Genomic DNA, 57,671 nt, shown 5'->3' with positions numbered 1-57,671 from the left:
CTCAGTACCTGGCGATTGTGCCCCTCACAACGGCAATGCTTGCTCACGAGAGTTTCGAAGTGAGAGAGGATGACCCCGAGGCTTCAAAGCGGTCGTCTCGTCCCCGGTTATTGGGGACGGTGGTACTGGAACGCTGGTCGGCACCCGTAGCTTCAGAGGCCTTGTTGGCGAGAGGAGACGATTTTCTGGCACTGGTTGCGGGCCAGTTGCGGCAGGCTTTGCGGATCTCGTGGATCCCGTTCAAGGAATTCTTCGCCTACTTGGGAGAGTTTTTATTCTGGTTGCGTGGATCGAAGCTGATTCTGGTGGCTTTCATCCTGTTGATGCTGATGTCGGTGGGCGCGGCGCTGGCTCTTGTGCCTTATCCTTACCGCATTGATGCGCGAGGACGGATTCTCCCCACGCATCGGCAGCAGGTGTTTGCTCCCTGGGATGGTCAGATCGAAGAACTTCATATTCGGAGTGGCCAGCAGGTCTCTGAGGGAGATGTTTTGCTGGTGGTACGGAACGATGAACTGATGGCGGAGGCAGCTACGGTTCAAAGCCGGTGGCTGGAATTGCAGAAGCAGATTGTAGCTTTGATCTCACAGGTGGAGGCCGGTGAACGAGAGGCCCGGTTTGAAGAGGCGCTCCGGCTGCAAGGAGAATTGGCTGTTGCGAGACGTGAACTGGTCGGGATCGAAAAGCAGCGGGAATTGCTTCAAATTCGACAAGAGCGACTGGTGATTCGCGCGCCCCTTTCAGGAAAGATCACGACATTTCAACTCACAGAGCTTCTGACGGGACGTCCTGTTCGCCGAGGGGATGCGCTCCTGGAAATTGCTGATGAAGCCAGTCCCTGGAGGCTGGAATTGGATGTGCAGGAACATCGCGCTGGCCGGCTGTTGGTGGCGTTTGAGAAATCTGGAGCGCGACCGGTGATGTATCGCGTGTTGACTCAGCCAGAAGCTACATGGTCGGCGACGCTCAATGAGGTTGGTTCACGAACTGTGATGCGGCAGGAGCAGGGGCAGGTGATCGAAGTCCATGCTCCGATCGATTCCAATGCTCATCCGGCGTTGGCTATTGGAGCGGACGTACGAGCTCGGATTGACTGTGGCCCCACGGTCTTGGGTGACGCGTTATTTGGGGATGTCGTCGAGTTCGTATGGCGCTGGTTGTGGTGGTGATGATGCCCAATCCCTTCTTCCCAGAGTTACAACAGCTTTTTTTTGTGCCTCGACAGCTTGTCTTGTGGCAAGTGAACCGGATTCTGACGCGATCACGGGAACTGTCGACTTGGCCGAATGAACGGCTGGAGGCTCATGCACAGACATTACGGACTCGGATGGCAGGGGAGCGGTGGCAAAGGCATGGGTTTTCCTGGGGATTTCGTCAACGGCTGGAGATTTCGCAGGTCACTGTTAACGAACTTTTTGCTTTGGTGCGGGTGATTGGCGAGCGGGAATTGGGTCTGGCCCATCATCCCGTGCAATTGCGTGGGGGACTGGTGATGGCCCGCGGCGGGTTAGCCGAAATGCAGACGGGAGAAGGGAAAACGTTGACCGCGACATTGGCGGCGAGCCTGCATGGCTTGGGCGGACAGGGCTGTCATGTCATTACGGTTAATGATTATCTGACTCAGCGGGATGCCGAGAAGATGGGGCCGATCTATCGTCGATTGGGGCTGTCGGTCGGAGTGATCGTGGCTGAAAGTTCGCCGGATGAACGTCGGCGGGCCTATCGATGCGACATCACGTATGTCACGGGGCGGGAAGTTGGCTTCGACTTTCTGCGGGATCGATTGATGTGGGGTGCCGCCGCACAGCGATCCCGCCGTGTTTTTGAAAGTCAGGCGAATGCTGGCCCGGTGCAGCGTCCACTCTATTTCGCGCTAGTGGATGAAGCGGACAGCGTGTTGATCGATGATGCCGGAACACCGCTGATTATTGCGTTACCAGAAGAGGCAAGCGAGAAGCAGCAAGAACTGCTTGCCTGGAGTCGTGAGACGGCGCTTTCACTTCAGTCAGGAGTCGACTTTATCTGGAAACAGGAGCAGCGGGATGCCCATTTGACAGAGACAGGCTGTCGGCGGATCCTGCTGCGGGCCTGGCCAGCGGGTATTCGTGGATCGACGCAAGAGGAAGTTTATCATGCCGTCGAGCAGGGACTGCGGGCTGAGCGTTTTTTTCTCAGGGATCGGGATTACCTGATCAATCATCAAGGAGAAGTGGCGATCATTGATGAAGGGACAGGGCGACTGTTGGAGGGCCGCCGGTGGCAGGGTGGGTTGCATCAGGCGATTGAATGGAAGGAGCGGGTTGAGCTTTCGGCCGAGATGGGAGAGGGCGCTCGTGTGACAGTTCAGGGGTATTTTCGACGGTATCGGGTGTTGGCGGGAATGACGGGGACGGCCAGTAGTGCTGTACGGGAGTTTTCCAGATTCTACCGGTTGCCGGTGGCCGTGATCCCGACACATCAGACTTGTCGCCGTGAAATCTGGCGGCCCCGCGTCTTTGTGAATCGTGCTGAACGTTTGGTGGTATTAGCTCAGATCATTCGTGATTTGGTGGTGAAAGGCCGATCCGTGCTGATTGGAACACCTTCGGTGGAAGCATCACAACGATTGGCTGAGGGACTGCGGAGAGAGGGGATTGAAGTGACGCTGCTCAATGCGACCCGGCATGCTGATGAAGCGAGGATTGTCGCGGAAGCGGGTCAACCGGGGCGGGTGACGATTGCGACGAACATGGCGGGCCGGGGAACCGACATCCATCTGGCTGAGAGTGTCCGGAAAGCGGGTGGCCTGCATGTGATCGCAACGGAGATGCATTCGTCAGAGCGGATCGATCGCCAACTGTTTGGTCGAGCAGCGCGTCAGGGAGATCCCGGCTCGTGCCAATTCCTGCTTTCGCTGGAGGATGAGATTTTGCATCACTTACCGCCTGCCAAGCGCACGAGATTGTTGAGGAACGCCGAGAGAATGAAAACGGGGGAACTGGCAGCCAGTTGGTTCCATGTGTTTCGACGGATTCAGCAATCATTAGAAACGAAAGCGGCGAAGTCACGAGATCAACTGGCACGAGGCGAGGGACAGAGGCAAAAGACAGCCCGCATGCTGGGGCTGGATGTCTGCCTGGAGTTCATTGATTGATCAATGCCGAGATGACGTTTGAGTCAAGCACGATCATTGGTCAAAACTCATTGGATGGAAAGGCTGCCGTGGAAGTTCGGGAAGGGGATCCTTCAATCCGTGTTTCGCGAAACGCTTGGCCAGTCGCGTTCCCAGCCCTTCTTCGGGTTCTTTCCAGTGGAGAACAGCATTCCGCAAAATGTCGCGAATAGTCTCTTCCATGCTCTGTCCCTGGCTGTGAGCCAGTCCCGCAGCTTGTCGCGGACATCGTCTTCCAGATTGCGAACCACAAATTGAGCCATTTCAGCACCTCCAGATATCACGCTTTCGTGGAATGCGCTCTGGTGTACTGAAGGAGCGATCGAATAGAATCAGTGATTATGGTGTGAGGCTAAATTCAAGAATGGCGATGAATTAGCAATCACATTGTCAGGATTAATCTCAGGGAGACCTCTGATGATCATCCGTGGGCACATTCGCAATGGGCTCGTGATACCCGATGAGCCTGTCGTCCTGCCGGAAGGGGCAGAGGTTCGTCTGGAGGTCGTCGGCGAGTTTTTGTCAGACCAAGAGAATACCTCCGTCAAACGCCGTGAAGGAGCATGGTGGAGGGGCCAAGTTACGATCGCAGACGACTTTGATGAATTGCCTGACGACCTGGTCGATGCATTTGGTCTGCGCCATCCATGAACCTCCTGCTCGATACGCATACCGTTCTCTGGTGGATGGATGATGCCTTGCTGTTATCGGAAAATGCGCGAGATGCTATTTCCGAACCGGCAAATGATGTGTTTGTGAGTGCAGTGGTCGCCTGGGAGATTGCTATCAAGCGTGGACTTGGTAAGCTTTCCGCCCCCTCTGACCTGAAGGCGGCGATCCAGGCTTCTGGTTTCCGGCAAGTTTCCATCACTCTGGCTCACGCGCTCGCCACGGAATCTCTTCCGTTTCATCACAGGGATCCCTTTGACCGCATGCTGGTCGCTCAGGCTCTGTGCGAAGAGTTTGTCATTGTCACCCGAGATCCCTACATCCCGCTCTATGGCGTCAAGGTCATTACCGCTTAACGCAGAAGAGGTTTGGTCTTGAGTCTCAGTTCCGGAAACAATTCAGGAATGGCAGGCGGGGGCCTGCCCTACATGGCTACCCCTATCCCTGTCCCATTTGCTGCAGATTATGAATTGGGTTTGTTGTTACCCAGGTTGAGGGTGAAAGTGCCGAAGCGTTCGCGGTCGATGCCGGCGTCTTCCCAGCCGTAACGATAGTTGCCGATATGCCACAAGCGGATGGATGTGTCGGCGAAGATTTTATAGCCCACAGTTCTGGCCCGGTGACAGAACGCGAAGTCTTCCGCGAGATACCATTGACCATCATCGATCTCGCGCACATAAGGCTCAAACCAGGGGATCGTGGGGCGATTGAAACGTTCATTGCAGATGGCTAATGGAAAGTCGTCGAGAATGCGAAGATAGGCTTCACGGCGTACCAGTAGGAAGCCGGTGGCGGCGTAAAGTATCTCGGTCAATCCCCCCGCGTTTCCAAAGGTGATTGATTTGGAACCTGGCATCACATGAATGGCCAGAGCTCGGCGCCCTTTCTGGGGATAAACACCACAGACGATGGGAAGTCGATGGCTGCGGAGTTTTTCAACATCGTTGGCCTTGAACCCGACATCGGAATCGATCCAGAGGGTTTCATCGAATCCATCCGCCAGCGCATCGGTTGCCATCTGGTTACGCCCTTGATCGATGGCGGCATAGCCTCCCACACGACGGACGGTATAGCCTCGCCGCTCGAGTTCTTTAAGGCCCTCTTCGCACTCGGTATGGATCAGCCCTGAGTGGGGCACCAGTACCACACAACGACGGGGATCCGCTTCTGGCAATAAAGGATTTTGACGAGGCAACGGGACGGCAGTGGGAATTGTTTTTTTGGCGAGCGAAGTGGGTTCCCTCCCCATGAAATTATCGATACGGGACTGGCAGGATTCGGTTTTCAGTTCCTGCCGATCGATGATCAGCACTCGATCGGAAAATTGCTCGGCGACTACCGACATCAGTCGTTGTGATTCAAGGATGGCTGATGTGGCAGCTCGAAAGAGCTGGGGCTCTTCGACCTGAGGGAACGTATGGGAAAGGATGGGATCACGGGTTTCTTCCGGAGTGAGTGACCGGGAGAAATGGTTGATGCGGTGACCTCCTCGCGTGGTGCCTGCTTGTGTGATCAGTTCCGCGGCGACATCTTCCGCACGTCCTTTAACCCAGATCATTTTGAGTTCGGGCGTACTGGTGAGCATCTCCATGGCATAGGGAGCGTAGAACCAGGCAATGTCTCCGAAGGCCGTGGTCGATCGTTCACGATTCCAGCGGGCGAGACGATTTTGCCAAAGTTCTAGGCGACTTCGCCGTGGATTCCAACTGAGAGTGGGTTTCTGGGCGGTCGTGACGGAGAATTCTGGTGAACCTCCCAGTAGGGATTCGAGCGTCAGGGATTCAACTCCTGGCCAAGCCACGCCCACTACGACTGTCCGTTGCATATTGAAGTTCTTTAATCCAGTAGTGAAAGAAGAGGCGAGATTTATTCGGTGCCCTCAGTTCTCAACATGCTCCTAGTGGTAGACCACTCTGTCCTGACAGGTTGTTGAATTTGTCCGCAGGCTTGTTGGCCTGCTCATCACTCTTTGCTTAACCTGTCAAATCAGAAGGGAAGCTCCCCTAATGCATCATCAGCATGTTGAGAATATCGGATTTAACGGCATGAATGTTCATGTGTAATGTCTTACGAGTCTTCTTGTCGAGAGATGGCAAGGACTGGTAGAAGATAATGAACAATTCCTCCTAAGAAAAACCTTGCAAAGTCAGGCGGGAGGATTAACCTGTCGCAATCTCACTTGGGGAATGCGTGTTCACGAGTTTTTAATCATTCCCTGTTCTGGCGACCGCACTTCACCGTTCGAAAGAGTCGACGATGACACTCGGGGACTGGCTTCAGAATTTGCGTCTGGGGAAAATGCAGGTCAAATTGCGGCAGCGCGCCCAAGAGCGATCCACTTCCGTGGCGGATGTGTTGGAGCCGCGGCGACTGCTCAGTGCCGATCCTCTGACAATTGAATCCGCCAGCTATGAGGTGATCGAAGAAGACCCGGGAAATGGGTTCGTCGCGGGATTTGTGGATGTCTCGGTAACAGACATGACGCCTTCCTCCAACTATCAGTTGGAGATTGACTATACCGGTGATGGTGTGGCCGATACGTCGCAGAGCATTGAATTCGAGAGTCCTACCGGAGAGTTTGACTTCGGCTTGGCGGTCACAGTGCCGAGTTCGGCTTCAGGAATTTCTGTACGTGTTGTGGAATTCAGTGGAGATATTTCGGAGTGGTACTCGCTGGGGGAAGAAGGTTCTGGGAGTGGCTCGGGGTCAGGAAGTGGAAGTGGTTCGGGGAGTGAGAGTGGTTCGGGAAGCGGGGCCGCCGGCCTTTCTATCGTCCTTGGGAACTATGAACTCCAGTTCAATGATGACGGGTATCAATACGGAGATCTGACTGTTCGGATTGAAGATCTCAACTCTGGGCAGCATTACCGTCTTGACATTGATACTGACTTTGACGCAATCGCGGATTTTTATGAGGACTATTACTCCGACGCTGCAACGTTGCATGATATTTTCACCTACCTCTCTCTTCCCTCCAGTCAAAACGAGATCCGCGTCCGGGTCTATGACTATTCTGAAACAAACAGTCCCAGCGATTGGATGACGATTTCGCTTTCTTCGTCGGGAAGTGGTGAGTCGTCTGGATCGGGGAGCGAAAGTGGTTCAGAGTCTGGTAGCGGTTCAAGTTCGGGCAGTGGGGAAGGTTCGGGTAGCGGTTCTGGTTCAGGGAGTGAGAGTGGAAGCAGTTCCGCCGGTTTGGCCGTATTGGATGGCTCATTCTCTGCGGACTACAGCGATTCCTACTACCAGGAAGGGTATCTGCATACGAATATCTCCGACCCGGACGCGGGGATGTATTACCAGGTGGAAGTCGATACGGACTTCGATTCAGTGGGGGATTTCTATCAAGATTATGTAACGGACTTTTCCACCAGCCACGAACTGTTAACCTATATTGTTATCCCCACCAGCCAGACTCAGGTGCAGGTTCGGGTTTTTGAATATACAGGTGAAGGTGTTTACAGCGACTGGCAGACCATTTCCCTTTCCTCGTCAGGAAGTGGCGAATCGTCTGGATCGGGCAGTGAGAGTGGCAGTGGGGAAGGTTCGGGCAGTGGCTCTGGGTCGAGTAGTGAGAGTGGTTCGGGGTCGGGTAGCGGTTCGGGATCTAGCGGTGAGAGTGGATCGGGGGAAGATCCCCCACCTGAACCCGAACCTGAGGGAAGTGGATCGGGGTCTGGGAACGCCACCGGTTCGGGAAGTGAGAGTGGTTCAGGATCTGGCGGTGGCTCTGGTTCGGGGTCGCTGGACTTTAGTGGGCCGATCACCTGGGGATTGACTTCCGGAAGTGCTTCAGGTTCAGGATATCCTGAGTATCCCGAATACCCGGGATCTGGCAGTTCAGGGGTGGTGATCGACTTTTTGAAAGATCGCGTGACCCCGGAATTGAATATTCCGTTACTGGGGGAATTGCCTGATACGCCGCTGGAAAGTGACTGGCTGGATCAGTTTGTCTGGGATTATTCCGTCAATCCTTACGACGGAGGGGTGATTAACGATCCCGTCAATACGACCCGAACCTGGAGTGATGAGGACGGAACTTATACGGAAACCGTCTCCAACACTTACACACGGACACGAACGGGTGATCCATTTTACTTCAATGATGGAGAGAACTCGGTCTGGTTGATTACAGATGTGCTGGTTTCGACCTGGTCGGTGGTGACGACGTTTGACGATGGCGCGGGGGAGACCTGGACGCTGGAGCAAACGGGAACCCGTGACACGACTTTTTACGGCCGGGTGGATTGGGCTCAGACCGATGTGTCGATCGGCTGGCAAATGACTGATGTGACCTCGGATGTCTATGAGTTCACCCGCGTGGTGGACACGTTGACGACCGATCCGGTCAGTGGCGATGTCACGACCGTCAGCATTATTGACACTCGGAACGGGCAGCAATCCTGGTCGCTGAGCGCGGGGATGCAACGGACAATCGCCTATGCCACGGGAGAGATCACCAGCCTGACCTCCGATGCCACGCATGGCAGCATGCTGAATGAGACGTATTCGCTTGCAGCGACGCGAAATGTGGTTTCTCCTTCGGGATCCTCGGTGGCTCACACCGTCAGTTCCGCCTCGGGGAGCAATTACTGGCTGCTGGAATTGCACCGCGAAGATGACACTCCGGGAGCTGGCGGAGAGGTTGTCACCTTCGAGTATGATGCCAGTTCTACTGATTTTTCACGCGTTAGTGAAAACATCACCTGGGATGAAACGGTGGTCTCGTCGGTCACGCTGGGTGGGGGGAGTGGAAGTTCTGAGTGGCCGGAAGGGAGCGGGTCTGGTGAAGGGGAAGGTTCGGGGACTGCCAGTGGGGGAATTGCGGCCAGTGTCTCGACCCGGACGGTTCGTAACCGCGTGATGTTCAGTGAGTCACAGGATGCCTCAGTCTTCCATTATGAAGGGGTATACGAAAACAACAGTGTGGGGACAGGCTCAGTTAATGCGGCTTATCTGGCTTCGGGGTCGGGGTACGAAACGTATTCCGATCAGGACAATGCCCGGGTGATTACGACCACTGCGACCGCGACCAGCACGACGGGTGTCAGCTCCCATCGGATTGTCAATGAGACGTCGGATTCTACGAGTTCCATGAATGCTTCTCTGGGGATGGGGAGTGAGCCGGGAGGTTATCACACGCTGGCTTCGGGGAGTGCGACGTCGGATGTCTGGAGTTCGGTGACGGTGGGTTCGGTCGATGTCTCGACGCCGGGGGTTGAACGTCGGATTGACTCAAACGAAACGGTCGACCAGTACCGCACGGAAACCTGGCTGGAAGGAACCAGCGATGGTGAGACGCTGGTGAATGGCGAGCGCAGCGGCAGCACGTTGTCGTGGTCGAGCGGCAGTGGTTCGGAAGCGGTGACTTCATCGAGAAGCTCCAGCACGCGAACAACAGATCAGTCAGCCGCCGATCGGGTAACGACGTCGATCCTGTCGAATTCGCTTGACCAGACGACCACCACGGATTGGGTGACGTCTTCCCAGGATGAGGGGAGTTACACGGCTCCTTATCATCACACCTCAGGAGCGGCCCCGCGAACATCGCAGACGGTCAGCACTTATCAGGATGACCGCAATGGGACGGTCTCGGCCAGTTCCGAGTCGGTCAACCGCTTCTCGATTGTGCCGGTCAGCGGCGGCAGTGGAGAGGGGAGTGGCAGCGGTGGGGAGAGTGGCAGTGAAAGTGGTTCGGGATCCGGCAGCGGGACGCCGTCGGTGCTGGAGATCCAGCAGGTCGATACGCAGGGCGAGGGGAGGGTTTACGCGTGGACGTCGACTGCCAGCGGCACCTCTACGATCACCAGCGCCGAATCGCTGTTCGATGTGAACGGTAACGGGACGATTGAAGCGGGCGAGGCCAAATATGTTTCGGGCTATTCCAGCGAGGATCACGAAACTTACTCTGTGGCCATTGGCACCAATTCGTGGTTCAGCGAAAGCTCGGGCAGTCAGCAGCTCAGTTCCTCCTCTTCCGGGGGGGCTTCGATGGAGACGTCTTCAAGCCATTTCTCCCGCGAAGATGGGAATGGAAGCTGGACGGAAGCCCGGGGACGCGATGAGTCTTACAGTTCGGCGGATGTGAGCACGACCCGTAACGACTGGAAGAATTCGGTGGATGTGGCCGCCGAAGGAACTTCTTCCAGCTCGGGGCACAGTTGGGCGATCACCAACGCATCGGGGGTCGGGACTTATGGCGGGTTCTCGGAATCGACGACGACCACGTTGAATCTGCCCGCTTCGGGAGCCGCCACACGGACGATTTCTCATTCCCGCGAGGATCAGACCGAAGGGACGCTGACCTACACCGACAACATGGAGAGACATGTCCACGAATACGCTGACGGGACTTCACTGGTGACGGAAAGCGCCTCGAACAGCACGACCCGCAGCCATGAAGTGGCGTCGCTGGAGGAGTCGCTGTTCGACCTGGTGGACAACACGCGGCTGGGTCTGGAGATGGAAAGTCGCAGCCGGTCGGTGACAACGCGGACGGGGTCGCGGACGACGACGGCCAGTGAAGATCGGCAGCTCAGTATTGCCGGGACGCCGCTGGATCAACTACCGGCCAGCAGTGGTGGCGAGGGAGAGGGCGAAGGCGAAGAATATTATTACTATGGTGACGGCTATGGCTACTCGGGAGGTGGTGGAGGCCCGACTTCGGGAATTGTGGTGGCAGATGGGGTGCAGTATCTGACCACGGGGACGGTCAGCTCATCGTTCGAGGACGAAGAGACAAGCACGTTCACCACGGATCAAGCGGCCTGGACGATCTCCTCCCATTATCCGTCGCTGACGGCGTGGCAGGGCGAAGCACCGCCTACCACAAGTTTTGTGGGGGGATTTCAACCCGCGTGGCTGGCGGAATATCCGGATTGGACGCCGCCGACGTATCCCGGTGAAGGAGATTCCCCGGTTCCCGAGTTCAATGGGGAAGGTTCTGGATCCGGCAGCGGCAGTGGTTCGGAATCTGGTGGAGAGAGTGGTTCGGGAGAAGGGTCGGGGAGTGGGGGCGAAGGATCGTCTCCGCCCGGGTGGACATCAGGGAGTTTTTCCGGCACCAACCAGAGCATTTCGGTCTTTCACGCCAGCGGCACCGAGACCCGGCGTGATGAAGCAAATCAGGATCTGACGTATTTTGCTTCAGGGCGGTTGGGGGCTTCGAGTGCTTCGGAACAGCGGGTGGAGTCGGCGTTTGAGACGACGCAACTGGTCTATACGACGGCGCGGAATTCTCATGAGACGGCGGCGGGGAGTTATGGGGGGATTCAGAATCAGCGGACGTTTGAAGCGGCCGCGAATCAGGCGCTGACGATCTCTCGCAGTGAAGCGCTGATCCGCGAAGATGGCAGCTTCCTTGACTCAACACTCTTCCACGACGAAGCCCACACCCAGACCACCGACGAAACCGAACTGTTCACCACTTCGGGAAGTGTCGACAATTCCCAGTCGTTCAAGTTCAACGGCTCGGGAACGGGGAGCTATGACAGTCTCCATCAGGAAACCGAGATCCGCGGATATCGCACGCCCATCGCCAGCGGCGAAGGAGGTGGCGATGGGAGCGGTTCGGGAAGTGGGGCGTCCAGTGCCCAGATGGTGGGGAGCTACGAATGGCTCCACGAGCGGGGAACCTACGACAGTTATCACGATGTGACGGATCAGACGTTGTCCCAGCGGGTCGTCATGGCCTCGGCGGGGGAAGGCTATAGCCAGATGCTGGAGATGAATTCCAGCGGCGTGACGGGATCCGATCACGACGGCTGGACGCGGGTCACGCAGCGGAATCCCGGCTCCTATTATGGCGGAACCTATGACCGGGATGATTACACCCGGGCCTATGATGAGAGCCTGATCAATACCGAAACCGTGATGACGTTCTTCATGGATCTGACCAATGGCGACACCACCGGCGGGGTGTTTCAGGAGACGACGCTGACTCAGGGTCAGGACCGCTGGAGCGATGTCGAACAATTCGACGGGATGGTGACGCAGCGGGATTATTTTGATTCGGAGTGGGATGATCTCACGACCTTCATGTCGCTGGATCTGGGAAGTTCGGGATTTGGCTTACATTACGAAACGACGCAGATTCAGGGGCAGAATCGTTCCAAGACAGGGACACTGGAAGGCGAGACCGTTAAGGGGAGCCGCGGTCGGTCGAATGCGACGCTGGAGCAATTGTGGGTCAATCAGCCGGGGTACGGGAACTGGACAAGCACGAACGCCACCAGTTCCAGCGATTCGTCGCTCTATGAGTTCACCCGCAAGATTTCCAATTCCTATTGGTATGGGCGGCAGAGTTATGATGTGGTGCCGGTATCTTATAGCCGGACTTCAACCTGGGGAACCACCAGCACTTCGGATCGCTATGGGCCGCAGGATCCTTATGGTAACGCGAGCACGGAGACGGCACTGTTTGATCTGGAAACGGGGTTGGTGGACTACACTTACTCTGCCACGGAAGGGAGTGGCAGCGGGTCTTATGAATCGTCGTATGCCGCTTCGTTCGAGTCGGGGACAGCGAACGATCTGGCGGAATGGGATGTGTCGGTTGCGAATCCGTTCAATCTGATCAATCAGGCGCTGCAGCCTTACAATTACTGGAACCTGCCGTTCCTCTCCGATGCGTACTATCAAGCGACGCGGCCCTATTATCCGTCGTATGAAGAGATGGAAAGCGGAACGTGGCATCTGGTGCATGAGGGGTGGTCGAGCGAGACGCGGTATTATCAATACCATGAGAATGACGAGACAGGTGATTGGTATGTCTATTACTACACCGGCGATCCTGACGAAGGCGGACAGTATGTTGACTTTAAGCAGGGCGGGCCTTATGACGATCTGATTGACAGCCGGGCGTATGAGACGCAGCAGGTGATTGCGGGAGGGATCACGTCGCCGCCTCTGGATTTAACGACGCCGGGGAAGAATGCGGAGCAGAAGTATCAGGAAGGAGCAACGGGTCACTATAACGAAGAAGGCTCGTATGTTTACCAGCCACCCGTGGCGCCGGGAGATCACACGCTCAAGATCGCCAATGAAATGCTGGATCGGTCGTTTCAGGAACTGGAAGAAAAGCAGTTCAACGACTCGCTGGATTATCAGATTTCACTGAACCAGCAGGCGCTGAACAATCTCCTTCCAGACGACTTGATACCTTCCGGCATGCCGACCTTTGAACTCCCGGAATTGAGTGAAGTCAAAGTTCCCACCAGCGTGGGTGAGCAGACCGCCAACGGTATTGACATCAACACGCTGCCCATGGAGTTGAGAAATGGATTGCGAGGGAATGCGAAGCAGTTCACGGTGGTGGAGAGTGGCGGGGGTGTGTATCAAATCCGGGACAAGGATGGCGAACACATAGCGACTTATGTCGACGGTGTGGGGTTATCGCGGACGGTGGAGGGAACCACCTACCGGATGAACGCAGGACGGTTGGGCCAGATTCTCGCAGAGCGGGGCAAGGCTCATCGTTTATTCTGGTCAACGCCTTACGACACGATCTTTAAGACCAACGGCGATAAACCACAGAATAATAACCCTAATCAACTGTTAAGTGCACTGGAGATCACGACAGCCTATATGGAAGGCTTTGTTCAAGGGTTCTGGAGTGATGGGGTGGCGGGGACAGTGTCGGGAGTGGTGGATGTCCTTCCTGATCTGGCCTATTACGCTGGGTTGAATCTTCTGGTTCCCGGCATGGGGGTCTACCAATATGGTGTTGACACGGCGGGGAGTGCGGTGGCGACCGTCCGACAGTTGGGCGGGTTGTACGCCGAATTTACCGCCTTGTCGCCAGAAATACAGAAAAAGCTGCTAACCGGCGATTACGAGGGGCTGGGTGAAACAGTCAGTCCGGAGTTGATGGATGTTGTCCGGGCATCACGAGAGACGGCGGGGTTCATTTTGCAAGGGGTGCAGCAGTATTATACGGATCCGGTGACCTATGCCCGGGTGAGCGGTAGAATACATGGGATTGTGCTGTTCACCGTGCTGACGGCGGGTGCTGGCGAAGTGGCAGCGGGTTTGGAAGCCGAAACGGTTTTGGCGAAGATCAAGGGCGTGATTCCGTCGAAGATCAACACCCAAACCGCCAAAGAGAAGCTCAACAGCCTGCTGGGCAAATTCGCCAATCGTAAACCAACCACAGGCCCCGTTACGCCAGATGATGTGCTGCCGCCGGCGAAGGGAGTGGCAACAAATGGCGCAACTGGCAATGTTTTGGAAGCTGGGAAGTATGCACAAACCAGCTACTCCAAAACATTCAGTTCCGAAGGCATACGAATTTACTCAAAACTTGCGGGGCGTCCTGTTAATACTATTGATGACTTGGCAGACGCAATTAGAGCGGGCCAAATTCACCCAAATCAGATCGAGATTAACTATATTGTTCGACCAGGCGGAAAAGCATTAATTTTGAACACCCGAACAGGACAGGCGCTTGAGCAAGCAGGAATTCCACGGTCGCAATGGAATGCTATCGACAGGACTGGCGACCCACTATATGAACGTTTGCTGTCGATGCAATTGAAACGTAATAATTTGACAAACAATGGTGTCGCTGATCCGGCACATAACGGAAGGTAGACAATGAAATTAGTAAATAAAATTATAGATTTGCCAATTTCAGACAGCGGATGCTTGTGGGCGACTTTCACTTATCGAAACGGTGACGTAACGGTTGAGTTCCGCTACATAGACAGTCAAGCGGGACTGCCTGCAATTGGATCACTTTTTTTTCCACACGTGATGACATTTCGTTTTTGGGATGAACCTCATACTCCTGTGGATTTCCCTTCTGATGCCTACGAGTCAGTTGCAGAAGTTATAGATTCTCAGTGGCTGCGAGAATTACAGAGGAGCGAGCCAGAATCTAGCTATAACAAATTGTGGTCTAGGCGACATTTTTGCGTATTTATTAACAGCACCGGGTTCCTTGAACTTATCGCGGATGATTGCACGTTTACGACAAGACATGTTAATGAATAAGAGCATCAGAGAAAATCAACGAAATTGGGATGGTTTGAGTCGTGCGTTGTCTCATGCTCTTCGTCATGAACCGTGGCTGTATGAACTCGAACTTGACGAAGATGGATGGACTTCGGTTGAGAGTGTATTAGCCGCACTTAGGAAAGAATGGGACGACTTGTTGGAAATCGATCTTGCTAATATGATTGAAGCATCAATTAAGCGCCGCCACGAAATAGAAAACGGGCGTATTCGTGCACTTTACGGACATTCTCTACCGAACAAATTCAAAAAGATGCCTACAACTCCCCCAGACGTACTTTATCACGGAACCGATCCTGACGTGATTTTGCTTATCAAGTCATCGGGATTGTTGCCAATGGGGCGGCAGTATGTCCATCTGTCTGGTGACGTCGCCACGGCCTTTGAGGTCGGACGGCGTAAAGCTAGTAAGCCGACGATCCTTCATATCTTGGCGGCGGATGCCTATGCCAACGGAATATGCTTTTACACGGGAAACGAGAGGGTCTGGTTAGCCGATCTTGTGCCACCAGAATTTATCGTGTTTGAAGAGTAACCCTTTGCTTGCGGAGTCGCCTCGCTGCTCTTTGGCAATTCACGTGAGTGGTTCATTGGCCCCGCTGCCGGAAATGGAAGTTTCTTCTGGTAGCGGGGTTTTGATTGTTTTTCTGGGTGCTACCAGGGTTTGTTGCGCGGGGGGATTTTTGGGGCGCAACATTTCCTGTTAAAGAGAGGGTGGTTGTTATGGACGTTGGTGTTCTTCTGGCTGCCCGAATTCTCTAAAACAGGGGGTGGATGGTGGAACATACGGCGGAAGAGATTCTTGATGCGTTGCGCAAAATGATCCGGGAGGCCAATGGTGCCGAAATTACGCTGCGGGACTTTCGCAAGCAGACGGGGATTTCTCCCTTCAAAGTCTACGACCGCTGGGGGTCATGGACGAAACTGCGGTTAGCAGCAGGGCTTTCCCGCAAGGCCCGCATGCCGGTGCTGTATACCGACGACGAACTGCTGGCCGAGTTTCACACGGTGGCGAACCGGTTGAACCAGTATCCGACGATCAGTGAATTTAGCCGGATTTCGGAACGGTCGTGGCAAACGCTGGAACACCGGTTTGGTCGCAAAGAGGCGGTGGTTGGCACCTATCAAGATTGGTTGCGCATCTACCACCCGCACAGCGTCCGCCACGGGCGGTCTGTGCCTGCGGCAGCCGGAGCGGGGTTGGAGTTGGTGATTGGTGGGGGAGAGAAGGTGGGGTGGGAGAGTCGGGAAGAAAAACCTCTTTCTATCACGCCGCCTGCTCCGGAAGAGAGGCGTTCTCCCCAGATGTCGGCGGCTGAGGAACAGCGGCAATTGCGGGAAGTTCTCGAAATGATGCCTCCCGAACAGTGGGGGCCACGAGGAACGGCTCAAACAGGAACCGAAGTGATGCGCTGGCTGGGGATCGGCTGCCTGATGTTCCTGTTGATGCTCTTTGGGAATGTTCCAGCCTTGGCGAGTGACGCGGTGTGGTTACAAGACGCCGGTTTCCATGCGTTCTATTCTATTGATAGATATATAACCCTCCCAAGCCGAGAATTGGTGCATTTCGCTGCGCTTCATGGCACCCTACGAGATGGCGATAGATATTCTCACGGAATTCTCATGAGACGGCGGCGGGGAGTTATGGGGGGATTCAGAATCAGCGGACGTTTGAAGCGGCCGCCAATCAGGCGCTGACGATCTCTCGCAGCGAAGCGCTGATCCGCGAAGATGGCAGCTTCCTTGACTCAACACTCTTTCACGACGAAGCCCACACCCAGACCACCGACGAAACCGAACTGTTCACCACTTCGGGAAGCGTCGACAATTCCCAGTCGTTCAAGTTTAACCCGGATTTCTCACAGCGCAGCATAAACGAGACGCCTGGATTTGCGTAAAGTGTTGTTACCACACAACTCACCACGCCAGCACAAGGACGTCTCGTCATGACAGAGTGTAACACGCAGCAGCTGCTCTTTCAGCACCACGATCGCCGGGAAGTGGTCGCTGATTTTGACGGCGGGAAGATCACTTCCGATGCCGGGGGGCTCTTACTCCGCGAAGTCGAAGAGCGGTTCGGCATCGTCCGCCAGTTGGCCGGGTGTTTCACCGATCATCGCGATGAAGAACTCATTGAATTCACCGTGGAAGAACTCCTGCTCCAGCGGGTGATGGGGCTGGCTTTGGGGTATGAAGACCTCAACGATCACGAACAACTTCGCCATGATCCTCTCCTGGCGCTGCTCTGTGGACGAAAGGATATCACTGGCCACAATCGCCTCCATCCACAAGATCACGGCAAGCCGCTGGCGGGCAAGAGCACGCTCAACCGGCTGGAACTCACACCGCCCGGAGCCAGTGCGAAAAGTCGCTACAAGAAGATTGTCGCCAGCATCGACCAGTTGCAGGAAACGCTGGTCGATATCTTCATTCGGATGAAGGCCAAACTGTGCGTACCGCCAGAACTGATTCTCGACTTCGACGCCACAGACAACCCCATTCACGGCGATCAGCTTGGCAAGTTCTTTCACGGGTACTACCAGAATTATTGCTACCTGCCGCTGTCCTGTTTTTGTGATGGCTGGCCGCTCCTGGCCTTACTCAAACCCTCGAATATCGACGCCTGTGCGGGCACCGTGGAGGTCTTGGCGAAGATCGTTCCCAAGCTGCGTGCTGCCTGGCCTCAGGTGCGGATCATTGTGCGTGGCGACAGCGGCTTCTGTCGCGAAGCGATCCTGCACTGGTGTGAACAAAACCGCGTGGATTATGTCTTCGGCCTGGCCAAGAACAAGAGATTGCTGAACATCATCGGGAAAGAATTGCACGAGGCGCAAGCTCTGTTCGAGCAGACTCAGGCCTCTTCCCGGGTGTTCAAAGACTTTGAGTATCGCACCCGGAAAAGCTGGTCGCAGGCCCGCCGGGTGGTGGGCAAGGCTGAGCACTTATCGAAAGGGAGCAACCCCCGGTTCGTGGTGACGAGTCTGCCGGAAAGACGCATGGCTGCCCGGCCGCTATACGAGGATCTGTATTGTGCTCGCGGCGAGATGGAGAACCGGATTAAAGAACAGCAGTTGTTCCTGTTCGCCGACCGCACGAGTACCCACGCCATGCGCAGTAATCAGTTGCGGGTGCTGTTCTCGACCATGGCGTATGTACTGCATAAAGCGCTCAAGGAGTTCGGCCTGAAAGGCACGTCGCTGGCGACAGCTCAAGTCAACACGATTCGGGCCAGGCTGCTCAAGATCGGTGGACGCATCAGCGTGAGTGTGCGACGGGTGGTGCTGTCGTTGTCGCAGGCGTATCCGTATCAGGCGCTGTTCCGAGAGATCCTTGGCAACCTCCGGCGTCAGGAACGGACACCTCTGCGAGTGTAACCAGCCTATGGCTCAGAAATCGGGAGTTTGCCAAGTCCTCTTCGGTCGAAGACCTGTTTCGACAGCGAAGAGCGGGGAGAAGTTCTGCGCTGAGCAGAGTAAAAAACCATGAACCCGCCGGAAATCCGTTGCAATTCCGCTCCGCGATCACGAAATCCCCAACGATCGGCCCCCACCAGCCCTCCAACCGATTACCAACCAGCAAAAAAACACCACCCCCACGCCCTGGTGAGATATCCGGGCTAGCCGGACAAGCATTCGCTGTGATTTCCTGCCATGCTCGATTCAGGATTGTATGAAGTTGATTGTGCATTATCAGATTGCTCGCCCCAGAAGGCCATGTTCAAGCAGGTGTCGGAAATGATCCGTAATTCCTCTTGCCAGCCATTCACTTTCAATTATCAACCCGACTTCTATGTTTCGTTCCTGAGCTGCCTCGGTGAAGTTGGCCGAAGACACGAACACCTGCGACGAGTCGACTACAATACATTTCGCGTGTAGGGATGAGCGAACGGCCTGTTCATTTGCGACAGATCGTGGATCGAAAAACACTTGGGGAAGTCGATACCCTCGGGGCCATTGCTTGTCTTTGAATCTCTGTTTGAATCGGGCGACGAGGATTTCGGAAGCCGTCGAATCACCGTCTGGTCTGGCGATGTTCAGAAAGAACTTTACGTCCAGATCGGGGAATGCTTCCATACGCTTCGCCAACGCCTCAAACACCTGCTGACCCTGATGGACAGCGTAGCCGACTACTAGAACCGACTTCTTCGCGTGGGCAAAAAGCTCGCGAACGACAACGGATGTGTCCCGGTTTGATACACCGGGAGCCTCCGGGCCAGATGTCACGAGGTCGATAGGCAACTCGGTAGTGCAACCACGCATTCGGTCAGCCTCAACGAGGGACAAGACTGTCGCGATCTGATCACCTGAAAATCCTGCTGCTTTGAGTTCCAGGAATGCTGTTCGCACAAAAGTGGATATCGCCGCTGGAACAACGCGAGCCACCTGCAACCCGGTGTATGGCGAGCTGAGCCGTCCTGATCGCAACGCCGCACTCAAAGCCTGCAAATCGGTGTTGCTGAGTTTGGTGAAGGCGTCGTTCATACGTCACTCAACTTGAAGAACTCGATTCCCAGGTGATCGACGGTCGGAACGACAAGCGCTCGGTCCAGAAACTCGTTGTGTTGTTCACAGGAAGTTTCGGAGATCAAAAGGCAGCCGTGGCAGGCAGCCCCATGCAGAAAGCGGCGCTCATGCTGGTTCGCCGGTTCATGCTGTGCACAAACTGGGTCGTTAGAGCACAATTCCCCCATTTCAAGAGCGTTACGAATGTGCTCGTGTATCCGGCGACCCACCTGGATCAGGCCTCCCAGCGTTCCCTCAGCGTCGGATGTCCCAGTGTAGAGTAAGACTCCATAGCCAACATCTGGAATTGTGTAGATTCGTTCCCGGATAGAACTGGCCGGATAGCCGCAATCCAGCGACACGGCAGTCAACACTAAATGTGAGAATGAATGGAACAGCACATACGGAAGCAGGCCGCCCGCTTCAACGAACTTCTTCTTCGCTCCGGAATGCTCTCTCTTCCAGGCATCATATCCCGCCAACAAACGCATCCCTCGATCGATGACGTCCTTGCGGGCAACCCACTCTTCCACGGCTTCTTTGCGGAACTGAATGAAGACACCTTCACCGCGATTCTCGATCGCCGGTAACCAGGTGATCTCTCGGGCCAGTGACGCTCGACGTACTCCGATCTCCAACTCACCGTCAATATCAAGGGAAACCGCCTCGAATCGAGTAAATCCGACTTGTGCCATCACTTCGCGCAGGCGATGAACAAGCACGATCCTTTCAACTCCACTCATCCACGGACGATCCCAGGCAGCGCGAGGGAGATTTCTGGCAAAGAAAGTTCCGTCCGGTTTGTCGTCGCCAAGTTCATCTTTGCTGGCGATCAAGGTCTCCATTTCCGCCTGTTTGATGGACTTTTGACTCTCGGCGGATTGCCCTCGACGAACTTTGATTTCGGCAAAGACTTCCTCGTCCCTGTAGCCGTCCAGAACCGCATGAACTTTCGCCTTCTTACGTTCGTACTTGAGCATCTCGACGTCTTCTACCTCGCCGATAAAGTCCCAAACGGTCTCCACGGCCTCACGCAGTGTTTCGTTTCGATCGGGTAGCGAGATCACACTCATCAGTTGGGGGAAATAGGCGTTGCTGGCCGTGCGAATTAGCAGCCGATTCGGTTCTCCGCATTTCTCAGCGGAGTATGGACCGAGCCAGGGGCGTTTCCCGTCACAGCGTCCCAGGCTCTGAGGCGACTCGGCGGCCTGTGCCATACTTCGCTCACCCTTGCCACACTCACACCGAACCCACACTTCCGCAAGGTCGCCGCTGGTGCCTCGTTCCTCGATCCATATTTGGCGACGGCAATCTGTTGCACCGCCATGCACGAACTCGTACCAGTCGAGATCCCCGATATGGCCGTTCCGACAGGCTCGCACGAAGCGCACCGGCACGACGGTTCGCTTCTTCTTGCTGTCGTCGATGAACTTCCCTTTCGTCAGCATCCGGCGATGGACAAGCATTCGGGCACGGACAGCTCCATGACCAAGATCACTGTCGACGTCTTGGGTAATAAACCAATCGGGGAACTGCCAAGCCGTGATTCCGGTCTGCGGAGCGGTCGGGTCATCATTGTCAGGCGGCGGATTGTAGAGTTTTAGAACCTGAAGAGGTGGATCGAACAGCTCTTTCAATTTGTCGACCAGACGAGGTTCGATGATCTCGTCGCCTCCCCTCGACCAGGAGTCCAATCCACTGATCAAAACAGAATGATTCGGCAGATCCATCATCGAACCTGGACCGAACGATGTGATCAACTGACTGCGACGGATCTGTCCGTGCGGACGCGAGCCTGGGCGGCGACTCATGCTTCTTCCTCCTCATTCTCGATCTCGACGCCGTCAATCGTCTTCAGCCACAGGTTGACACTCGGTTCGACATCTCGCATCGAACGATTGGCGCGGAACTTTCGATGCCTAACCGGGAGAGTCCTGAGTTCTGGGTTGAGAAACTCGTACAGCAACCGCTGAGCGCTACCCGCTTCCGTCTGGTATTGAAGCGCCCCCCCTGCGTCATGCAACTCCTTGGCGATTTTGCTCCATTCGTCCAAGAGATCGTTGCAGCGATCGCGTACTTTCAGACTCAACTGCTTCGCATCGGGTGATGATGTATCGTAATGAGTGTCGAAAGCCCGTTTCGACAGGAGGTCGACAGCGAAAGCCAACCGGGGCAACTCTTTGAGAATCTCGGTTGCTCCGCGTGGCGGAGTCATCGGCAGGTGCCCTTGACGAACCAGAGCGATGAGAGTGCCAGCCAGTCCCCGATCCAGTGCTCGCGGCGAGAACGGTGTCACGCTGGTCGCTTCGACGCTCCGATAGAACGAGTCGTGGAAAGCTGCAAACCGTTCGTAGTGCGACCGGTCTCGTGGTCGGTGAATGTTGAGGATTGTTACGACCAGGCCGGGGCGCAGGTCATCGCGTCCGACACGACTGGTGGCCTGGATGTACTCGGAGCTAGTTTTTGGCTGCCCAAAACAGACCATGAGTCCCAACCGCGAGATGTCAAGACCCACCGAGATCATGTTGGTGGCGATCGCCACATCAACGTGGTCTTTCTCTTTGAACGCCTGTTCGAGTCGCCGCTTCGCTTCGCTGACCTTGTCCGTCGTCACCCGGCTCGTCAGCTCGACAGGTTCGTAAGCAATGGTCCGATCCTTGAACAGGCCGGTTGCCTCGCCCACACGCTTGCGGCCCCCACGTCCGGTCAATTGGGTCCGTACTTCGTCTTCAATCAGGCGGCGTGCCCCGCCAAGCTCTCGCAGGCTGTTGAAGTAGCCGAGAAGTGTCATGTACGGATCGGCAGGATTGTTGTCGATCTTCGGACCGCCTGCCTCGTGATATGCCTTCTGAGCTGCGCCGAGCAGTGCCAGATAGAGACGTAGCATAATCACCTTGGGGCTACGTCCCTGAGCCGCGATGCCAACGTACTTTCTGGCGTTGCTTTCTTTCGTGGAGTGAGTGCGGGCAAAAAACGAGTCGCGTACATCAGGCCCTGGGGGCGGAAAGACATCGACGGTTCGTCGATTGAAGAGTGCCCGAATCTGACTTTCTGCACGCCGTACCGTCGCCGTGGAGGCGATGATCTTGGGGCGAATGCTTCGACCTTCGACTTCGACGGTGGAGAGTTCATCTAGCGCTGATTCGTACAGTCCAACCATCGTGCCGAGTGGCCCGGAGATGAGGTGCAATTCGTCCTGCACGATCAAGTCCGGTGGCGGCAACCGGTCCACGGGAAGCGGTCTGCCTGTCGTAGGATCACAGGGGCCGTAAAAGCCCTCGGCGTCGACACGATCGACTCGACCGAAAAAGCCACCAACCTCACCCGTCCACGGCATCGCAGCGAATTTGTCGACGGTCGCGATCAAAAAGCAGGGGAGCCGACGATAAATCGGCTCATCGACGGAGAGAATCGGAAGCGGATTGCCCCGCGAGAACTCGCAGCGACGATTTGCGCACATCACTCGAAGATCGGTTGGCTCATCCGCATTCGGCACCAGTTGAAACGAGGTCGACTTGAACTTCTCTCCGCACCAGGGACATTCTTCCAGCGGGATCGGCGATGGTTTGCGATCGTCATTCTTGAAAGCGATCGTCTTTCGCCGTGCGGAATGGGCGTCTGTGTCGCCCTTACGGCCCATTCGATTCGGCGTTGCCGCCATTCCGACCCACAGGCCGATTTCGAACGGCCATTCCCCGAGCTTCTCCACGTCCTTCTGGCGTTCCAATTCCAGCGCACAGATCAAAGCGGCGGCACGACCGAGTTGGTCGAGAGTCAGCAGGCGGAGGGTGTATCTCATCAGGACGCTCAATCCGGCGGACATCAGACCAGGATGACGCAACCGCCGCAACACGAGCGTGAATGCAGCCAGGCCGAGATAGGCTTCCGTTTTTCCACCGCCCGTGGGAAAGAACAGCAAATCCACCGTCTCGCGGTCATCGCTGTCGGCAACCGCAATCCCTTTCAGGTTCATCAGGATGAAGGCCAACTGGAATGGCCGCCATGCCGGAACAATCTCCTCGGGCGGCTTCTTGAGCTGCAAGGCGAGTCGGCGTCGTCCCTGCATGGCCATTGCTTTGTTCGCGAACCGAAATGCTTCAAGACAATTCTGATCAGCGAGCAAATCAATTCCCGATTGAATGCGATCGGCCGCCAGATTGGCCCGATGCAGCAGTTCTGCCGCCGTCTCCTTTCGATGTTCAGACAAACTTGCCAGGAATCCGTTCTGCTTCTTGATCCACTCCTTGTAAGAGACCACCATTCCACCGAGATGCTTTTGCGCGTCAGCCCCGTCCTTGAGCAACGCCAGTTCTTCCATCCCCAAGGTCACGCCGGGAATCTTGGACGGAGCGACCTTTTCAACCTCGGCTGTCGGCAACCAGCAAGTCCTGATTGTCCGACACTGCCCGCCCTCAACCACAGACTCGGTCGCCACACTGTGCCCAACGGAGAACTCGAAGCACTGGCGGTATTGCAGGTCAGCCACTCGCTCGTCCCAGTCATCGCTCTCCAAACTGCGCAGGTTCGGGCGGGCAATGAAGGACGTATCGCTCTGAACTTCCAGCTCGACCTGAAAGATAAAGCCTTCATCACGCACTTCATCAGGTGACGCCTTACGACGATTGACAATAAATAGCGACAGGCAACGGATCCCCTTTGGTAGCCCGCCATCAAGGTCACCATCCGGCACCGCTCGAACCAACCAGACCAGTTCCACGCCTCGACTATTCGGAACTGGTACGATCCCTTGACCGATTAATTCTTTTCCTATCGCAACCGAAACGATTTCTTCCCGAGGTATCCGCTTCCAGTGCTGAGGGCCTGAAGCTCCCTCGGCCGGTTCGACTCGCAGGTACTCGCCGTAACGCACAACAGCCTGAACGTCGTTGAGGGCTGCAGGCACCAAAACACTGACTCCCATGCTGCTGGGAAGATATGAGCGCCTCGCCGCAGGCTTCTCGGGCGAGTCATCATCGTCAATGCCAGCGGGTTCTGCGGCCTGATCGAGTTCGTCGTTACTGGTAGGATCGCAACGCTGCCCCTCATCCGCATCGGTCGGGACAAGAAAACCCGTCAAATACCACCGTGAAGGGCTTTGGGGCAAGATCTCAGCATGATCTCCAAGCGCGGCGATTGGACCGATCAGGTCAATTTGAAGTGCTTCAATCAAGCTTGACCGAACGTCTAAGGCGCGCATCATTGCACATCTCCAAATGGAATCTCCACCTTCTCCGCTGCATGTCGTATTTCCACTATAGAGTCAGATGGCCATGAGACTGTGAGATCCCATTCCTCACACCGAAACTCAGAATTTACGTCATCGGCAATATCGACGTCGTGACTCACGACGCGTTTGTCAGACAACAGGATTCGAGCACTCATGCCGTCATCTTCCGAAGTCAAGTTTATCCAGTTCTTCGCATGAAAGAATCGCCACGATATCGATCCGACTCGGCCTTCCTCGCTGCCGGGTTGCAGCGAGTCGTGGCTGCCTTTCCTCACATCCGACTGCTGACCAAGTTGCAGATTCGCGACTTCCGTCTCTTCGATGTCGATTACTGGAAATGCGTCCGCCAGCTCGCGATCTTCCCAGTTGTTCCTGGCCGCCGTCCTTTCCGCCTCGCGACGATGTTCATTTGCCTTACTCTTTAGTCCTTGCTGCTCTTCCCGATTCGCCTGCCTTAGCTTGCAAATCACCCACCGACGTTCTGCGTAAGCCTTCTCGGACTTTGAATGCGTGGCGTTCATCCACTTCTCATAAAACTCCAGTGCATCGATGTCCTTACCCGCCCGCTCTATCGCTGCTCCCGCAACCCGCCGAGGCAGCTCCCGCCACCAGGACGCTATTGACTCGCGACGCACGAAAAGCGTTGCCAGGAATTCCGAAACCTCGTTCTTCATTCTGACATCAGCGGTTGACAATTTATCAGACACTGCTAATCGTGGAACAACGTAACGAAGTACCACACTATCAGATTGAATTCTCGCCAGCACGTTCGCCGAAGCAGCCTTGCTCCAGTCTCCACTTCTGCCGGCCCGAGGAGATCCGTGTGTTAGCAGCGGAATCAATAACGACCATTGCCCTTCGTCGATAAGAACCTGAATCGTGTCTTGGATCAACATGCCGCTCTCTTGGGAGTTGCCGTCACTAACAATTATTCGAACGCAATCCAAAAGGCGTTCAGTATCACCGCTTTGCCGGTAATATCCAGCCGCTTTCGCGAACTCCTTCAAATGCAGGTAGTGATCCGCAACGTACTTCGCCTCATGCGGCTGAATAGATCCCTGCGAGCTGGCATGACGATTTATCAACGAGTGCGCACGAGAGTGGCGATACAACTCACTTCCATCGTCGTTTTTCAGGACACCTAATACCTCGTCGTATCGACTTCCCAGGAAAAGCACCTTGGCAAGCAAAGCCGGCGAAATTGACACGCCAACAGACCGTAACTGAATGACCTTGTCAGCCAAGGTACTGGCATCATCGCTCTTGACACCTTTTGTATTCTCGGCGGTCTTTTCCAATGTCTGCTTGATTGCTGCTTCCCAAAACGAGTCTTTCAGCTCTCGCCGAAGTTCCTCGTTGACTCCTGCATTTGTAAGCAGGCTATCGCAAATCGTGACGCACCCACGAATCGCATGGTCCTTGCCAGAAAGAAATGTTGAAATCCGTGTATACGGATGCTTTGCGATCTCCACACAACGGACCGCAAAGCTGGCAATGTCAGCGTGGAGCTGTCCTCTCCAGAGGGCAGCCAGTGATTCCTCGACAAGCCCCGCCAATTCGAATTCCTTTGCTGCATCGGAATAGTTGTTCTCCAGAAGGTCAGCTCTAGCGCGACATTCGTTCTTCTTGGCGACGTCGCCGATGTTGCCGTAAAGGTGGCCGGCATTCCTGAGAAGATAACTGTCTTCTTTCGACAGCCCCTCGCGTTCAAATCGTTGAGCAAGTTCCTTAGTATCGTCCCGGTCGGCACTGAAGTTCTCTGGAACTCCGCGCACGAGATACCCCACGTGCTCACCCCACGAATCCTTACTGGGAAGTCTCTCAATCACTTTTTTGAGATGCGACTCATCAGTTGCGAACCACCACAACCCGTTTAGAGATTCGGAGTCATCGACGATGAACAGTCGTCGTCGAGCTCGGCTGGCTGCAACGTATAGATTATTTAGAAAGTAGCCCAGAGCCAGCCTCTCGTCGACCGAAAGTTCTCGCCCACCGGAGGACTGCACAAGAGACGACAGCAGAGACGCCTCACTTCGCTTGGACCAGCCATAAAGGGCAACTCGTAGGAACTCTAGCCCGGATTTCTCACAGCGCAGCATAAACGAGACGCCTGGATTTGCGTAAAGTGTTGTTACCACACAACTCACCACGCCAGCACAAGGACGTCTCGTCATGACAGAGTGTAACACGCAGCAGCTGCTCTTTCAGCACCACGATCGCCGGGAAGTGGTCGCTGATTTTGACGGCGGGAAGATCACTTCCGATGCCGGGGGGCTCTTACTCCGCGAAGTCGAAGAGCGGTTCGGCATCGTCCGCCAGTTGGCCGGGTGTTTCACCGATCATCGCGATGAAGAACTCATTGAATTCACCGTGGAAGAACTCCTGCTCCAGCGGGTGATGGGGCTGGCTTTGGGGTATGAAGACCTCAACGATCACGAACAACTTCGCCATGATCCTCTCCTGGCGCTGCTCTGTGGACGAAAGGATATCACTGGCCACAATCGCCTCCATCCACAAGATCACGGCAAGCCGCTGGCGGGCAAGAGCACGCTCAACCGGCTGGAACTCACACCGCCCGGAGCCAGTGCGAAAAGTCGCTACAAGAAGATTGTCGCCAGCATCGACCAGTTGCAGGAAACGCTGGTCGATATCTTCATTCGGATGAAGGCCAAACTGTGCGTACCGCCAGAACTGATTCTCGACTTCGACGCCACAGACAACCCCATTCACGGCGATCAGCTTGGCAAGTTCTTTCACGGGTACTACCAGAATTATTGCTACCTGCCGCTGTCCTGTTTTTGTGATGGCTGGCCGCTCCTGGCCTTACTCAAACCCTCGAATATCGACGCCTGTGCGGGCACCGTGGAGGTCTTGGCGAAGATCGTTCCCAAGCTGCGTGCTGCCTGGCCTCAGGTGCGGATCATTGTGCGTGGCGACAGCGGCTTCTGTCGCGAAGCGATCCTGCACTGGTGTGAACAAAACCGCGTGGATTATGTCTTCGGCCTGGCCAAGAACAAGAGATTGCTGAACATCATCGGGAAAGAATTGCACGAGGCGCAAGCTCTGTTCGAGCAGACTCAGGCCTCTTCCCGGGTGTTCAAAGACTTTGAGTATCGCACCCGGAAAAGCTGGTCGCAGGCCCGCCGGGTGGTGGGCAAGGCTGAGCACTTATCGAAAGGGAGCAACCCCCGGTTCGTGGTGACGAGTCTGCCGGAAAGACGCATGGCTGCCCGGCCGCTATACGAGGATCTGTATTGTGCTCGCGGCGAGATGGAGAACCGGATTAAAGAACAGCAGTTGTTCCTGTTCGCCGACCGCACGAGTACCCACGCCATGCGCAGTAATCAGTTGCGGGTGCTGTTCTCGACCATGGCGTATGTGCTGCATAAAGCGCTCAAGGAGTTCGGCCTGAAAGGCACGTCGCTGGCGACAGCTCAGGTCAACACGATTCGGGCCAGGCTGCTCAAGATCGGTGGACGAATCAGTGTGAGTGTGCGACGGGTGGTGCTGTCGTTGTCGCAGGCGTATCCGTATCAGGCGCTGTTCCGAGAGATCCTTGGCAACCTCCGGCGTCAGGAACGGACACCTCTGCGAGTGTAACCAGCCTATGGCTTAGAAATCAGGAGTTTGCCAAGGCCTCTTCGGTCGAAGACCTGTTTCGACAGCGAAGAGCGGGGAGAAGTTCTGCGCTGAGCAGAGTAAAAAACCATGAACCCGCCGGAAATCCGTTGCAATTCCGCTCCGCGATCACGAAATCCCCAACGATCGGCCCCCACCAGCCCTCCAACCGATTACCAACCAGCAAAAAAACACCACCCCCACGCCCTGGTGAGATATCCGGGCTAGCCCTTTCGACCGTGCAGCACTCAACACATTTCGCGGGGTACCGGCTTCGTCTAATTGCACAAACCTCCGGAGGTATTCGTCCTTTTCGACGAACTCAATCTCTTCGCCTTCCTCACAGGGAACTATCAGCACCAAGTCGGACTGATCTCGAAGCGCCTGCTCCAGCTGTGGATCACCCTTCTCAAAGAATGCGGGAGGACTGGAGTCCTGACCGAGTTGCCACGTGCTTTGTGGCCTTAGTGATCTATGATCAAACAGACTCGCGCGAGTAGCTTGTATGGAGTTGCAGAAGTACACCAATTGCAGAGATGAACGGTAGTTAAATGTAAGTTCCCGATAGCTCAGCTGAGGCACTTCGTCTCGCGAGTTGAATCTGTAGAGTGACCGGAGAATTCTTTCTGTAAAGGCGGCTCTAACTGTCTCCCAGCGAAAACCGGTCGGATTGAGAGTCTGAAACGGGTCGCCGGCAAACACGAAGGGAACCCGCCGCACGCTTTGGTAATCAATCTGGCGATTTGAGAACAAAGAACATCGATAAATCGACTCTAACTCCAGTCGAGTGAAATCCTGTGCCTCGTCGCAGAATACTGAACAGCGTGTCGGACGCAAACAATCATTGTCCAGCAATAGTCTAACTAGGTCCTGACTGTCCCAGCACTCACCGCTCCGACATAACGGCTCGTACCACGCGGTCCACACACGGTCATAGACCATGTTATAGACATCCTTTGATACCGTACGTTCGTCCGCAGGAAGGTCGTCAAAGTCTTCCTTCAACAGAACATCATCAACGCTCAACCCCTTGATCAGGCCGCGAATAATGTGCCATGAAATCTGTGGCCCGTATTTCTGTACCGCTACGCGGTCTTGTCCAAACTTTTCCATCCACATACGGCGAAAACGCGAGTAAGAGACGTGTTTCGCCCAATCGAACCGCGATTGATGCACCTCTGGAAGTTGTCTATGCATGTAGCGTAGAAACTCCTGGAAGCATCCCTGAAGAGATTCAAGAAAAGTTTCGTCATTGTTGCTGGGTGACAGAAGACGCTGATGATGAGCGTTCAAGATGCTGCCGACAACGTCGCAAGCTACCGCCAATAACTCGCCACTGCTTGCGAAATAGATAGGGCGTGCATCTTCTGCGGCGCCGTCGATGAATGATCGCCCCCATCGGATAAATGACTGCGAGAAAAGATATTGAAGGAGAGTCGACTTGCCACTTCCGGCACGGCCATTGATGAACAAGGGCAATGCAGGTTCGAGTGAAACCTTGGCTGTAGTCAATTGCAAAATCTCCGCTTCCTCGGGTGACAATGCAAGATTCGCCTGGGGATCTTTCTGAATCTCCAGCCAGATGTTTTCATCACAGCACACCCAGGGATAGCTTCTTCGGCTATGGCGGAGTACAGCCTCACTTTCAGCGTTCACAAGCTTTGACTGCCACTTGCGTGCGGATGCAATCAGTTCGCTTTCTGATGCGCCGTAATCCGCGCGTATTAGCAAACATTGGTTGGTGCGTGTATACCAGATCGCCTGAATAGAAAGACGATCATCTTTCGACGACCGTATTGTTTTCACGAAATCTTCGGGGCCATCAATCGCCGTCAGTATCATCTCGGGGATGAGAACTCTTCGATCTTGCACACGAGGTTCTTTCGTGCTTTCCTCCCATTCGTGTGATTCACAGACCATGACATCGTCACCGACATCCTCGTAGGCGGTGGACCACAGGAAGGTTTGCTCAGTTTCCGACAGGAACGGGGCGGCAGGGGGAGGAGACTTCTCCGTTCTCTCAGATACCCACTTCTGCAACCTGTCATCGTGGAATTCGTCATCAAAGAATTTGGCAGCCCATACAGGTGGGTTACGATTGAAGGCTGCGTAGTCGTTTCCGCCACGAATCAATAGGCGAAGTGGAATGACGACGACATGTCCTCCCACCAGCTTTTCGACTGCGACAACACGATTGTTATAGGCTCCCCACTTCTTTTTTGTGAGGCAGGGCGGTGGGAAGTGATCAAAACCCGCTAGTGATTGCCGCTTTTCGACGTCATCAACCAATGACTGAATCTTGTCACTGGGAATTCCATGACTTGTTGCGTCTTTACGGAACTGGTCGCTGATGTAGCACAGAATGGACATCGGTATCTTCCTCGCAGCTGCTCTCTACTGTGTGTCGAAAATTTGATCAGTTCGGGCCATTGAGGAGTCAAAACCTCGTCCGCAGCAGTCGTCCGTTTTCACTCGTCGCGTCGAGTGTCTCCACGACATACGGGCCGTCAGGATTGGCCAGATGGGCTGGTGGTTCTGATGTCGTGGTCACAATGTACTGGAAGGAGACATGGTTCGCGTCGCTGCACTGCGTCTCCAACTCGTGGACAATCTCGAACAGGCGGCGGAAGAGGGGGCCTTCCATGTCGCCTTCGCGGGGGCTGTCGTGCATCAGGAATCGGGGGTGTTGGCCGAGGCCATAGATGCTCGCCGCCAGGCAGGAAACGTCGAACGCCAGCACCGAGGTCATGACGGATAAGGCCGCGCCTGCGGGGGCCAGTTTCTTGTCGGGCATTGGTTGAAGGCCGTTTCCGTCGACTTGGATTCTTCCGGAGGCGTCCGGGCCGAAGATTTCCTGGAGGATCTGCTCATAGACCTCGGAGATGCGATTCAGTTTAAGTCGAGCCGGTTTGCGGGCTTCGTCCATGGTCTGTAACGATGCGTCGATCTCATCGTCGGCCTTCTTGGTGGACTTCGTGGTCCGTGCGGCGGCTGTGATCAGAGCCTGAAAGGTCGCGGCATCGGTTTCGTAGGATTTCCACTTTCCAATGAGTTGGTCGATACCAGACAGTTCACCCTTTAATCGCTGCTCCTCCGTCTCAAGCTGTTTTTGGGCCGCTTCGGCAGCCGCCAGAAATCCTTTCTGAAGCTTCTGCGCATCCTTCAGCTTTTGTTCGGCATCGAACTGTTGCTCACGAAGGTCGGCGAGGTGAGAATCCTTGGCCGGGTCGTTTGCCGTTGCCTTGGCCCGTTCCTTGATCCAACACGGATCAGCCTGACAGCGGGCGTACGGCTTCGTTGGATCGGCCTCGTATTGGCGAATCTGCTCCTTAATGTGCTTGATGACTGCGCCGTGCCCCGCAACATCACCTTCGGCAGCGGTCACCTTCCCGGCGGCCTGTTCGCTCAGTTCATTCAGTTCCGCGACACGAGAAACGGCGGTGCGATCTTCCTTCAAACGTTGCAAAGAGGCGACCTGCTCGTTCACGATCTTTTTCGGCTTCACCCCCTCGAACGAACGCTGTTCGCCTTCGACTTCAGCCTCGGCGGGCAATTCGAGTTTTGCCTGTAGGGGTTGCCACAGGGTTTCGATTTTTTTCTGCTCGCGCTCCCCTGCCCGCTTTTGGTCAGCACGCTTCTTCAGAATTTCGTGGTGTTTGACGCGGAGAGCGATCTCGTCGACGCTCATCAGGCCCATCACCCATTGCATGACGAGGCTGTTCTCGTCGCGGTCGAGGCTCGGCCCCGCGTTCGAATCTTCGTGACGCCAATCGTTGGTCCGCCGATAGCCACATTGATAATCACGCGACAACCAGGCGAGCACGTCCAGCCACTTCGCTTCCCGGCCCCTTGGCAGCGCGAACTTCGGCAGGTCCGACAGAACGGCGTCGTTCACAGCCTGCACAAAGTCCCGATGCGGGAGCTTTTCGACGGGCGAATGGACCGCGCCTTTCCAGTCCGCTGAACGGATCGCGAAGGATTCCTCCGCTCCGGCGACCTTCAAGGGACGCACAACAATCCAATCGGTTCCCGCAACGATCCAGTGGGCCACAACGACCGTTGATTCCAGCCCCTTGGCGGCGGAGATGCTCTGCTGGGTCTCTTCGCTGCCGAACGTGGGCTCGCCCAGCGTGTACCGGATCAACCGCATCAGCAGCGTCTTGCCGACGCTGTGCCCGGCGACGGGACCGCCTTGAGTTGCCATCTGCTGCGTGCGGATGATGTTCAGGCCGCGCCGGAACGGGATGTTCCGAATGACGGCCTTGGAATCCGGCGCGGATAGGATCACCAGCCGCTGGAGCCAGAGGGTTGGCTCGCGACGGTCTGTGGATGGTTTCAGCGGTTCCCGTTCAAGCGGGAATAAGGTCGACTTCGGCATCGACGGTCTCCTCGCTGACGGTGATCTGGCCTGCTGATTGCGCCCGGTTCAGGTACTGCATCGTTTCCGTGAGACGGCGAGCCTCTTCCGATGACGCATCGTCCGTGGTGGGAGCGGTCGCGGTGACGCGCCACGCCTGTTGATGGGCGGACGGGATTTGTTCGATGAAGCCGTCAATCTCCAGGTCGGTGAACAACTGGTTGAGGTCCGGCGTGGCCTTCCGGCGGCCTTTGGGACGGCTTCCCGTCTCGACCAGCGCTCCCCGCAGTTTATCGTCGAGCATCAGGATCAGGCCCTCATTGAGAAGCCGGCGCGTGACCGCTCGCCCGTTCCAGGCACGGAGCAGCATCATCAAGAACCGATGGCCCGGCTCCAGCGCCGATGTAAACAGATCACGCGACGCAGCCTTGCGGGGCTTCTTGGGCTGGCTGGCTTTAACCGGTTTCGGGGGCTTCTCGGTCTTCCCGATCTGTTTGCCTACGAGGAGTTCTTCCTTGTGACGTTGTTCGTTGAGTTCGAGGAGGCGGGCGAGGACTTCGTCGCGGAAGTCGTCGGGCCAGCGGAGCCGCCAGGGCTTTTTCTTTTTGGACTTCTTCTTGCCGGTCTCTTCGTCGTCTTCCTCGTAATCGAGCAGGAACTCGCAGCGGGCGGTTTGGGCAAGGTCGTGCCAGCCGTAGGCTTCCAGCACCGCGCGATCCATCGCGTCGTGCAGCTCTCGCAGCTTCAGAATTTCCGGTGACTTCTCGTGTGGGTCGTGGAACCGGTTGTAGGTTTTCGTGAGACCTTCGTTGTTGGCGACCATCAGGTTTGCCCGAAACTCGTAATAATTACGACCGATAGCGTTGAGCGTTTCGAGGGCGACGACTGGGAACGGAAACGTCTCAAAACAGTCCGACGGGGTGTATCGCAGGTCGTCCTTCATCGACGACCCGAAGAATCTCGCCCATACCTCGTGAACGTGAGATTGCAACGTGGCGAATGATGCGAAATCGGCGAGTGGAAAGATGATGATTGATTCTGCGAAAACGCTAGCCGAATTCATGAACGTGATAGCCCAATTCGGTTGATGCCGACAAGTCACCAACACTCGATCTGTATTCGCAAGGCATCGAAATAGGGCGGGCGTATATCGACCCCATTGCCACCAGTTCTTCTTACGGCGTTTCGCATCGGCGTTGTCCCCTAGTTTTGCGCGTTCTGGCCTCACCTTTTCCTCGACAATTCGTGTTAGGTCAGGCCAGCCGCTTCGTACTTCTTTTTCGCTAAGTTCGCCAAAGTTGATCACGTAGCGATGATGGGCGTGCGTTGGACTGGTGTTAATCTCCTCGCCGCCGATATACGGGAAGATTCGCTCGGCATTCCGCTGGTCCTGCTCGATGAGCCGACGCATCTCGGCCAGCGGCGTCGCCACACCCTTGATGTCCGTGTCGTCAAACGTAAAGCCCATTCCCAGGACATAGCTGCCCACATAACTTTTACCCTTGTTCGCGTCTAGCCGCGCCGGGTCTGAGTGTCCACCACGGTGAAACAGGAATGCCGTAATTTTCTCGGACGCATTATCGTCGAGCGTGCGAGGTCCCTCGTAGTTACCCTTGTGGACATGCAGGACGCTCACCACCACCGCCGCTAAACCCGGCCATTTGAAACGCCGCCTAGCGCGGTATATCTGCCCGTCGTGCTCGCAGATCCACCGGAGACCGGTCGAGCGTGTGTCTCCCTGGCCGATCGTATTGGTGGCGATAAGACCATATGAACCGCGAATCCTCAGTCGGTAGAAACAGCCCCGGAAAAAATGGGCAACGAGATCGGCGTTGCCGTGACTTTCGACGTGAACTTCTTTCAACCAGTCGGGATAACCATCTTGGTTCCCATTGGCCATCGTGTTCTTCCCAGCGAAAGGCGGATTGCCGACAAACGCATCGAATCCCCCATTCGCCCGCGAAAAGACTTCCGGAAACTCAATCTCCCAGTGAAACGGTGGGATCGGATGCTCACCGGTTCTCAGGCTCGCAGCAGCATGGGCGATCCGACTGCGGGCCTCGACATCGAACTTGTCTTCCTTGAGGGCCTGGAAGTGCCGAGCGACATCCAGGAAGAGTTCCTCGCAGAGTTTCTCCCGTTCCTTGGCCTTCTTCCCAGCGAAGAACGCACTGATGCACGCATCGCCGGTCATCCGGACGACGTTCAGGGCTTCATCCGCCAGGGCCAGCCGTTGTTCCTGATCGCGGTACGGCACATCCTCGCGGGCGTTGAGAATCTTCGCGCGGGCTTCGGTCGCCCGGTCGAGCCGCTTTTGGATCAGGTCTTCGCCGAACTGCTTCTGCTTCTTCGGTTCCCAGTGAAAGCCGATGATCTGCTTCCGCGTGAGGCCGACCAGCGAATCGCCGTGACGGAGCGAGTGGTCCAGAAACGTGAAGGGATGGTCTTTGGCCAGCGTCACCAGCCACAGCGACAGCTTGGCTAGATCGACCGCCATCTCGTTCTTGTCGACGCCGTACAGGCACCGCTGCGCGACCTGGCGACGGGCGTAAAGGACTTCGTCTTCGTCGGGCGGAATGTCGGTCGGCACGAGCTTGTGCGCATACCACGCCTTGACCAGTTCATCGGCCAACTGCCGACAGGCTTCGACCAGAAACGCCCCGCTCCCCATCGCGGGATCGCAGATTTTCAGATCGAGAATCTGCGATGGATGCGGCGTGCCGACCGCACGAGCCTGTTTGGCCTGGTCAATCGCCCGCTCCGACAGGCGAATTCGGGCATCGATTTCTCCCGGCGTGTACCGCCGCTTGTCTTCCTTGGAAGGCTGGTAGACCTCGGGCAGCGGAGCCTCGGGATCGCACAACTGCTTGAGGATCGGTTCGAGCGTCGTGCGGACAATCGGTTCCGTCAGCGACCGGGGGGTGTAGTGCGACCCGCTGCGGCGACGCTCATCGGACGGTTGCAGGACGATGGCCCCCTTGGGGACCGTCCGGGGAGTGACCTTCTTGGCGATCTTCTTGTCGAGGGCTTCGAGCAGTTGCTCCAGCGACTCGGCCTCTTTGAGCTGTTTGGCAGCTTCCTTGCCGAGCGTCTGGTCCGAGTGTTCCTTGAGCCACTTGGCCCGGTCCTTCCCCGGCGTCTTCAGCAATTCGGCGAGATTGATGGTCGCCGGAGCACCGTGCGATTTCACGGGCTTGATGGCAATCGAGCGGCCCTTGGCGACCTCCAGGTTGAACCCCATCACCGTTTCGTAGACCGACCCGATTTGCTCGACATCGAGCGTCCGGTAGCTGAGTCGTTCGCCATCGAGGATCAGCAGGTTACGGAGAACCTTGTAGACAACGCCGTCGGAGACTCGCGGGACGATGGGAGCCGCGTCGGTCGCCGAGGAACACCCTTCCAGAAACGGATAGCGGTCGGGATCGAACAGATAGCCTTTGCGGGCCGGGAGCCGGAAATCACCGTGCTGGCCCCCTTCATAGATCAGCCGGAAGAGCGTAAGCAACTGTGACCAGGCCCCGTACCGCTGGTTCATTGTGTCGGGGTGTCGCCCAGCGTCTTCCCGCAGACGATTGAACAGCCCGGTCACCGAGTAGTAGTTCGAGTAGATTGGATCGCTGGAGAGCAGATCACGGTCTTCGGCGTACATCACGAAGACCAGCCGCATCAGCACCCGCAGCAGCCCGGCATAGACGTGATTGGGATCGTTCGCCAGCACATCGCGCAGCAAATCGCCGTTGCGGACATCGTTGGCCGCTTGGAAGCCCCGCATCATTTCATACAACGCCGCGAGGACCTGTTCCGCGAGCTTGGTGGAAACGGTGTTCTGATATTTGCGGCTGTTGTGCAGGATGGCGGGCAGACGCTGATTGTCGCCGAGCGAGAACATCCGGTCGGCGCAGAGCAGCATGTGCAGGGCAGCGAACATCGGCCGCCCGGCGACCTGCAACATTTCCTGGACATTGAACGTCGCGTAACCGCTCGATTCTCCCTTGGGGGCATAGACCAGCCGCAACTGCTTGCGGTTGGAGAGCAGGCCGATCGGGACGCCGGTTTCTCGCAGCAGTCGCTCGAACTTCGCCTGCGGGGCGGTGTTCCAATGCCGGGCGGACTCGGCCTCGTCCGGCTCATCTAGTTTGCAGCCAGACGCGAGTTCCTGAATGAGCATCATCCAGGGAGTCTGCCCCTCGGCCGGTTTGAAGACCGGGACGGCATGGGTGGGCCGCAGCGTTTCGTTGTACTGCGGCAGGACGACTTCGAGCGACGCCATGTCCGCCGGGAGCGGAACTCGGGCCGGAACCTCGCGCAGGTCTGCTGCTTCCCAACCGAGAACCTTGCGGGTGAATTCGGGCAGATCGCGAAGTTCGGGAACGCGTTCGTCCCCCTGGACCTTGGGGAGACAGCTCAGGAACTGAGCGTGCTCCGCCATGATGTTCTTGTTGACGTAGCATTGGGCCTCCAGCATGGCCGGAATGGACACGATGAGGCCCACCGGCTGCACGTAGCCGAGCCATTCCTGATGCGCGAGTTCTTCGGGAGATTTTGCCATGTTGGATCAGCCCGTCACCGGCCAGAGGTAGACCAATCCCACCGGTTCGACCCGCTGGGCTTTGACCGTGTAGATGTCCGCAATGCGTTGGGGCTCCGTCTTCAGTTCCTCGCGAAGTTGTTCGAGACGCTTCTCCCAGTAGCGTTTGTTGGCATCGAGCTGGGCGAGTTCGTTCTCGTCATCGCCGAAATCGAGCAACCGCTGCTGAGGGTTGAGCTTGGATATCCGTTTGATCGTCTCGGCCAGGTGCTTCTGCTGGGTTTCGAGGATTTCACGCATCGCCTTGGCCTCGGCGGCTCCGCGATCGGCGAGCTTCTGAACGGCATCGGCGGCGTACTCCGCCCCACGTGATTCCAGGTGCGGGAGCAACTCGCGAATGTCACCCGCCGCCGCCTGTTGGAGCTGTGCGATGACTTCAGCGGTCAGCTTGATGCCACCGGCTTTCAGCAACGACTCATCGAGCAGGCCGAGTGTTTTCGTCTCGGCATCCTTGGCGTAGGGTGAGAGTGGATTCTTGCGAACCGTGGGATCGATCCAGCGCGCCGTGACGGGGATCAATTCCTCGTGAAGCCGTGCCGCCCCTTCACCATAGAGGGCCAGACGCCCCAGCAGAATGACGCGGGGGATCGAATCGGTCGCCTGAGCGAAGCAGGCACGAGAGAGATCGTGATGGACAAAGCCCTGTGCGGTGAAACGCCCCAGTAACCGTTGAACGACTCGCTGTTCGAGATGCAGATGAACGAAGTCGTCGCCGACAATACCGGTGTCTTCAAACACCACGGGCCGGATCGGAGCCGACTTTCGCCAGTCCCAGAGTTTCTGGTCGCGTTTGCGGGGAACGCGAAGCGTGTCCATCGTCTCAGCCCAGGTGGGATCGGCTCCCGAGCGTTCGTCGAGGGCGGGGAACTTGAAACAGTTGACGCCGTCTTCATCGACGACGGACTCCAACTGATCCGATCCGAGAAGCTGTAACGAACAGGAAATCGCTGAACGGAATTGAACATCGTTCAGTCCGATCGACTTGCGCGAGCTGTCGAGGAGCGTCCGCAGCCGGTCAATCTGCTCGCGAAGTGCCTGCTGACGTTCACGCGAGGCTTCGAGTTCGTCCGTAATCGCCGCTCGGCGAGAATCGTCGAGATGGATGGAATCGATCTCGGATTCCAGCGAATCGACTAGGCGGTGCCGAATCCCCATGCTGAGCGACTTCGCGAGCTTGGCGTCGATCACCTGGGAAAGGCTGCCGAGTTCCTCTTTGATCGTCTCGGTCTTGCGGACCAGGACATGCAGAATGCGATCCTCGGGACGCTGCTGGTAGACGAAATAGTGGCAGAAGACTTCCGAGGCCGGTTGCAGCTTGCGATCGATACGGCCATTGCGCTGCTCCATTCGGCTGGGATTCCAGGGAACGTCGAAATGGAACAGGTTGTGGCAGTGGGCTTGCAGGTTGAGACCTTCGCGGGCCGCATCGGTCGCGATCAGAATGCGAACCGGATGCTTGCGAGGATCGGTGTTGAATGCCTGCTTGATCTCTTCGCGCTTGGCGGGCGGTGTGGGGCCATGAAAGACCAGGATGCGATTGGCGGCGCGGTCGCTGTCCTTGATCGCGGCTTCCAGACGACCGAGCAGATAGCGTTTTGTATCGTCGTACTCCGTGAATATCAGGACGCGGGTATCGTTCCAAGTGGCCCCCGGCTTGCCAAGGTCGGGGCACATCTGGGCGCGAATCCACTCGATCAGCTTCACCGTGCGAGCATCGGACTTGCCTCGCGCCTGCTCGGCGATATCCGTCATTTCATCGAGCAGCTTTTGTTCATGAGCAAACAACTGCTTTGATGAGAGGTCATCGAGCGCCCCCAATGAGGCCGCAGACGCAGCCTCGAACTGGGCGTCTTCTTCGGCTCGGAGTTGCTCTTCCCCCAGCGTGGCACGCTCGTCGTCGTAATCGATGCTGCCGGTCAGCAGATCGAGTGATGGAGTTGGATCCTCATCCGCCTGGGATCCACACTGCAACTTCTCCCATTGCCGCTTGACAGTGTTCCGATGCACTTTCAGCGTGCGCGCAAACGCTTCGATAGACGAGAGCAACCGCTGTTGCAGGCCGGTGATGAGCAACCCGGAAGCGGCCTGCTTCCGCTTGGACTCGTTCTTGAGGCGTTCCTCACGGGTCTGCCGGTATTCATCCAGCAGTCGCGAGAGCTTCAGTTCCGGTGCTTCGGGCGGCAGTCCAGTGATACTGACCTGAACCACTTTTCGCTTGGGAAACCCTCCCTGGATTTCGCGAATGTCTTCTTTGATTCGCCGGACAATGACCTCATCACGATGTTTCGCGGTGACCGGAACGCCACGGCAGAAGCGTTGCGGGTCAAGAATTTCCAACAGAGCGGAGAAGCTGTTCGAGTGACCGTTGTGGGGCGTGGCCGAGAGAAACAGGCGATGCTCGAAACGGGGGGCCAAGTCACGTACGGCGCGAGTGATCTGCGAATCAATCGCGTACTTCTGCCCGCTGGATGGTGCCGCGTGATGGGCCTCGTCGAGAATCAGCAGCGATCCGCTGCGGAAGGTTCCCAGCAGGTCGCGAAGCGGACCCGCGTACGCCTCATCAATCAGCAGGCGATGCGAAATCAGGAACCGCGTGTGCGTGCTCCACGGATTGACCCCGAAGCCTCGCTCACGGCGGACATCCTTCATGTAATCCTTGTCGAGAATCTCAAACGTCAGCCCAAAACGGGCCTCCAACTCTTCCTTCCACTGCAACAACATCGATGGCGGGCAGGAAACGACGATCTCCTTAACCTTCTTTCGCAGGAGTAACTCACGGGCAATGAGGCCCGCTTCGATCGTTTTTCCCAGGCCAACGTCATCGGCAATGAACAAGTTGACGCGTGGCAGCCGCAGAGCCTTGCGAAGCGGTTCCAACTGATACGCGTCCAGCCGAATGCCCGCCCGGAACGGCGACTGGAACAGTTTGGGATCGGTCGAAGTGACGCAGTTCCATTTCAGAGTGTTGAGGTAAGCCGCAAAGAGTCGCGAATCGTCGAAACCCTTGGATGCCACATCTTCCCATGCCTCACCCGTCAGAATTGTGGGATCGAGTTCCTTCTCCCAAAGGACTTCCAGCGGCTGCCCTTGATTGTCGTCGTCGACACACGAGAGCTGAACCAGGGTGCTGTCTGCAACTCTGCGCGGGGGGATCACATCCTCAACGAGATAAGTTCTCTGGCGGACGCGTGCAATGCGCCCCGGTGCGATCTTGGTCGAATCGTGACTCATACTTGGGAGGCCCGCAAAGTGTCAAAAACGCTTTAATTGGAAACTATTCGTCTTATTGCCGTGAGGTGTAGTTTCCGGAGTATCCGATCGAGTTCCCATAGCTTGAAGAGTCGATCGTTGTTGGCGGGATGGCGGTATTCCGTCAGTTTTCCCTCAGCACTCCATGCTCTCAAGGTATTTGGGCAGACTCCCAAGATTTCTGCCACTTCCTTCGCGCAAACAAACCCGTCTTTGCGAAGCATGCTTGCTTTCTTATAGCCTACAAAACCTCTCTGAACGGAGAATGAAACCCTACCAGTTGTGCTGGGCATTCTCAATGCGGTGTCATGAGTGCGAGGTATAATCACGGCATCTTTGTTGATTTAAAACCTGGATTCCCGTGTGCCATAATCAAGGTGATGCCCCTGGCATAGTAGACTTCTCAACGAATGCTTGGCGCTGGTGGCCTGCTGGTGGAATTGGTACCAGTTGTAGTGAGAGTGAGGTTTGTAGGGAGAAGGTGTGTTCCTGCAAGGGAGGCTGAGGCATCGCCGAAGCCGGAAGGGAAGGAAGACACCTTCGTGCGAACTCCGCAGGGGGCACATAACCCAGCGAACTGTGAGGTCGCACTTCGTTGTACTGACGATTCCACGAAGCACCCAACTTCACCGCCGCCGTCAGCGATTCAAACTCTTCGCAGCCCAGGAACTCATCCCGAACCTTCGAATGAAAACTCTCTGCGTAGCCATTCTCCCAGGGGGATCCCGGCTCGATGTAGAGCAGCCCCACTGATGACCACTCCAGCCACTGACGCAACCCCTTCGCATGAACTCCGAACCATTATCGCTCCGGATGTGCTCGGGAACTCCATGGGCCACAAACAACCATCGCAACACATCAATGATGTCACGACTCGTCAGGCGTCGAGACACCTTCAAACACAAACACCCCCGCGTGAATTAATCCACCACGCTCAGCCACTTCAAGCTCGTCCCGTTGGCAGTCCGATCGAAGATGAAGTCCCAGGCCCAGACCTGATTCTTCCGCTCCACACGATGGCGGATACAACCATTCGCACTCGATCCCAATCGACCTTTTTTCTGCCTCTTTTGAGGCACTTTCAGACCTTCACGACGCAAGAGGCGATACACCCGATCAAACCCTGCGACAAACCCTGCCCGCTTGAGCAACACCGTCATGCGGCAATAATTAAACTGCGGATGCTGGCAGATCAACTCGTGAATCCGTGCGACCAACTGAGACTCATCACTCGAGGGTTTGCGCGCATATCGATGACTGCTGCGAGACTGGCTCAAGACACGGCAGCCACGACGTTCACTCACCGAAAACGAACTCTCCAGATGATTGACGGCTTCACGCTTGCGAGATGGGCTTACCAGTTTCCCGAGGCGATCTCCTTCAGCATCGCCGGGAAAACTGCACCATCATTTCTCCAAAGGGTGTGAACAGTTACCCCCTGATCGATAGAGTGGCGACATAACCCACAAAATTTTTAGGAATTGAGAACGCTGACTTTCTTACCACAAGGAAAGTGGTAGTCCCTCAATTCCCGTTGGAAAATGCATCGAAATACAACCTATTGAAGAAATTTGCAAAAAATGCGAAACTCCTTAACATAGATCCCACAAAGGATTTCAAGCTTTTTGGCATAACCTTCAGAGCCCACTACGGAGCCGAAGGTTGGTGGTTCGAACCCACCGGGGTGCATTAGACTTACGTCGATTCGCCTTCTGGACTGTATCCATCAAAAAGTGGGTACAGTTCGGAAGGCGTTACCGTTTATGGATTCGGTGGCTTGATCTCCAGAATCGACCGTGGAACTTCCGCATCCTGCTAGAGCGAATTCTCTCCTAAGTGTCGCGTTCTGGCGGCGTAAAATCCTAGATTTTTCAGGATCAATGACACCCATACGCCGACACACTTAACCCGGAAACGGGTTTTAAGAAGAAGCTATGGCAGGGTTACCAGAATCAAGGGTCAGTTTGATCGCAGAAGACGAACGGATTCTTGCATGCTGCGTTGCACGTCAACCATGGCCTGTTGACTGACCTTGAGGAAACCTTCTGCTCCCCGATCTAGGTCAGCAATCAAAAACAGTACGATAGAAAAGCCCAGAACCATTCCCAGCATGGCTGGTGATCGCCGAGTAGCCGATAATCCTGACTGATACCCCATCGCTGCCATCCCCAAAGCGGCAAAGGCAAACAACACCACCCAGATGCTGATCGGCAGACGATTACGCATGCCGATCGTGACTCGTTTGGCATGTAAATCAATCATCTCATTAAGCGACTGTACAAAAATTCCGGAAATGACGGGGTTGGCACCGGGGTGTTCCACAGCTTTAACCGCTTCCACCCAAAGCAATTCATGAAGCTGTTCGGATCGACTGATCGCGTTGCCAACATCGCCCCCTTTCGTAACGCCCCCGATGCGCACATCAACATATTCTCGCAATAATTGAGCCACGTGCGATTGCTCCGGTTCCTGAAGCAGGCGTGATCGCAAGTAGGTTGTTCCGATGGCATTGGATTCTTCCAGCACAAGCTCGCGTCGCGCGTCAAAGCGTGTTGCTGCCATGTTGAACGTGAACGCCAGCATAAATGCCAGTAATCCGAGAATCGCCGCCACAATCGCGCCCACTGGAGCCTCTTTTTCTTCGGCAGCAATCACGTGCCGCCATTGCCCCAAACGATAACCAGCCTCCATCGCAATCGAGGACATCAAACACGTGATCAGAAACAGCCCACCCAGGGGAATGACATCCAATGGCTCGAATCTCCCCATGGCGACCCTTTCTTTCGACATGAAACATGCGGCCTCTACTGGCCGGGAAAGTCATTCATCGTGATTTGTCTTTCCCAGCGATCATCATCAGATACTAATCAGGATCTTTCTAAACCCGTTTCCGGGTTAAGTGTGGCGGCGTAAAAACCCGGACTTTTCAGGGCATATGACGCCCAGACGCCACTGCATTTCTGCACAATTGCGGTTAATGCGCGACAAGCACCACAATCGAACGTCCTGATAAAGTGATTGCCGACTCCGAACCAATTGGCGGCTCAGTTCCATGTTCATAGAGATCGTTAGGACTGGCCGCACCGGTATTCACAAACAGATGCCAATCATGGCCGGTTGGAGGGAGCGGTAATTGGAACTTGATCGGTTCCCAGTAGAAGTTGATCGCAATATAGAGAGCATCGCATAGGCCATCGCAGGTTTTCTCGAGCATCAGAGCCAACGAGCGGCTATGGCTTGTCCAATCTGGCTGCCCCAATTGTGAACCGTGCCACGCCACCCCGATTCCATCACCATGATCGCCCAGATGCCGGGCATGTTGATGACATCGCAATACGAGATGTTCGTGACGAAATGCGATCAGTCCCTTACAGAAGCGAAATAGCTCGTCATTCGCGGCTTGAAGATTCCAGTCCAGCCAGTTTAACGGATTATCGTGACAATATGTATTGTTATTGCCATGCTGCGTACGGCCGACTTCATCCCCCATGAGTAACATCGGCATTCCCTGACTGAGAAACATGAGCGTCAGGGCGTTTTTCATTTGTCTGCGGCGCAGGGCCAGAACCTGTGGATCATCAGTTGGCCCCTCGATACCACAGTTCCATGACTGATTATCATTGGCACCATCGCAGTTATTCTCGCCATTGGCTTCATTCTGTTTTGTGTTATAGCTCACGAGATCGGCGAGCGTGAAACCGTCGTGGCAGGTCACAAAGTTCACCGAGGCTGTTGCCCCGCGAGCAGAATAAAGATCGGGCGAACCCAATAGACGCTGTGCCAGTTCCGGGATTTGTCCCTCATCACTCTTCAGAGCCTTGCGGATGCAATCGCGAAAACGTCCGTTCCATTCAGCCCAACGGCCATATGCGGGGAAAGACCCCACCTGATAGAGGCCACCAGCGTCCCAGGCTTCAGCAATCAGTTTGGTCTTGCCCAGTACAGGATCCATGGCCAGCGCTTCCAGCAATGGAGGATTTGCCAGAGGAGAACCGTCTGGAGCGCGTCCCAGAATGCTGGCCAGATCGAAGCGAAATCCATCGATATGATATTCGGAGACCCAATAGCGCAGGCAGTTCAGCACAAAATCTCGCACCACAGGATGATTGCAGTTAACGGTATTTCCACAGCCACTGAAATTCAGATATTTGCCCTCAGACGTGAGCATATAATAAGTTCGATTATCGATCCCACGGAAAGACATCGTGAGGCCGCGTTCATCTCCCTCTGCCGTGTGATTGAAGACAACATCGAGCATGATTTCGATGCCATTACGGTGCAAGTCTTTAACAAGTGCCTTCAGTTCATCGGCTTCCGTGCCCATCTCTGCCGTTGCGGCATAACCAGTATGAGGGGCAAAGAATGCTAACGTGTTGTAGCCCCAGTAATTGATATACGGCTTGGAGGTCGCTGGATTGATACGCGGTGAGTCAACCTCCTGAAATTGGAAAATCGGGAGAAGTTCCAGACAATTGATGCCCAACTCTTTGAGATAAGGAATCTTTTCGCGAATTGCGGCATATGTTCCTGGAAACTTGACGTTAGACGACGGGCTGCGCGTGAAGCCGCGAACATGGGCTTCATAGATCACCAGGTTTTCGATGGGCAATTGCAATGGCTGGTCGCCTTGCCAATCAAAGTCTTCAGGGATGAGTCGTGACCGGTATGCCGGAGACAAAATTGAACCCGGCGTGTCTCCTGTTTGCTTCTGACTAACAACAGAGCGTGCCATGGGGTCAAGCAGGATTTTTGAGGAATCAAAGCGATGCCCCAATGCGGGATCAAAAAGGCCATCCATCCGAAAGCCGTATTCAAAACTCTCCGGGTCGAGGTCGAATACGGTCATACAAAAAATGTCCCCCACGCGAAATTCCGTTGGAAAGGGAATTTCAGTGATCGGCTCAATACCGCCCGGCTCAAACAAGACCAGCGTGCAGGAGGTCGCCTGACGGGAAAAAACGGAGAAGTTGATCCCGCCAGCGACAAGGCATGCGCCCAGGGGTAATGGCAAGCCGCTTCGCAAAGCAAACTGACCGAAGTGACGTGTGGGATACACATCCACACGGGCGGCTCTGACCACAGATGAGGCCACAGGCCCGATGGCCGTCAACGGGGTCTGGCTTTCCGGTGGTAAGGCTCGCAACAGGTCTCCAAACCCTGCCGCATCGACATACGCTTTCATCTCTGGGGTTACACCAGTTGCAGTCAAAATCACACCCGATGTACGTACCAGGCGGCAGAACTGCAGCAGCTTTCGTAAACCTGTCCCGGAGAAGCCCACTGTTTTGGAAAAATCGAGTGATAATGACCGCTTTGACCGGGAAAGTTGGGAAATTCGTTCTCGCATCTCTGGTGAAGTCGAACCGGCAAGGTCTCCCGTAATGTAGATAGTCGCATGGTCGCCATTCTCGAGAATATCAAATTCCACGGAGTGCTTAGCTGACAAGGAAGGGTGAATCTCCTGTGGTGTGGCGATCGATGACATCGTGGTTACTCACTTTCCAACTGACGATGCGCTTCGGCAAGAACCGCGAGTTGAGCCTCGGTGGTTTCCGGAGTTTTCAACTGAAGTGACTGAATCGTTGTGGTGATAATGTCCGCCACCACGGCACGTGTTACCCACTTTTGATCGGCGGGGACTACATACCAGGGAGCCCAGTCTGTACTGGTTGCAGCAAGAGCCTCTTCATAAGCCTCTTGATAGTCATCCCAAAACTTGCGCTCCTGCATGTCGGCCGCCGAGAACTTCCAATGCTTGTCTTGATTCTTCAGTCGTTCCAGAAACCGGCGTTTTTGCTCTTCTTTAGAGACATTCAGGAAAAACTTGATGATGATCGTTCCATTTCGCACAAGATGCTGCTCGAAGGCATTAATATCTTCGTAACGCGCATTCCAGAACGATTTGCCACGTTTTCCCGGCGGAAGCCTCTGTGTTTCCAGTATCTCCGGATGAACCTTCACGACCAGGACATCTTCATAGTAAGAACGGTTATAAATCCCAAGACGCCCTCGCTCTGGCAAGTTTTTCATACATCGCCAGAGAAAGTTATGATCGAGTTCTTCCGTTGATGGCTTCTTGAAACTGTAGACTTGGCAACCCTGTGGATTGACCCCGGACATCACATGCTTGATTGTTCCATCCTTGCCGGCGGCATCCATCGCCTGAAGTATAATCAGCACTGAGTAACAATCATTGGCATAGAGCAGTTCCTGTGCTTTGGCGAGATCCTGGACACTCTGATTCAAAATCTCGATGGAACGTTCTTTAACGGCATCTTTGCCAACATCTTTCAGTTCCTGAGTCTGGGCCCAGCCAGAATCGTGATCCTTGAGTCGAAAAGTTTTTCCTGGCTGAATCCGAAACCGGTCAATAATTTCCTGTTGAATCATGATGCCTCAACAATTTTATAGATTACGTTTTCATCCAACATCCACTCAGACGCGACGGATTCACATGGACACACCCGCTTCTTCTCTGGAGTCATGAGTTTTTCAGTAGATAAAATTCAAACGGACAACGGCCCGATCTCAGGCACCAGTGCGGTTTCCTTCTTAACTGAAGCGTTCTGGCGGCGTAAATACCCATACTTTTCCGGACAAATGACGTACATACGCCGCCACACTTACCCGGAAACGGGTCTATCTATAGAGATCTGCTTCTCCCCGCTTTTATGATTGAAGCAGCGGGGGGAGAGTCAGCGCGCGTCCATTTCAACTCAGGACGCGCGGTAGCAAATGACATCTCCGCAAAGAACAGGCATTACGGAGTCTTCGTGAACTTCAGTCCGGGACTTTTTTCGTCATCACCAACCATCTTGAACAGGAACTCTGAAGGATTCGTGAAATGGACTTCAGCCAGCATCGTTTCCCCCCCATCATCGGTTTCCAAAGCCAGGTTGTTCTGATCGACTGCGAAGACACCTTTCACGGACTGCTTACGTTTCCCCTGGGTATAAGTCCAGGTGTAGCTTCCCTCTTGAGTCAGATCGAGTTCAAACGTGGCCCCCTGTTTACCGGCTTTCCAGTTGCCAATCAATTGGTCTGTATTGAGCACTTTCACTGCAGGAACAACAGGTGGTGCCGATGAAACGCTGGGCGTTTTTGACACATCGGGAGGCGTGGTCATGCCTACCAGTTGTTTGATCAGTTGATCATTCGGTAGCAAGGTCAATGCCTGCTGAAACTGCTTGGCAGCCGCACTGTCGTGTCCCATCGTCTGGTAGTGATAGCCCAATAGGAAATGGCCATCGGCTGACATGGGGTTGGCCTTTACAAAGTTTTCCAGAACCCGCAACTGCTTTGTGTAAGTCTCTGCGGAAGGATAGAGACTGATCATTGTCGTCCAATCCCAACCGGGGCCGGCAGCCAGCACCGCATAGATAGCGGCCGCCGCTTCCGGATACTTCTGAAGCGAGAACAGCACCAGACTGCGGAACTCATGAACGACGGTATCATTGGGCATCGTCTTGAGCGTGATATCGAGTTTCGCAAGAGCTCCCGTGTAGTCACCATTACGGAAAGCTGCCCGCGCTTCTTCAAATGCGGCCAGCCCCTCATCCGTTGGCTGCTGCCCAGAAGGCGTTGGCGCAGCAGAACTTGTGCCCGGTGCTGCTTCTGCCACATATCTGTCTGCGTAGACCAGCGGCTGAGAATAGTCATAGCCGTAAGATCCACCACTGGAAGCATAAGGGTTCGAGTAATCCCAGTATCCCCAGCCGTAGCCAATACGATTGATCCCCCAGGCCGTTAAGCCCAGAGCACTGGCGACGGGGTAGTTGTCCCACATATAGTCCCAGCCGGCACCGGGATGCCAGCTATCATGATACCAGTCACCATAATGGTCGTGCTTGTCATCTGCCCAGTTCTGCCAGTCTTCCCGATTCTGGTCTCTCCAGTCCTGGCGGTCGTCCTGCCAATTCTGGCGGTTGTCTTGCCAATCGCCACGATTCGCCATGCGGTCACTGAGGTTGTCACGACGATCCTGAACCGAGGGACGATCTCCCATTCGATCCTGCACGCGGGCTCCCTGATTGGGAAGGCGTGAGCCAGCATCGCCACCGCCCAATCCCGGCAAGCGGGCCGGCAGTTGTGAGGGGCGATTGCTGATTCCTTGCCCCGCCCCTGGTCGATTCACGGAATTACCAGAACCAGGTCGTGTGCCAGGCAATTGAGCGGGACGTGAACCCGGTAACTGAGAAGGGCGTGAACCAGGTAATTGGGAAGGTCGAGAGCCTGAAAGACCACTTCCTGCTCCTGAACCAATCCCCTGACCAGCCCCGATACCTGTCCCTGAACCAATCCCGGTGGATGGTCGAGTCGATGGCAATTGCGAGGGGCGTGAACCGATGGAACCGCCACCACTCCCAATGCTGGGCCGAGTACCGGGCTGTACCGCCGGGCGACTTCCCGAACCAATGTTGCTCCCCCCAATATTCGGGCGCGAGCCTGCGCCGGCATTTGGGATCGAAGGCCGAGCGGCAGGCGTTGCAGGGCGGCCTTGTGGAGCCGCAGGACGCGCTGCGGGAGCCGATGGTCGACTGGCAGCGGGCGCTGAGGGGCGGCTAAAGGAAGGAGAGCTGCCAATCGATGGCCTGGCTCCACCGCCGCCGCTGAACCCGCCACTGGGCCTGGCTCCGCCGCCACTGAATCCCCCCCCACCTCTGCCGCCACCGCCCCCTCCTCCACGGCCGCCACGACCCAATACCTGCGTGTCAGAAAGCACAGCCAGCATGGCCACGGCCGAGGCTGTCAGGATCCACATGCGTGTCTTCATCGAGATGTCTCCGGTTGTGAATTCAATTCATCAGACGATCAAGACCATCACTGGAGCGGCGCTGGCGGATGGCGAACCACCCGTACCGAAGAATCAGGCTGGATTTCATTTCCTATCACGAGACTCGTGGAATCGATCTGGAAAGAATCGTTGTCGAGCAACGTCACATGGCGCGTCACGGAGACGCGACGTCCGTCCGGAGTGACTCCTTCAGCATTCACGATCCAGGCATCTTCCAGTGGTGTCCAGGTGGCTTCGGTAAAGGCACCACTCTGATCGAATGCCCACGAGCGAACCGTGTGTCGCAAGGGATCCCAGGCAATGCGCTGCGACCCTTTCATCACTCCTCCCCAGCGCGACTTCACCACGTAATCCTGCAAGAGAAAATTGCCATCCTCCGACCATTGGCAAGTGGTCTCCACACGGCCATCAGGACTTTCATCAACCCAATGCCCAACCAGCCATTCCAGGGCTTGCAGTTGTTCATGGGCCGTGGCTTCAGTGAATTCCTCGGGAAAATCACGCACACTTGCCATGAGCCATTTTCCGTCACGTTTCACATGGACGGCGGCGTAGGGCGTACGAGAACCGGGTTGGCTGGGGTCGAGAGTCGTGATGCTATAGCCATCTTCGACGGCGACATCCGGGCTGATCAGTCGAAGGGAGGTCTGCGTGACTGCGATCTGAGCTTTGGGGAAATCCTTGAATAATTCCGCAAATCGGGCCTCGATATTCGTGCGCCCTTCGAGAATATTCCCCTCGTCATCCACCGCTTCGGCATTCTCTGTGAACTGCGCTGCAATCGCCTTGGCATCTCCCGAGTTGAAGGCTTTTTCAAACGCAGCCGCCGAGGCTTTCAGTTCATCCAGACCCGTTGTCTCCACCAGTTTCCTGGGCTGAGGGATCTCCTGGGAATGGGCAGGCTCCAGCCGTTGAACCTGACATAGAGTCAGGCCCAGCGTTAGAACGGCCAGCAAAGCGAACACAAATCGAGTACGCATGAGAGCTTCTCCTGGTGTGTGACAACTGGCGGGGACACCGCTTGATCACCCTGCTATTGAGACGCTGCTGATTCTCTGGCTCGCCAGACATTTTGTCACGAATAAAGCCTAGCGATTTATTGCCACTTTGAAAAAATTCACGTCAGCAAATCTGTAAATACAGAGATCAAGCAATAAACTCCAAGAGAATGATTGCCAAAGGCAATGAAAGAGTCTCGTAAGTTTTCTGTCAAATGCCGTTCAGTCAAACCGGATTAAAAGCCAACAGGAAAAGCTTGACGGAACGCCCCAGCATATATTTCTGACAAAGTAAACATCTGGAAAAGCCAGGCTTGCATCCGTGAGAAAAGATTTCCACGATAACGCATGCCTTTAAGGTCGATCGCACAAGTCTTGGCTTTTTTGAACCGTGCCTATCAAATCAGTCAATGCGACCCGTAGTTGTCACTGGTGAAGCGGCTGCGGTCGCATTGCAAGACTTTGCCACCACTTGTGATCTAGTCTTTAACAAGTCCACGATGAGTTCCGCCGATGATTGACAATGGGGCGTCCATGATGGTTATGTCCATGCGGCAACTTTGCGCGACAGTCCTTCTAATTTCGCCTGCACTTGTTTTGCCTGCACTTGGGGTCGGGTGTTCCAAGCCACCCGTGAAGAGTGAGCCGCCTGTTCCTCGCGTGACGGTGCAGCACCCTGAGTCACGAGAGATTACAGACTATAAGAATTTTGATGGCTGGACTGATGCCTCCAAAACCGTGGAAATTCGTTCGCGGGTTCGCGGGCATATTGACAAGATCCACTTCACGGATGGTGAGATTGTCGAAACCGGTCAATTGCTGTTCGAGCTTGATCCACGTCCGTTTCAAGCGGATATCGACGTCGCGCAAGGTCAGCTCGATGTGGCCAAGGCCCAGCAGGAATTCGCCGCATCGGAAGAGGTGCGCCAGAAGGAACTCTTCGATAAAAAGATCAATACCAATGCTGACCTGCAGAAAGCGATTGCCGCACGCAAATCCTGGGATGCCAATGTTGTCGCGGCTGAAGAGGAAGTCCGGCGTAAGCAACTCGACCTGACATATTCCCGATTAACCGCTCCCATTAGCGGTAAGATCGGTCGTGCACAATTGACAGCCGGGAATCTGGTCAATGCCGGGGGGAGCGATCCCTTGCTGACCACGATTGTTTCGCTCGACCCGATTTATGTTTATTTTTTCGTCGATGAAAAGGCTCTGCTGGATTACCGAGGAAAAGATGCTCAACGCAGGGAACGGGCCCACGACAAACCACTGAAAGCATCGCAGATTCCTTTTGAGTTTGGCCTGGAAACGGATACGCGTTATCCCCACAAGGGTCTGCTGGATTTCTCTGAGAACGCGATTGATCCCAAGACAGGCACAATCGAGATTCGTGGAGTCATCGATAATCCTGGCGGAAAGTTTCTGCCTGGCAGTCGTGTTCGAGTCCGAATCCCGGTCAGTGAACCCTACCAGGCAGTGCTGGTGCCCGACGAAGCGATACTCAGCGATCAGGATCAACGGTACCTGCTCTGTCTGAATGATGAATCTGTCGTTGTCCGGCGCAATGTCACTTTGGGCCAACTGCTGGAGGATGGCATGCGCGTCATTTTGCCGGGCGCGAATGAGCAAGCGAACATCTCGTCCAAAGACTGGGTGGTCGTCATGGGTTTGCAACGGGCGCGGATCAACTATCCCGTCGAACCGATGGATGCCGATGGAAAGCCGATCATCAACCAGCACGCCCCCGGTGATTCCAAGTGATGATTTCAGCAGGCCGTTTGATGTTTCGATGCCTTGCAACCGCTCTTTGCTGGATATCGCATGATTTCTCACTTTTTTATTGACCGGCCGATTTTCGCGACAGTGCTGTCGGTGGTGATTGTGATTGTGGGAGCCGTGGCGGCGACACAATTGCCGATCGCGCAATATCCCGAGGTCGCACCACCTGTGGTGCAGGTGACTGCCACATATCCGGGAGCGAATGCCGTCACTGTTGCGGAAACTGTCGCCACACCGATCGAACTGGAAGTCAACGGTGTCGAGCGGATGCTCTATATGTCGTCGAAGTGTACCAATGACGGCCAGATGAATCTCGATGTGACATTTGAGCTGGGCACCAACCTCGATATGGCCCAGGTGCTTGTGCAGAACCGTGTGAACGTGGCACAGGCCAAGCTGCCCGAAGAAGTCAAAAAAATTGGCGTGACCACCAAGAAAAAGTCACCCAGCATCTTGCTCTGTGTGAATCTCGTTTCGCCTGATCAGCGTTACAATCAGCTTTATCTCAGCAATTTTGCGGCGCTGAACGTGAAGGATGATCTGGCACGCATCAAGGGTGTCGGCGATGTCAGTTTTCTTGGCCCGCGCGACTACAGCATGCGCGTGTGGCTGGATCCTGAAAAACTGGCCGCAAGGCAAATGACCGCCAGTGATGTGCTCAGTGCCATCCAGGAACAGAACGTCCAGGTCGCCGCAGGAAGGCTCGGTACTCCGCCAGTCGCTTCTGACGCCAGGATCCCCTTTCAGCTCCCCATCAATACACAAGGCCGGCTCCAAACCGAACAGCAGTTCGAAGACATCATCCTTAAGACCGGCGATAAAGGGCAACTGGTTTATTTGCGTGATGTCGTCAGAGACAAAACCGTTGATGAACAGGGCCGACCTCTCCAAAAAGGAGTGGAACTGGGCGCCAAGAACTACGACGTTAACAGCTATCTGGATGGGGAACCGAGCGTCACGATGGCGGTGTTTCAACTGCCCGGTTCTAACGCCATCGAAACTGCGGATGCCATCCATCAGCGGATGCGGGAACTCAAAGAGCAGTTCCCGGAGGGAATCGACTACCGAATTGAGTATGACACAACCGTCTTCGTCAAAGAGTCGATTGCGAGTGTCTATCACACGCTGATTGAAGCTTTTGTACTGGTGTTCATTGTTGTGCTGGTGTTCCTGCAAAACTGGCGAGCCACGCTCATCCCGATGATTGCCGTGCCTGTGTCACTGATTGGCACATTCGCCGTTATGGGGCTTCTCGGTTTCTCATTGAACAATCTGTCGCTATTCGGTCTGGTGCTGGCCATCGGTATTGTGGTGGATGATGCAATTGTCGTGGTGGAGAATGTTGAACGCTGGCTGGCGGAAGGCTTGTCGCCGCGAGACGCTGCCCGTAAAGCGATGGATGAAGTCACGGGCCCGGTGATTGCGATTTCGCTTGTCCTTTGTGCGGTCTTCGTACCCACAGCTTTCATGGCGGGGATTAGTGGCCAGTTTTACAAGCAGTTTGCGTTGACAATTGCGGCTTCGACCGTGATCTCCGCGTTCAATTCCTTGACACTCAGCCCCGCCTTGTGCGCGTTACTGCTCAAGTCACACAAACATGAAGAAGGGCAAGGCCATGCCCGGCAGGAAGCGTTGCCAAAGCTGGGGATTGCCATTCTCGGCGGGTTATGTGCGTATGTGTTTCTGCTCGCCCCGATGGCAAATCTATTGGGTTACGGTGTGGCGGAACATGCGGGAAGTCATGGAGGGCCAGTCGGGCCGACCTGGCTGCGGATCACGCTGTTTGCAGCGGGAGCCACCGCTGGCTGGTTCCTGAGTTTTGCTGTGAACCTGGTTCTCGGCCTCGGATTTAAAGCCTTCAACTCGGCGTTTGAGATTTCGATCAAGGCTTATGGCGCTGTCGTCGGGCTGTTCTTGCGGTTGGCTGTAGTGGTGCTGGTGATTTACGGTGGCTTGATGGGGCTGACATATACGACTTTAACTCAGGTGCCTGTGGGCTTCATTCCGGAACAAGACAAGGGGTATCTGGTCGTCAACGTGCAGCTTCCCGATGGGGCCAGTCTGGAACGCACCGATGCACTGGTGCGTCGACTCAGCAAAAAAGCCCGCGAGGTCGAGGGGGTGTCACACACGATCGATCTGCCCGGCTATTCGACGATCCTCAGCACCAACATCAGCAACGCGGGGGGAATGTTCGTCATTCTTGCTCCTTTTGAAGAAAGGGCCGGGAATCCCGAACTTTCCGCACCAGCGATTCTCCGCAAACTGCGACAGGAATTCAGCCAGTTTCAGGAAGGGCAGGCGGCGGTCTTTGGCGCTCCCCCTGTGGATGGTCTGGGGAGCACCGGTGGTTTCAAGATACAAGTTGAGGATCGTCGCGGAGCGGGTTTGCGGGCACTTCAGGGAGGAGTTCAGAACCTGCGGGAAACGGGGGCCAACGATCCCCGGCTGACCGGACTCTATTCGACCTTCAGCGTGACGCAACCTCAGGTTTTTGTTGATATTGATCGCGAGAAAGCCAAGGCCATTGGTGTGCCGCTCCAGGAAATCTACACAACATTACAAGCTTATCTGGGGTCGGCGTATGTCAACGATTTCACATTTCAGAATCGTAGCTGGCAGGTGAATGTGCAGGCTGATCCCAGATTTCGCATGCACATCGAGGATATTGGTCGTTTGCAGGTGCGCACGCTGGCTGGGGATCGTGTGCCATTGGAAACGCTGATTAAAGTCCGCTACACAAGCGGGCCCGCCATCGTCAATCGTTACAAGCTTTATCCCTCTGCTGAAATCACCGGCGCACCAGCTCCGGGAACCAGCACTGGTCAGGTCGTCAGCATCATGGATCGCCTTGCCAAAGACGCATTGCCCGGCACATTGGGAACCGAATGGACGGAATTGACATTGCAGCAGATTCTCGCGAGCCAGGATATTCTCACCAAGCTGGTGTTCCCGCTGGCGGTTGTCTTTGTGTTTCTTGTGCTGGCAGCCCAGTATGAAAGCTGGTCACTGCCCATGGCGATCATCCTGATCGTACCCATGTGCATTCTGGCAGCCATGGTGGGCGTCCTGATAGCACGGTTAGACAACAACATCTTTGTGCAGATTGGTCTGGTTGTGCTGGTGGGGCTGGCCGCTAAGAACGCCATTCTGATTATTGAATTCGCCAAGCAATTGCAGGATGAAGGAAAGCCGCTGTTTGCAGCAACTGTCGATGCTTGCAAGCTCAGATTGCGGCCTATTCTCATGACCTCGTTTGCCTTCATTCTGGGTGTGGTGCCCTTGGTTCGCGCAACCGGTGCCGGTGCCGAAATGAGAAGTACGCTGGGAATTACCGTCTTCAGTGGCATGCTGGGAGTCACGATCTTCGGCGTGCTGTTTACTCCCGTCTTTTTCTACGTGATCCGCTGGTTCACGAGAACCAATCAGAAGACCGGCTCGAAAACGGGAGAAATTCCGCTCGGGGAACCTCCCCATGCTGCGACCATGGCGACACCGCTTTAACTTCGCGAATTCCTTTCGATGATCTTCAGCGGAATATCAATGAGAGTTCGTTTGCTATGCCCTCAAACACGGTCTTCCTTGATGAACTGGGCCACCCGCGATTACGTTCGTCCATCGTCGGGTTTCTCGACCTGCTGGGATTTTCTCATCAAGTCATGTCCTCGGCAAGCACCGAGGATTCACAGCGCTTGCTCGAAAAAATTGTCGTCGCCATCGAGGATTCTCGAACCTATGTCCGCCAGACACTGGCTTCCGACTTCCCTATGAATCCAGGCAACTGGGCTGTGAAGTTCTTCAGTGACAACCTGGTGCTTGGGTATGCTTTCGATGAGCCTGGGACCTCTTTAGTGTCGGCGGCCAGATTTATCATTCGCTGCACTCAGCGCTATCAATTGCGGATGGCGATGAACGGAATGTTCTTGCGAGGCGGGCTGACACACGGGCCTGTCTGCCTGACAGATGAGATTATTTTTGGCAAAGCCTTGATTGACTGCTACCAGCTTGAGTCCCAGGCGGCGATCGTTCCCCGCGTGATCCTGGGGGAGCCACTCAGCCGGATTCTCGTTGAAATGAAAGATAACGACGCAAATTCGATCGCTTCGGCTGATGGACATGCACTCTGCCACGACGTCGATGGTCGGTGGTTTGTTAATTATCTGGAAGCAGCGGTTCACGAGAGCCATGTCGACTGGGCTATGATTGAACGGCACAAGCAAAGTGTGCTGGAGTCACTCTCAGGGACAACACGTCACGACGTGCTGCCAAAGTTCGGCTGGGCTTGTCGCTATCACAACATGTTCTGTCACTGGTACAACAAAGATCCTGGTTACAGTGACCGCTATCATATTGACCGTATCGACGAACATTCCACACTCCGCCGACTTGCTGAATACTGAGTCGATCTGGAGAAAGTCTTTCGCTGCGCTGAGTAGTGCCATGCCGGGGCTTTATCTTAGGGTCGAATGAGTAGCCCGGATTATTCACACGGTCTGTAGAAAAAGAGCCTTCCTGGGCGTTTAACTTCGTAGTCACACGTCAGTTAAACATCACAAGGAGGCTTGATCGTGAGTGTACAGTCTGTGTTTTCGTTTGTTCTGGATTTTCTGGGAAAAAAACCGGTCGTTCTGGAGCTTTCTCAGACCCGGCTCAGCAGCGATGCCGGGTTGTTGCCGGTGCGTCAATTCGATGATCAGATTCGCTTCCCCCAGCCGTTTGCGGACGCCTTACAAGAAACTCGTGACCCGATCTTCACGCGGCACACTCTGACCAGCATGGTCCGGCAGCGCATTTACGGCATTCTCGCTGACTACGAAGATCAGAACGATCATGACACCCTCCGCTCGGATCCCGTCTTCAAGATGGTCGCTGGACGCATGCCGGATGACGAACAGGATCTGGCCTCTCAGCCCACACTCTCCCGGTTTGAGAATGCCGTTTCGATCTCCGATCTGTGGAAGTTGCGGGAGGTGCTGGTCGAGCAGTTCATTCAGTCGTTCGAGGTTCCGCCGACATCACTGACACTCGACATTGATGCCTTTGATGACGAGACACATGGTCAGCAGCAACTGACGTTCTTTCATGGCTATTATGATCAGCATCAGTATCTCCCCATTGCGATCACCTGTGCCGAGAACGATTTTGTGTTGCTGGTGGGACTGCGGCATGGAACCTGTTCCGCCTCTCTGGGAGCAGACGATGATCTGCGATTCCTCGCCGGCAAGCTGCGAGCGGCCTGGCCGGATTTGTCGATTCATATTCGGGGAGACAGTGGCTATGGCGTGCCGGTGATGTATGACGTCTGTGAAGAACTGAACCTGACGTACACGTTCGGCTTTCAGATGAATCCCCGTGTAAAAAAGCTGAGCGAAAACCTGCTCTCACAAGCCGAAGAGCTTTACCAGCAGGCCGGCTTCAAGCAGCGACTGTTCATGAATACGTGGTATCAGGCGGACAGCTGGGACCGCGAACGGTTCGTCATCATCAAGGCCGAAGTTCATGAGAAAGGAGCCAATCGTCGGGCCATCGTCACCAACCGACCGGGAGCCGCACTTCTGATCGAAGCGACCTACGACGAGTATGCTGAACGGGGCGAAAGTGAGAACCGCAACAAGGAACTCAAACGAGGCATGAAAGCCGATCGCCTGAGCGATCACCGGTTTCTGGCGAACTTCTTCCGACTGTACCTGCATGTCACCGCGCTGAACCTGCTGGTCCGATTACGG

General features: G+C 55.4%; 31 protein-coding genes (2 of these 31 only partly in view). 13 read left to right on the top strand and 18 right to left on the bottom strand.

From position 1 onward, the window contains the following. Positions 1-1,169: the 3' portion of an efflux RND transporter periplasmic adaptor subunit gene (locus SH287x_RS08855; RefSeq protein WP_479518340.1), read on the top strand. 385 nt of this gene lie to the left of the window's left edge; only the last 1,169 of its 1,554 coding nucleotides appear in the window; its start codon lies beyond the left edge, outside the window; the stop codon is at positions 1,167-1,169. After that, complete coding sequence (locus tag SH287x_RS08850; protein WP_479518339.1) at positions 1,148-3,133, top strand: preprotein translocase subunit SecA; 1,986 nt, start codon at positions 1,148-1,150, stop codon at positions 3,131-3,133. The genes SH287x_RS08855 and SH287x_RS08850 overlap by 22 nt, the downstream gene beginning before the upstream one ends. Before the next feature lie 33 nt (positions 3,134-3,166). Here SH287x_RS08850 and SH287x_RS08845 read toward each other — a convergent pair whose 3' ends face one another. Next, positions 3,167-3,334, bottom strand: coding sequence for a hypothetical protein (locus SH287x_RS08845; RefSeq protein WP_479518337.1), 168 nt, complete (start codon positions 3,332-3,334; stop codon positions 3,167-3,169). Positions 3,335-3,568: 234 nt separating this feature from the next. Between SH287x_RS08845 and SH287x_RS08840 the strand changes: the two genes are divergently transcribed. Continuing rightward, positions 3,569-3,802, top strand: coding sequence for a hypothetical protein (locus SH287x_RS08840; protein WP_479518336.1), 234 nt, complete (start codon positions 3,569-3,571; stop codon positions 3,800-3,802). Then, a complete protein-coding gene (locus SH287x_RS08835; RefSeq protein WP_479518335.1) occupies positions 3,799-4,176 on the top strand; it encodes a type II toxin-antitoxin system VapC family toxin in 378 nt (125 codons plus the stop codon). The genes SH287x_RS08840 and SH287x_RS08835 overlap by 4 nt, the downstream gene beginning before the upstream one ends. Before the next feature lie 107 nt (positions 4,177-4,283). On the opposite strand, the gene SH287x_RS08830 is transcribed toward SH287x_RS08835, so the two are convergent. Continuing rightward, complete coding sequence (locus tag SH287x_RS08830) at positions 4,284-5,645, bottom strand: hypothetical protein (protein ID WP_479518334.1); 1,362 nt, start codon at positions 5,643-5,645, stop codon at positions 4,284-4,286. A gap of 431 nt (positions 5,646-6,076) precedes the next feature. Here SH287x_RS08830 and SH287x_RS08825 point away from each other — a divergent pair, with 431 nt between their 5' ends. From SH287x_RS08825 to SH287x_RS08810, 4 genes are all read left to right on the top strand, one after another. Further along, on the top strand, positions 6,077-14,410 hold the full coding sequence (locus SH287x_RS08825; protein WP_479518333.1) for a serine-rich family protein: 8,334 nt from the start codon (positions 6,077-6,079) through the stop codon (positions 14,408-14,410). Between the two features lie 394 nt (positions 14,411-14,804). Continuing rightward, positions 14,805-15,368, top strand: a complete 564-nt coding sequence (locus SH287x_RS08820; protein ID WP_479518332.1) for an RNA 2'-phosphotransferase — start codon at positions 14,805-14,807, stop codon at positions 15,366-15,368. A 239-nt stretch (positions 15,369-15,607) separates the two neighbouring features. After that, positions 15,608-16,531, top strand: coding sequence for a homing endonuclease associated repeat-containing protein (locus SH287x_RS08815; RefSeq protein WP_479518331.1), 924 nt, complete (start codon positions 15,608-15,610; stop codon positions 16,529-16,531). Between the two features lie 248 nt (positions 16,532-16,779). Next, a complete protein-coding gene (locus SH287x_RS08810; RefSeq protein WP_479515874.1) occupies positions 16,780-18,207 on the top strand; it encodes an IS1380 family transposase in 1,428 nt (475 codons plus the stop codon). 315 nt (positions 18,208-18,522) lie between these two features. Here SH287x_RS08810 and drmC read toward each other — a convergent pair whose 3' ends face one another. From drmC to SH287x_RS08790, 4 genes are read right to left on the bottom strand one after another with little or no spacing between them, the layout of a single operon-like run. Continuing rightward, positions 18,523-19,314: a DISARM system phospholipase D-like protein DrmC gene (drmC, locus tag SH287x_RS08805; protein ID WP_479518330.1), complete on the bottom strand. Its 792-nt coding sequence runs from the start codon at positions 19,312-19,314 to the stop codon at positions 18,523-18,525. Then, a complete protein-coding gene (gene drmB, locus SH287x_RS08800) occupies positions 19,311-21,146 on the bottom strand; it encodes a DrmB family protein (RefSeq protein WP_479518329.1) in 1,836 nt (611 codons plus the stop codon). Before drmB ends, drmC begins: the two co-directional genes overlap by 4 nt. Continuing rightward, the gene (gene drmA, locus SH287x_RS08795) at positions 21,143-24,535 is read right to left on the bottom strand and encodes a DISARM system helicase DrmA (RefSeq protein WP_479518327.1); all 3,393 of its coding nucleotides are present in this window, start codon (positions 24,533-24,535) and stop codon (positions 21,143-21,145) included. Before drmA ends, drmB begins: the two co-directional genes overlap by 4 nt. Further along, positions 24,532-26,661: a hypothetical protein gene (locus SH287x_RS08790; RefSeq protein WP_479518326.1), complete on the bottom strand. Its 2,130-nt coding sequence runs from the start codon at positions 26,659-26,661 to the stop codon at positions 24,532-24,534. Before SH287x_RS08790 ends, drmA begins: the two co-directional genes overlap by 4 nt. A 73-nt stretch (positions 26,662-26,734) precedes the next feature. Here SH287x_RS08790 and SH287x_RS08785 point away from each other — a divergent pair, with 73 nt between their 5' ends. Next, positions 26,735-28,162, top strand: coding sequence for an IS1380 family transposase (locus SH287x_RS08785; protein WP_479515874.1), 1,428 nt, complete (start codon positions 26,735-26,737; stop codon positions 28,160-28,162). Between the two features lie 147 nt (positions 28,163-28,309). On the opposite strand, the gene SH287x_RS08780 is transcribed toward SH287x_RS08785, so the two are convergent. From SH287x_RS08780 to SH287x_RS08725, 12 genes are all read right to left on the bottom strand, one after another. Next, entirely contained in the window at positions 28,310-30,349 is a 2,040-nt protein-coding gene (locus SH287x_RS08780) for a hypothetical protein (RefSeq protein ID WP_479518325.1), read from the bottom strand. A gap of 268 nt (positions 30,350-30,617) precedes the next feature. Beyond that, positions 30,618-32,558 (bottom strand): hypothetical protein, encoded by a 1,941-nt coding sequence (locus SH287x_RS08775; protein ID WP_479518324.1) that lies wholly within the window; start codon positions 32,556-32,558, stop codon positions 30,618-30,620. Then, positions 32,530-37,086 (bottom strand): Eco57I restriction-modification methylase domain-containing protein, encoded by a 4,557-nt coding sequence (locus tag SH287x_RS08770; RefSeq protein WP_479518323.1) that lies wholly within the window; start codon positions 37,084-37,086, stop codon positions 32,530-32,532. The genes SH287x_RS08775 and SH287x_RS08770 overlap by 29 nt, the downstream gene beginning before the upstream one ends. Positions 37,087-37,092: 6 nt before the next feature. Continuing rightward, positions 37,093-40,356 (bottom strand): DISARM system SNF2-like helicase DrmD, encoded by a 3,264-nt coding sequence (gene drmD, locus SH287x_RS08765; RefSeq protein WP_479518322.1) that lies wholly within the window; start codon positions 40,354-40,356, stop codon positions 37,093-37,095. 32 nt (positions 40,357-40,388) lie between these two features. Beyond that, the gene (locus SH287x_RS08760) at positions 40,389-40,598 is read right to left on the bottom strand and encodes a helix-turn-helix domain-containing protein (protein ID WP_479518321.1); all 210 of its coding nucleotides are present in this window, start codon (positions 40,596-40,598) and stop codon (positions 40,389-40,391) included. Positions 40,599-40,746: 148 nt separating this feature from the next. Next, positions 40,747-41,151, bottom strand: coding sequence for an integrase core domain-containing protein (locus SH287x_RS08755; RefSeq protein ID WP_479518320.1), 405 nt, complete (start codon positions 41,149-41,151; stop codon positions 40,747-40,749). Positions 41,152-41,294: 143 nt separating this feature from the next. Next, a complete protein-coding gene (locus tag SH287x_RS08750) occupies positions 41,295-41,678 on the bottom strand; it encodes an IS3 family transposase (RefSeq protein ID WP_479518319.1) in 384 nt (127 codons plus the stop codon). Between the two features lie 655 nt (positions 41,679-42,333). Further along, on the bottom strand, positions 42,334-43,143 hold the full coding sequence (locus SH287x_RS08745; protein ID WP_479518318.1) for a bestrophin-like domain: 810 nt from the start codon (positions 43,141-43,143) through the stop codon (positions 42,334-42,336). A gap of 205 nt (positions 43,144-43,348) precedes the next feature. After that, a complete protein-coding gene (gene glgX / locus SH287x_RS08740; RefSeq protein ID WP_479518316.1) occupies positions 43,349-45,859 on the bottom strand; it encodes a glycogen debranching protein GlgX in 2,511 nt (836 codons plus the stop codon). Positions 45,860-45,864: 5 nt separating this feature from the next. After that, the gene (locus tag SH287x_RS08735) at positions 45,865-46,764 is read right to left on the bottom strand and encodes a polyphosphate kinase 2 family protein (protein WP_479518314.1); all 900 of its coding nucleotides are present in this window, start codon (positions 46,762-46,764) and stop codon (positions 45,865-45,867) included. 370 nt (positions 46,765-47,134) lie between these two features. Then, entirely contained in the window at positions 47,135-49,147 is a 2,013-nt protein-coding gene (locus tag SH287x_RS08730; protein ID WP_479518313.1) for a tetratricopeptide repeat protein, read from the bottom strand. A gap of 47 nt (positions 49,148-49,194) precedes the next feature. Further along, positions 49,195-50,148 carry a YybH family protein gene (locus tag SH287x_RS08725; protein ID WP_479518312.1) on the bottom strand — a complete coding sequence of 318 codons (954 nt, stop codon included), beginning with the start codon at positions 50,146-50,148 and terminating at the stop codon, positions 49,195-49,197. A gap of 552 nt (positions 50,149-50,700) precedes the next feature. Between SH287x_RS08725 and SH287x_RS08720 the strand changes: the two genes are divergently transcribed. From SH287x_RS08720 to SH287x_RS08705, 4 genes are all read left to right on the top strand, one after another. After that, complete coding sequence (locus SH287x_RS08720; RefSeq protein WP_479518311.1) at positions 50,701-51,927, top strand: efflux RND transporter periplasmic adaptor subunit; 1,227 nt, start codon at positions 50,701-50,703, stop codon at positions 51,925-51,927. A 60-nt stretch (positions 51,928-51,987) separates the two neighbouring features. Continuing rightward, the gene (locus SH287x_RS08715) at positions 51,988-55,449 is read left to right on the top strand and encodes an efflux RND transporter permease subunit (RefSeq protein ID WP_479518310.1); all 3,462 of its coding nucleotides are present in this window, start codon (positions 51,988-51,990) and stop codon (positions 55,447-55,449) included. Positions 55,450-55,505: 56 nt separating this feature from the next. Further along, positions 55,506-56,345, top strand: a complete 840-nt coding sequence (locus SH287x_RS08710; RefSeq protein ID WP_479518309.1) for a hypothetical protein — start codon at positions 55,506-55,508, stop codon at positions 56,343-56,345. A gap of 168 nt (positions 56,346-56,513) precedes the next feature. Continuing rightward, positions 56,514-57,671, top strand: the 5' portion of a protein-coding gene (locus SH287x_RS08705) for an IS1380 family transposase (RefSeq protein WP_479518308.1). It continues 285 nt past the right edge of the window; only the first 1,158 of its 1,443 coding nucleotides appear in the window; the start codon lies at positions 56,514-56,516; its stop codon lies beyond the right edge, outside the window.

The organism is Planctopirus sp. SH287, from assembly GCF_056500625.1.
The sequence above is the reverse complement of the archived record's forward strand: the minus strand, read 5'-3'. Positions and strand labels throughout refer to the sequence as shown.

Bases quoted from the DNA above. Each gene is read 5' to 3' on its own strand.
- SH287x_RS08845 (WP_479518337.1), bottom strand. From the start codon at position 3,334: ATGGAAGAGACTATTCGCGACATTTTGCGGAATGCTGTTCTCCACTGG.
- SH287x_RS08735 (WP_479518314.1), bottom strand. From the start codon at position 46,764: ATGATTCAACAGGAAATTATTGACCGGTTTCGGATTCAGCCAGGAAAA.
- drmD (WP_479518322.1), bottom strand. From the start codon at position 40,356: ATGAGTCACGATTCGACCAAGATCGCACCGGGGCGCATTGCACGCGTC.
- SH287x_RS08745 (WP_479518318.1), bottom strand. From the start codon at position 43,143: ATGGGGAGATTCGAGCCATTGGATGTCATTCCCCTGGGTGGGCTGTTT.
- SH287x_RS08815 (WP_479518331.1), top strand. From the start codon at position 15,608: ATGGTGGAACATACGGCGGAAGAGATTCTTGATGCGTTGCGCAAAATG.
- SH287x_RS08790 (WP_479518326.1), bottom strand. From the start codon at position 26,661: ATGCTGCGCTGTGAGAAATCCGGGCTAGAGTTCCTACGAGTTGCCCTT.
- drmB (WP_479518329.1), bottom strand. From the start codon at position 21,146: ATGAGTCGCCGCCCAGGCTCGCGTCCGCACGGACAGATCCGTCGCAGT.
- SH287x_RS08715 (WP_479518310.1), top strand. From the start codon at position 51,988: ATGATTTCTCACTTTTTTATTGACCGGCCGATTTTCGCGACAGTGCTG.
- SH287x_RS08775 (WP_479518324.1), bottom strand. From the start codon at position 32,558: ATGCCGAAGTCGACCTTATTCCCGCTTGAACGGGAACCGCTGAAACCA.
- drmC (WP_479518330.1), bottom strand. From the start codon at position 19,314: ATGAACGACGCCTTCACCAAACTCAGCAACACCGATTTGCAGGCTTTG.
- SH287x_RS08830 (WP_479518334.1), bottom strand. From the start codon at position 5,645: ATGCAACGGACAGTCGTAGTGGGCGTGGCTTGGCCAGGAGTTGAATCC.
- SH287x_RS08770 (WP_479518323.1), bottom strand. From the start codon at position 37,086: ATGGCAAAATCTCCCGAAGAACTCGCGCATCAGGAATGGCTCGGCTAC.
- SH287x_RS08730 (WP_479518313.1), bottom strand. From the start codon at position 49,147: ATGAAGACACGCATGTGGATCCTGACAGCCTCGGCCGTGGCCATGCTG.
- SH287x_RS08785 (WP_479515874.1), top strand. From the start codon at position 26,735: ATGACAGAGTGTAACACGCAGCAGCTGCTCTTTCAGCACCACGATCGC.
- SH287x_RS08835 (WP_479518335.1), top strand. From the start codon at position 3,799: ATGAACCTCCTGCTCGATACGCATACCGTTCTCTGGTGGATGGATGAT.
- SH287x_RS08720 (WP_479518311.1), top strand. From the start codon at position 50,701: ATGATGGTTATGTCCATGCGGCAACTTTGCGCGACAGTCCTTCTAATT.
- glgX (WP_479518316.1), bottom strand. From the start codon at position 45,859: ATGTCATCGATCGCCACACCACAGGAGATTCACCCTTCCTTGTCAGCT.
- drmA (WP_479518327.1), bottom strand. From the start codon at position 24,535: ATGATGCGCGCCTTAGACGTTCGGTCAAGCTTGATTGAAGCACTTCAA.
- SH287x_RS08760 (WP_479518321.1), bottom strand. From the start codon at position 40,598: ATGCTTCGCAAAGACGGGTTTGTTTGCGCGAAGGAAGTGGCAGAAATC.
- SH287x_RS08825 (WP_479518333.1), top strand. From the start codon at position 6,077: ATGACACTCGGGGACTGGCTTCAGAATTTGCGTCTGGGGAAAATGCAG.
- SH287x_RS08850 (WP_479518339.1), top strand. From the start codon at position 1,148: ATGGCGCTGGTTGTGGTGGTGATGATGCCCAATCCCTTCTTCCCAGAG.
- SH287x_RS08710 (WP_479518309.1), top strand. From the start codon at position 55,506: ATGCCCTCAAACACGGTCTTCCTTGATGAACTGGGCCACCCGCGATTA.
- SH287x_RS08840 (WP_479518336.1), top strand. From the start codon at position 3,569: ATGATCATCCGTGGGCACATTCGCAATGGGCTCGTGATACCCGATGAG.
- SH287x_RS08725 (WP_479518312.1), bottom strand. From the start codon at position 50,148: ATGCGTACTCGATTTGTGTTCGCTTTGCTGGCCGTTCTAACGCTGGGC.
- SH287x_RS08820 (WP_479518332.1), top strand. From the start codon at position 14,805: ATGAATAAGAGCATCAGAGAAAATCAACGAAATTGGGATGGTTTGAGT.
- SH287x_RS08810 (WP_479515874.1), top strand. From the start codon at position 16,780: ATGACAGAGTGTAACACGCAGCAGCTGCTCTTTCAGCACCACGATCGC.